The sequence below is a fragment of the Rhodococcus sp. IEGM 1305 genome (assembly GCF_030058635.1).
Taxonomy (GTDB): Bacteria; Actinomycetota; Actinomycetes; order Mycobacteriales; family Mycobacteriaceae; genus Rhodococcus_F; species Rhodococcus_F opacus_D.
Genome location: NZ_JASHKX010000006.1, coordinates 173,015 through 230,685 on the forward strand (window position 1 = coordinate 173,015; position 57,671 = coordinate 230,685).

Annotated in this window: 54 protein-coding genes and 1 riboswitch (1 of these 55 cut by a window edge); of the genes, 27 read left to right on the top strand and 27 right to left on the bottom strand. The window is 68.6% G+C overall.

The window, feature by feature from the left end:
• Positions 1 to 175 precede the first annotated feature (175 nt).
• The 4 genes from QM693_RS13350 (at position 176) to QM693_RS13365 (ending at position 5,557) form a co-directional block, all read left to right on the top strand.
• On the top strand, positions 176 to 1,273 hold the full coding sequence (locus tag QM693_RS13350) for a polyprenyl synthetase family protein (protein WP_283352603.1): 1,098 nt from the start codon (positions 176 to 178) through the stop codon (positions 1,271 to 1,273).
• 10 nt (positions 1,274 to 1,283) lie between these two features.
• Positions 1,284 to 2,882, top strand: coding sequence for a phytoene desaturase family protein (gene crtI, locus QM693_RS13355; protein ID WP_283352570.1), 1,599 nt, complete (start codon positions 1,284 to 1,286; stop codon positions 2,880 to 2,882).
• Between the two features lie 121 nt (positions 2,883 to 3,003).
• A complete protein-coding gene (locus QM693_RS13360) occupies positions 3,004 to 4,608 on the top strand; it encodes an alpha-(1->6)-mannopyranosyltransferase A (RefSeq protein ID WP_280782574.1) in 1,605 nt (534 codons plus the stop codon).
• Positions 4,609 to 4,615: 7 nt separating this feature from the next.
• Positions 4,616 to 5,557: a phytoene/squalene synthase family protein gene (locus QM693_RS13365; protein WP_283334253.1), complete on the top strand. Its 942-nt coding sequence runs from the start codon at positions 4,616 to 4,618 to the stop codon at positions 5,555 to 5,557.
• Between the two features lie 7 nt (positions 5,558 to 5,564).
• Here QM693_RS13365 and QM693_RS13370 read toward each other — a convergent pair whose 3' ends face one another.
• Complete coding sequence (locus QM693_RS13370) at positions 5,565 to 5,933, bottom strand: Rv2175c family DNA-binding protein (protein ID WP_283352571.1); 369 nt, start codon at positions 5,931 to 5,933, stop codon at positions 5,565 to 5,567.
• A 110-nt stretch (positions 5,934 to 6,043) separates the two neighbouring features.
• Here QM693_RS13370 and pknB point away from each other — a divergent pair, with 110 nt between their 5' ends.
• Entirely contained in the window at positions 6,044 to 8,062 is a 2,019-nt protein-coding gene (gene pknB / locus QM693_RS13375; RefSeq protein WP_283334252.1) for a Stk1 family PASTA domain-containing Ser/Thr kinase, read from the top strand.
• Between the two features lie 53 nt (positions 8,063 to 8,115).
• Here the strand turns inward: pknB and QM693_RS13380 are convergent, their stop codons facing one another.
• Positions 8,116 to 9,501 (bottom strand): class II 3-deoxy-7-phosphoheptulonate synthase, encoded by a 1,386-nt coding sequence (locus tag QM693_RS13380; protein ID WP_280782577.1) that lies wholly within the window; start codon positions 9,499 to 9,501, stop codon positions 8,116 to 8,118.
• 42 nt (positions 9,502 to 9,543) lie between these two features.
• Positions 9,544 to 10,035 carry a polyadenylate-specific 3'-exoribonuclease AS gene (locus QM693_RS13385; protein ID WP_011594241.1) on the bottom strand — a complete coding sequence of 164 codons (492 nt, stop codon included), beginning with the start codon at positions 10,033 to 10,035 and terminating at the stop codon, positions 9,544 to 9,546.
• Positions 10,036 to 10,102: 67 nt separating this feature from the next.
• Between QM693_RS13385 and QM693_RS13390 the strand changes: the two genes are divergently transcribed.
• Positions 10,103 to 11,425, top strand: coding sequence for a glycosyltransferase 87 family protein (locus QM693_RS13390; protein ID WP_283352572.1), 1,323 nt, complete (start codon positions 10,103 to 10,105; stop codon positions 11,423 to 11,425).
• 13 nt (positions 11,426 to 11,438) lie between these two features.
• On the opposite strand, the gene QM693_RS13395 is transcribed toward QM693_RS13390, so the two are convergent.
• The 6 genes from QM693_RS13395 to QM693_RS13420 all read right to left on the bottom strand — a co-directional run bounded on the left by QM693_RS13395 (position 11,439) and on the right by QM693_RS13420 (position 15,994).
• Entirely contained in the window at positions 11,439 to 12,197 is a 759-nt protein-coding gene (locus QM693_RS13395) for a lysophospholipid acyltransferase family protein (protein ID WP_283334249.1), read from the bottom strand.
• A 130-nt stretch (positions 12,198 to 12,327) separates the two neighbouring features.
• Positions 12,328 to 13,341, bottom strand: a complete 1,014-nt coding sequence (locus QM693_RS13400) for an ROK family protein (protein WP_280782580.1) — start codon at positions 13,339 to 13,341, stop codon at positions 12,328 to 12,330.
• Positions 13,342 to 13,393: 52 nt separating this feature from the next.
• Complete coding sequence (locus tag QM693_RS13405; protein ID WP_283352573.1) at positions 13,394 to 13,795, bottom strand: hypothetical protein; 402 nt, start codon at positions 13,793 to 13,795, stop codon at positions 13,394 to 13,396.
• The gene (locus QM693_RS13410; protein ID WP_283352604.1) at positions 13,792 to 15,033 is read right to left on the bottom strand and encodes an ArsA family ATPase; all 1,242 of its coding nucleotides are present in this window, start codon (positions 15,031 to 15,033) and stop codon (positions 13,792 to 13,794) included. The genes QM693_RS13405 and QM693_RS13410 overlap by 4 nt, the downstream gene beginning before the upstream one ends.
• Positions 15,030 to 15,467: an SRPBCC family protein gene (locus QM693_RS13415; protein WP_009473765.1), complete on the bottom strand. Its 438-nt coding sequence runs from the start codon at positions 15,465 to 15,467 to the stop codon at positions 15,030 to 15,032. The genes QM693_RS13410 and QM693_RS13415 overlap by 4 nt, the downstream gene beginning before the upstream one ends.
• 152 nt (positions 15,468 to 15,619) lie before the next feature.
• A complete protein-coding gene (locus QM693_RS13420) occupies positions 15,620 to 15,994 on the bottom strand; it encodes a hypothetical protein (protein WP_005260151.1) in 375 nt (124 codons plus the stop codon).
• Between the two features lie 168 nt (positions 15,995 to 16,162).
• Here QM693_RS13420 and QM693_RS13425 point away from each other — a divergent pair, with 168 nt between their 5' ends.
• Positions 16,163 to 17,974 (top strand): AMP-dependent synthetase/ligase, encoded by a 1,812-nt coding sequence (locus QM693_RS13425; protein WP_280782582.1) that lies wholly within the window; start codon positions 16,163 to 16,165, stop codon positions 17,972 to 17,974.
• A 60-nt stretch (positions 17,975 to 18,034) separates the two neighbouring features.
• Here QM693_RS13425 and QM693_RS13430 read toward each other — a convergent pair whose 3' ends face one another.
• The 4 genes from QM693_RS13430 to QM693_RS13445 all read right to left on the bottom strand — a co-directional run bounded on the left by QM693_RS13430 (position 18,035) and on the right by QM693_RS13445 (position 22,594).
• A complete protein-coding gene (locus tag QM693_RS13430) occupies positions 18,035 to 19,162 on the bottom strand; it encodes a glycosyltransferase family 4 protein (protein ID WP_280782583.1) in 1,128 nt (375 codons plus the stop codon).
• Between the two features lie 42 nt (positions 19,163 to 19,204).
• Entirely contained in the window at positions 19,205 to 20,566 is a 1,362-nt protein-coding gene (locus tag QM693_RS13435; RefSeq protein WP_283352574.1) for a peptidase MA family metallohydrolase, read from the bottom strand.
• Positions 20,567 to 20,615: 49 nt separating this feature from the next.
• Entirely contained in the window at positions 20,616 to 21,668 is a 1,053-nt protein-coding gene (locus QM693_RS13440) for a C40 family peptidase (RefSeq protein ID WP_280782585.1), read from the bottom strand.
• Positions 21,669 to 22,048: 380 nt separating this feature from the next.
• Entirely contained in the window at positions 22,049 to 22,594 is a 546-nt protein-coding gene (locus QM693_RS13445) for an NlpC/P60 family protein (RefSeq protein WP_198601990.1), read from the bottom strand.
• A 14-nt stretch (positions 22,595 to 22,608) separates the two neighbouring features.
• Positions 22,609 to 22,773: riboswitch (cyclic di-AMP (ydaO/yuaA leader) on the bottom strand.
• Between the two features lie 457 nt (positions 22,774 to 23,230).
• On the opposite strand from QM693_RS13445, the gene QM693_RS13450 reads away from it, so the two are divergent.
• Positions 23,231 to 24,997 (top strand): DEDD exonuclease domain-containing protein, encoded by a 1,767-nt coding sequence (locus QM693_RS13450; protein WP_283352575.1) that lies wholly within the window; start codon positions 23,231 to 23,233, stop codon positions 24,995 to 24,997.
• Entirely contained in the window at positions 24,994 to 25,269 is a 276-nt protein-coding gene (locus QM693_RS13455; protein ID WP_005247708.1) for an Lrp/AsnC family transcriptional regulator, read from the top strand. Before QM693_RS13450 ends, QM693_RS13455 begins: the two co-directional genes overlap by 4 nt.
• Positions 25,270 to 25,278: 9 nt before the next feature.
• Here QM693_RS13455 and trpD read toward each other — a convergent pair whose 3' ends face one another.
• Both trpD and QM693_RS13465 read right to left on the bottom strand, forming a co-directional pair.
• Positions 25,279 to 26,367 (bottom strand): anthranilate phosphoribosyltransferase, encoded by a 1,089-nt coding sequence (gene trpD / locus QM693_RS13460; protein WP_280782587.1) that lies wholly within the window; start codon positions 26,365 to 26,367, stop codon positions 25,279 to 25,281.
• Positions 26,368 to 26,410: 43 nt separating this feature from the next.
• The gene (locus QM693_RS13465) at positions 26,411 to 26,881 is read right to left on the bottom strand and encodes a hypothetical protein (protein WP_283334242.1); all 471 of its coding nucleotides are present in this window, start codon (positions 26,879 to 26,881) and stop codon (positions 26,411 to 26,413) included.
• A gap of 127 nt (positions 26,882 to 27,008) precedes the next feature.
• Here QM693_RS13465 and ctaE point away from each other — a divergent pair, with 127 nt between their 5' ends.
• From ctaE to qcrB, 4 genes are all read left to right on the top strand, one after another.
• Positions 27,009 to 27,620, top strand: coding sequence for an aa3-type cytochrome oxidase subunit III (gene ctaE, locus QM693_RS13470; RefSeq protein ID WP_005260123.1), 612 nt, complete (start codon positions 27,009 to 27,011; stop codon positions 27,618 to 27,620).
• 64 nt (positions 27,621 to 27,684) lie between these two features.
• Positions 27,685 to 28,536 (top strand): cytochrome bc1 complex diheme cytochrome c subunit, encoded by an 852-nt coding sequence (gene qcrC, locus QM693_RS13475; RefSeq protein WP_105413619.1) that lies wholly within the window; start codon positions 27,685 to 27,687, stop codon positions 28,534 to 28,536.
• Positions 28,533 to 29,675 carry a cytochrome bc1 complex Rieske iron-sulfur subunit gene (gene qcrA, locus QM693_RS13480; protein ID WP_283352576.1) on the top strand — a complete coding sequence of 381 codons (1,143 nt, stop codon included), beginning with the start codon at positions 28,533 to 28,535 and terminating at the stop codon, positions 29,673 to 29,675. Before qcrC ends, qcrA begins: the two co-directional genes overlap by 4 nt.
• Before the next feature lie 29 nt (positions 29,676 to 29,704).
• The gene (gene qcrB / locus QM693_RS13485) at positions 29,705 to 31,354 is read left to right on the top strand and encodes a cytochrome bc1 complex cytochrome b subunit (protein ID WP_105413747.1); all 1,650 of its coding nucleotides are present in this window, start codon (positions 29,705 to 29,707) and stop codon (positions 31,352 to 31,354) included.
• A gap of 2 nt (positions 31,355 to 31,356) precedes the next feature.
• On the opposite strand, the gene QM693_RS13490 is transcribed toward qcrB, so the two are convergent.
• Complete coding sequence (locus tag QM693_RS13490; RefSeq protein ID WP_283352577.1) at positions 31,357 to 32,304, bottom strand: DMT family transporter; 948 nt, start codon at positions 32,302 to 32,304, stop codon at positions 31,357 to 31,359.
• A gap of 69 nt (positions 32,305 to 32,373) precedes the next feature.
• Here QM693_RS13490 and QM693_RS13495 point away from each other — a divergent pair, with 69 nt between their 5' ends.
• Complete coding sequence (locus QM693_RS13495) at positions 32,374 to 32,976, top strand: TetR/AcrR family transcriptional regulator (RefSeq protein WP_283352578.1); 603 nt, start codon at positions 32,374 to 32,376, stop codon at positions 32,974 to 32,976.
• 68 nt (positions 32,977 to 33,044) lie between these two features.
• Here QM693_RS13495 and QM693_RS13500 read toward each other — a convergent pair whose 3' ends face one another.
• A complete protein-coding gene (locus QM693_RS13500) occupies positions 33,045 to 33,461 on the bottom strand; it encodes a cytochrome c oxidase subunit 4 (RefSeq protein ID WP_005573189.1) in 417 nt (138 codons plus the stop codon).
• 41 nt (positions 33,462 to 33,502) lie between these two features.
• Entirely contained in the window at positions 33,503 to 34,570 is a 1,068-nt protein-coding gene (gene ctaC / locus QM693_RS13505) for an aa3-type cytochrome oxidase subunit II (protein ID WP_043824202.1), read from the bottom strand.
• A gap of 272 nt (positions 34,571 to 34,842) precedes the next feature.
• On the opposite strand from ctaC, the gene asnB reads away from it, so the two are divergent.
• Positions 34,843 to 36,768 (top strand): asparagine synthase (glutamine-hydrolyzing), encoded by a 1,926-nt coding sequence (asnB, locus tag QM693_RS13510; RefSeq protein WP_283352579.1) that lies wholly within the window; start codon positions 34,843 to 34,845, stop codon positions 36,766 to 36,768.
• Between the two features lie 71 nt (positions 36,769 to 36,839).
• Here asnB and QM693_RS13515 read toward each other — a convergent pair whose 3' ends face one another.
• The 3 genes from QM693_RS13515 to QM693_RS13525 form a co-directional block, all read right to left on the bottom strand.
• A complete protein-coding gene (locus QM693_RS13515) occupies positions 36,840 to 37,814 on the bottom strand; it encodes a carbohydrate kinase family protein (RefSeq protein WP_283352580.1) in 975 nt (324 codons plus the stop codon).
• A gap of 178 nt (positions 37,815 to 37,992) precedes the next feature.
• A complete protein-coding gene (locus QM693_RS13520; RefSeq protein ID WP_005247725.1) occupies positions 37,993 to 38,343 on the bottom strand; it encodes an iron-sulfur cluster assembly accessory protein in 351 nt (116 codons plus the stop codon).
• Positions 38,344 to 38,484: 141 nt separating this feature from the next.
• Positions 38,485 to 39,558, bottom strand: a complete 1,074-nt coding sequence (locus QM693_RS13525; protein ID WP_283352581.1) for a glycerate kinase family protein — start codon at positions 39,556 to 39,558, stop codon at positions 38,485 to 38,487.
• Between the two features lie 88 nt (positions 39,559 to 39,646).
• Between QM693_RS13525 and QM693_RS13530 the strand changes: the two genes are divergently transcribed.
• Positions 39,647 to 40,303 carry a DUF3043 domain-containing protein gene (locus QM693_RS13530; protein WP_280782595.1) on the top strand — a complete coding sequence of 219 codons (657 nt, stop codon included), beginning with the start codon at positions 39,647 to 39,649 and terminating at the stop codon, positions 40,301 to 40,303.
• 3 nt (positions 40,304 to 40,306) lie between these two features.
• Here the strand turns inward: QM693_RS13530 and QM693_RS13535 are convergent, their stop codons facing one another.
• The gene (locus tag QM693_RS13535) at positions 40,307 to 40,522 is read right to left on the bottom strand and encodes a hypothetical protein (protein WP_280782596.1); all 216 of its coding nucleotides are present in this window, start codon (positions 40,520 to 40,522) and stop codon (positions 40,307 to 40,309) included.
• 100 nt (positions 40,523 to 40,622) lie between these two features.
• Here QM693_RS13535 and cobU point away from each other — a divergent pair, with 100 nt between their 5' ends.
• Genes cobU through QM693_RS13550 form a run of 3 tightly spaced genes read left to right on the top strand, consistent with a single transcriptional unit; the run spans position 40,623 to position 43,128 of the window.
• Positions 40,623 to 41,270 (top strand): bifunctional adenosylcobinamide kinase/adenosylcobinamide-phosphate guanylyltransferase, encoded by a 648-nt coding sequence (gene cobU / locus QM693_RS13540; RefSeq protein WP_283334237.1) that lies wholly within the window; start codon positions 40,623 to 40,625, stop codon positions 41,268 to 41,270.
• Positions 41,267 to 42,385 (top strand): nicotinate-nucleotide--dimethylbenzimidazole phosphoribosyltransferase, encoded by a 1,119-nt coding sequence (cobT, locus tag QM693_RS13545; protein WP_283352582.1) that lies wholly within the window; start codon positions 41,267 to 41,269, stop codon positions 42,383 to 42,385. The genes cobU and cobT overlap by 4 nt, the downstream gene beginning before the upstream one ends.
• 2 nt (positions 42,386 to 42,387) lie before the next feature.
• On the top strand, positions 42,388 to 43,128 hold the full coding sequence (locus tag QM693_RS13550) for an adenosylcobinamide-GDP ribazoletransferase (RefSeq protein ID WP_283334235.1): 741 nt from the start codon (positions 42,388 to 42,390) through the stop codon (positions 43,126 to 43,128).
• A gap of 19 nt (positions 43,129 to 43,147) precedes the next feature.
• Here the strand turns inward: QM693_RS13550 and QM693_RS13555 are convergent, their stop codons facing one another.
• Together QM693_RS13555 and gcvT are read right to left on the bottom strand one after the other, a co-directional pair.
• The gene (locus QM693_RS13555) at positions 43,148 to 44,251 is read right to left on the bottom strand and encodes a branched-chain amino acid aminotransferase (protein WP_029537317.1); all 1,104 of its coding nucleotides are present in this window, start codon (positions 44,249 to 44,251) and stop codon (positions 43,148 to 43,150) included.
• A gap of 63 nt (positions 44,252 to 44,314) precedes the next feature.
• Complete coding sequence (gcvT, locus tag QM693_RS13560; RefSeq protein ID WP_283352583.1) at positions 44,315 to 45,415, bottom strand: glycine cleavage system aminomethyltransferase GcvT; 1,101 nt, start codon at positions 45,413 to 45,415, stop codon at positions 44,315 to 44,317.
• A gap of 121 nt (positions 45,416 to 45,536) precedes the next feature.
• Between gcvT and QM693_RS13565 the strand changes: the two genes are divergently transcribed.
• Positions 45,537 to 47,054 carry a leucyl aminopeptidase gene (locus QM693_RS13565; RefSeq protein WP_280782601.1) on the top strand — a complete coding sequence of 506 codons (1,518 nt, stop codon included), beginning with the start codon at positions 45,537 to 45,539 and terminating at the stop codon, positions 47,052 to 47,054.
• Between the two features lie 66 nt (positions 47,055 to 47,120).
• Here QM693_RS13565 and QM693_RS13570 read toward each other — a convergent pair whose 3' ends face one another.
• Positions 47,121 to 47,459, bottom strand: coding sequence for an oxidoreductase (locus tag QM693_RS13570; protein ID WP_283352584.1), 339 nt, complete (start codon positions 47,457 to 47,459; stop codon positions 47,121 to 47,123).
• A 329-nt stretch (positions 47,460 to 47,788) separates the two neighbouring features.
• On the opposite strand from QM693_RS13570, the gene sucB reads away from it, so the two are divergent.
• The 5 genes from sucB (at position 47,789) to QM693_RS13595 (ending at position 53,212) form a co-directional block, all read left to right on the top strand.
• The gene (gene sucB / locus QM693_RS13575; protein WP_283334230.1) at positions 47,789 to 49,516 is read left to right on the top strand and encodes a 2-oxoglutarate dehydrogenase, E2 component, dihydrolipoamide succinyltransferase; all 1,728 of its coding nucleotides are present in this window, start codon (positions 47,789 to 47,791) and stop codon (positions 49,514 to 49,516) included.
• Positions 49,517 to 49,607: 91 nt separating this feature from the next.
• Positions 49,608 to 50,498: a TIGR01777 family oxidoreductase gene (locus QM693_RS13580; RefSeq protein WP_283352585.1), complete on the top strand. Its 891-nt coding sequence runs from the start codon at positions 49,608 to 49,610 to the stop codon at positions 50,496 to 50,498.
• Positions 50,499 to 50,546: 48 nt separating this feature from the next.
• A complete protein-coding gene (lipB, locus tag QM693_RS13585; RefSeq protein ID WP_283352586.1) occupies positions 50,547 to 51,317 on the top strand; it encodes a lipoyl(octanoyl) transferase LipB in 771 nt (256 codons plus the stop codon).
• 52 nt (positions 51,318 to 51,369) lie between these two features.
• Positions 51,370 to 52,380 (top strand): lipoyl synthase, encoded by a 1,011-nt coding sequence (lipA, locus tag QM693_RS13590; protein WP_005561159.1) that lies wholly within the window; start codon positions 51,370 to 51,372, stop codon positions 52,378 to 52,380.
• Between the two features lie 73 nt (positions 52,381 to 52,453).
• Entirely contained in the window at positions 52,454 to 53,212 is a 759-nt protein-coding gene (locus QM693_RS13595; protein WP_005247752.1) for a DUF4191 domain-containing protein, read from the top strand.
• A 65-nt stretch (positions 53,213 to 53,277) separates the two neighbouring features.
• Here the strand turns inward: QM693_RS13595 and QM693_RS13600 are convergent, their stop codons facing one another.
• Complete coding sequence (locus QM693_RS13600) at positions 53,278 to 53,754, bottom strand: RDD family protein (RefSeq protein WP_280784820.1); 477 nt, start codon at positions 53,752 to 53,754, stop codon at positions 53,278 to 53,280.
• A gap of 211 nt (positions 53,755 to 53,965) precedes the next feature.
• Between QM693_RS13600 and glnA the strand changes: the two genes are divergently transcribed.
• Positions 53,966 to 55,402 carry a type I glutamate--ammonia ligase gene (glnA, locus tag QM693_RS13605; RefSeq protein WP_005247755.1) on the top strand — a complete coding sequence of 479 codons (1,437 nt, stop codon included), beginning with the start codon at positions 53,966 to 53,968 and terminating at the stop codon, positions 55,400 to 55,402.
• Positions 55,403 to 55,516: 114 nt separating this feature from the next.
• Here the strand turns inward: glnA and QM693_RS13610 are convergent, their stop codons facing one another.
• Positions 55,517 to 56,203 carry a DNA alkylation repair protein gene (locus QM693_RS13610; protein ID WP_283336606.1) on the bottom strand — a complete coding sequence of 229 codons (687 nt, stop codon included), beginning with the start codon at positions 56,201 to 56,203 and terminating at the stop codon, positions 55,517 to 55,519.
• Between the two features lie 231 nt (positions 56,204 to 56,434).
• Here QM693_RS13610 and QM693_RS13615 point away from each other — a divergent pair, with 231 nt between their 5' ends.
• Positions 56,435 to 57,671, top strand: the 5' portion of a protein-coding gene (locus QM693_RS13615) for a multidrug effflux MFS transporter (RefSeq protein ID WP_283352587.1). 17 nt of this gene lie beyond the right edge of the window; 1,237 of the gene's 1,254 nt are visible here — the first part of the coding sequence; its start codon is at positions 56,435 to 56,437; its stop codon lies beyond the right edge, outside the window.

Below are 57,671 nucleotides of genomic sequence, written 5' to 3' on the forward strand. Positions count from 1 at the left end.
CCCGCCCCCTGACGGAATCGAATGTCACCCGTCCAGCATAGGTAGTGCCCGGGGCAATGCACCCACTGCGTCTGCGCGGGCGGCGGGATCCGGGTATCCGGCCACCCGGGAGGGCGCCCACTATGGTGGTGTCGACGCCTGTCGCCGGTCTCGGCGCGCACGCGAGAATTCGATCCTGGAGGCAACACTGTCCGTTGGAACGCGCCCCGCCGCCCTCGCGGCCGAGGTCGAAAATGCGCTTCGCGACTTCTTCACCAGCCGGCAGGACCTCGTCGACTCCGTGGGTGGTGGTTACCGCGAGGCCGTGACCACGCTCGAAGACTTCGTCCTGCGCGGAGGCAAGCGGGTCCGCCCGGCCTTCGCGTGGACCGGCTGGCTCGGGGCGGGCGGCGACGCGCGCGGCCCCGACGCCGGACCTGTGCTCCGCGCCTGCTCTGCGCTGGAACTGGTTCAGGCCTGCGCGCTGGTCCACGACGACATCATCGACGCCTCCACGACGCGCCGCGGGTTCCCGACCGTCCACGTCGAGTTCGCGGAACAGCACCGCGCCGGGGCGTGGAGCGGTGATTCCGCTCACTTCGGCGAGAGCGTCGCGATCCTCCTCGGCGATCTCGCGCTGGCCTGGGCCGACGACATGATCCGCGACTCCGGCATCACCCCGGACGCGTCGGCCCGCATCTCCCCCATCTGGTCCGCGATGCGCACCGAGGTGCTCGGCGGGCAGTTCCTCGACATCAGCAACGAGGCCCGGGCGGACGAGTCGATCGACGCCGCCATGAAGGTGAATCGGTACAAGACGGCGGCGTACACCATCGAGCGGCCCCTGCACCTCGGCGCGGCGCTCGCAGGCGCCGACGACACCCTGGTTTCGGCGTACCGCCGATTCGGCACCGACATCGGTATCGCCTTCCAGCTCCGCGACGACCTGCTCGGCGTGTTCGGCGATCCGGCCGTGACGGGGAAACCCTCCGGCGACGACCTCCGGGCGGGCAAACGAACCGTCCTCTTCGCGATGTCGCTGCAGCGCGCCGACGCCGAAGACCCCGCGGCGGCCGAACTCCTCCGCGAAGGCATCGGCACCGATCTGTCCGATTCGGACGTGGACACCCTCCGGACCACGATCACGTCGCTCGGCGCGGTCGCGGACGTGGAGAAGCAGATCGAGGAACTCGTCGGGAACGCGCTGTCGACGCTGGCGGCGAGCACCGCCACCGCCGAGGCGAAACAGCAGCTCACCGAGATGGCCGTCGCCGCGACGCGCCGCGACTACTGAGGGTCTGGGGATGGCCCGCGCGCTCCGGACGGTTCCCGGCCGCACCGATCACGTCGTGGTCGTCGGTGCGGGTCTCGCCGGTCTCTCGGCCGCTCTGCACCTCGCCGGATCGGGCCGGCGGGTCACGGTCCTCGAACGGGAGTCGTCGCCGGGCGGCCGGGTCGGCACCTACCGTGGTCCCGGCTACGACATCGACAACGGTGCCACCGTCCTCACGATGCCCGAACTGGTCGGCGAGGCCCTCGCCGCCGTCGGCGCGGATTTCGCGTCCACCCGGCCGCCGCTCGTCCTGGAGCGGCTGGCGCCGGCGTATCACGCGCGGTTCGCCGATGGTTCCTCGCTGGACGTGCACTCCGATCCCGACGCGATGGTCGCCGAGGTCAGCCGGGTGTGCGGGCCGGAGGAGTCGGCCAGGTACCTGCGGCTGCGGCGCTGGCTCGGCCGGATCTTCGATGCCGAATACCACCGGTTCATGGATGCGAACTTCGACTCGCCGCTGGATCTCGTCTCGTCCCCCGCGGCCGCGCGGGATCTGCTGACGCTCACCGCCCTGGGCGGGTTCGGCAGGCTCGGCGCCCGCGTCGACCGCACGATCACCGATCCGAGACTCCGCCGGATCTTCACGTTCCAGGCCCTGTACGCCGGGGTGGCGCCCGCCGACGCCCTCGCGGTGTACGGCGCGATCGCCCACATGGACACCTCGCTCGGTGTCTACTTCCCCCGCGGCGGGATGCGCTCGATCGCGCTCGCCCTCGCCGATGCCCTCACCACAGCAGGTGGCGAGATCCGGTTCGACACCGAGGTCGCGGCGCTCGAGCGAAACGGGGACCGCGTCGGCGCCGTCGTCACTGCGGCGGGTGACCGCATCGACTGCGACGCGCTGGTGCTCACCCCGGACACCGCCGTCGTCGACGCACTGCTCCGCCCGGTGACACGCCGGACCCCCCGGCGGGTGCGGGTGTCGCCGTCCGCCGTGGTCCTGCACGGGACCGTCCCCACCGCGGTCGCGTCGCAGTGGGCCGCCCAACGACACCACACCATCGATTTCGGTCACGCGTGGAAGCGGACGTTCGCGGAGATCACCGGCCGCGCGGGGCGCGGACGGCTGATGACGGACCCGTCGCTGCTGATCACCCGGCCCGCCCTGTCGGATCCGGGCCTCGTCCTGGACCGCTCGGGGATTCCCTCGGAACCGCTGTCGGTGCTGGCGCCCTGCCCGAACCTGCACAGCGCACCGCTGGAGTGGTCGTCGCTGACCGGCCCGTACGTGAACGAACTGCTGCGCGAACTCGAGACGCGCGGGTACCGCGGGATCGCGGAGCATTTCACGATCGACCGTGTCGACACCCCCCTCACCTGGCTCGGCAAGGGCATGGCGGCGGGCAGCCCCTTCGCGGCGGCGCACGTGTTCCGGCAGACCGGACCGTTCCGGCGCCCCAACCTGGTCAGAGGCCTGGACAACGTCGTGCTCGCCGGTTCCGGCACCGTTCCGGGCGTCGGAGTTCCGACCGTCCTGCTGTCGGGGAAGCTCGCGGCCGCCCGCATCACCGGGCCCACCGCAGCACGAAGCGCGGAAAGACCCACGGAAGCATCAAGTGCGGGAGGATAGGGCGAGGCGTGGCGGGAACTGGTGCCGGCAGCAATTAAACTGGTTCCTCGACCATGCGATGCGCACGCCGATGAGCGCACCGACCGCAACCGAACTCACCTCGGGGGAGGAATCTGCACTCATGACGTCCTCTGCCCGGCAGGCGACCGTCGCCGCTGCGACGACCACGCCGCAGCGGTCGTGGCCCCAGACCACGGCCGACTTCCTCCGCAGCCCGGAGGGACACGCTGCCATCCTCGGTTTCGTGGGCGCCGTGATGATCACGTTCGGTGGTTTCGGTGCGGGCAGCGTCCGCCGCGAGGACCCACTCCTCGAGGCGATGCACCTGTCGTGGCTCCGGTTCGGTCACGGTCAGATTCTGTCGACGGTCATCGTCTGGGTGGGTGTGGTCGCGATGATCACGGCCTGGGTGCGGTTGGGTCGTGCCACGCTCGGCGGCGACGTCACCCTCCGGCAGTTGCGGATGATCGTCCCGGTGTGGACGGCGCCGCTGCTCCTCGCTGTGCCGATGTTCAGCCGCGACGCCTACTCCTACCTGGCGCAGGGTGCGCTCCTGCGTGACGGGTTCGACCCGTACGCCGTCGGGCCGGTGGTCAACCCGGGAGTCCTCCTCGACAACGTCAGCAACGTGTGGACCACCACCACCGCGCCGTACGGTCCGCTGTTCCTGCTCCTCAGTCAGGGGATCACGGGGCTGACCGGCGACAACGTGATCGCCGGGACGATGCTTCTGCGCGTGACGATGCTGCCCGGACTCGCGCTGATGGTGTGGGGGGTTCCGCACCTCGCGCGGCACCTCGGCGGCAATCCGGCGATCGCCCTGTGGCTCGCCGTGCTCAATCCGCTGGTCCTCGTCCACCTCATCGGCGGGGTGCACAACGAGCTGCTGATGGTCGGCCTGATGATCGCCGGCATCGCGCTCGTCCTCGAACGTCGCCATCTCGCCGGGATCGCCCTCGTCGCCGTCGCGGTCGCGATCAAGGCGACCGCAGGCGCCGCGCTGCCCTTCATGGTGTGGATCTGGATGCTCCACGAGAAGGAGAAGGCCGAGGCGGAGGGGCGCACACCCGCGTCGCCGCTCGCGTCGTTCGCGAAGACCGCGGGCGCGGGGTTCGCCGTGTTCGTGGCCATCTTCGCGGCCGCATCCGCCGTCGCCGGTGTCGGACTGGGCTGGATGACCGCGCTGTCCGGTTCGAACAAGATCATCAACTGGTTGTCGCTGCCGACGATCCTCGCCCACATCGTGACCGTCGGAACGTCGTGGTTTGCGGAACTGCGGCTGGGTGAGGTGCTGGCCATCACCCGCCCGATCTGCGCGGTGGCGCTGGTCGCTCTCGTGCTGGCGGCCTGGTGGCGCTACCGGAAGACCGAGCGTGACGCGATTCTCGGAATCCTCATCGTCCTGGTCGCGATCGTGATCCTGTCGCCCGCCGCGCTGCCCTGGTACTACTCGTGGCCGATCGCCATCGCAGCCGGCTTCGCGTTGTCGACCCGGACCCTGATGATCCTCGTCGGGTTGTCCACCTGGTTGATGCTGGTCTTCCAGCCCGACGGTTCGATCGGCCTCTACACGTTCCCGCACGTCGTGCTCGCAACGTTCGCCGCGGTCGTCGCGGCCGTGTCGCTCCGCACGGTCGACCCGCTGCGCCTGCGCACACCTCGGCCCGTCGAGGAACAGCGCACCGCCGACCTCGCGGGTGCCGCGTCGTCGCCGCGCGTCGAATGACCGGTTGATGACCGAGCTGGCCGACAGTTACCGGTACTGCGGCGCGGTGACGGCGGAGCACGGTCGCACCTACCATCTCGCGACCCGGCTCCTTCCCGAGCGCCGCCGCGCCGCCGTGCATTCCCTGTACGGGTTCGCCCGCACGGTCGACGACATCGTGGACGTCGATCCCGGCCGGACGGCCGGCGGCTGCGCCGCCGAACTCGATCGGATCGACGCGGCACTGCGACTCGGCTTCACCGACCGGACCGCGGTCGGGCCGGATGCGTGTTCACGGGAGATGCGGCGGGTCCTTCCCGCGTTCCTCGACACCGTCGCGTCCTTCGACATCCCCCACGACTACTTCTTCGCGTTCCTGCAGTCCATGCGGATGGATGTTCCGGGGACTGCCGAGCATCGGTCCGAGTACGGCACCATGACCGAACTCCGGACGTACATGTACGGATCGGCCGTCGTGATCGGTTTGCAGATGCTGCCCGTCCTCGGAACCACCGGGCCCGTCGCCGATGCCGAACCGCACGCTGCGGCTCTCGGTGAGGCGTTCCAGCTGACCAATTTCCTTCGCGACGTCGGCGAGGACCTGGATCGGGGCCGGGTCTATCTCCCGGCCGACGAATTGGCCGCGTTCGGTGTCGACACCGAACTTCTCGCGCACGGTCGCCGCAGCGGCACGACGGACCAGCGGATCGTGCGGGCCCTCGCCCACCTGATCTCGGTCACCCGGTCGGTGTACCGGGACGCGGAACCGGGCATCGCGATGCTGGACCGGCGGGTGCAACCGGGTATCCGGACCGCGTTCGTGCTGTATTCCCGCATTCTCGACGAGATCGAGCGAGGTGGTTACCGGGTGCTCGACCGGCGCGCCACCGTGTCCCGGAGAAACCGGTGGGCGACGGCGCTGCCTCAGTTCGCCCGGCTCGCGGTGCCTGCCCGTGGCCGAGTGTGGTGACCGGCCGTCAGAATCCCATCGCCTGAGCGCGGCGGATCACTTCACGGGCGAGGTCGCCGTGCAGCGCCTGGACGGGCGTGCCGGGAAGGCTGTCGTCCTCGCGGAACAGCCACTGCAGGATTTCCTCGTCCTTGAATCCGCCGTCGTGGAGCACGGCGACGAGACCGGGCAGCCATTTGACGATCTCGCCGGTCCCGTCGAAGAAGAGTTCGGGAACACCGAGTACGCCGTCGCGTCGGACGGCGATCAACTGCTGATCGCGCAGAAGCTGCTGCACGCGGGTGACGGCCACACCGAGGTTCTTCGCGACGTCCACCAACTGGAGGAGCGAGACGGAAGGGTCCAGGACATCGTCACAGTAAGGGATGGCACTCACTCCCCTAACGTTATCTGGTCGCCTCCGGCGTGGCGCTACCGGTCGGTGTCGCTGGCTACGATTGAGGGGCGCGTGGCCGGGCTGCGCGCACTGACGGGGGAACGGACACTGTGCACGATGGAGGTCAACGTTTGATCGGCGAGCTGCTCGACCGGCGCTATCGGGTGGATGCCACGATCGCGCGTGGCGGCATGTCCACCGTCTACAGGGGGCTCGACACGCGTCTCGACCGTCCGGTGGCCATCAAGGTGATGGATCCGCAGTTCGCGGCCGATCCTGCGTTCGTCACCCGGTTCGAGTTCGAGGCCCGCTCGGTCGCGCGACTCAAGCACCCCTCCCTGGTCGCGGTCTACGACCAGGGACACGACCGCGAGCACGCGTTCCTGGTGATGGAACTCGTCGACGGCGGAACGCTCCGCGAACTCCTGCGGGAGCGCGGGCCGATGCCGCCGCACGCGGTGGCCGCGGTCGCGGGCCCGGTTCTCGACGCGCTCGCCGTCGCCCACCGGGCCGGTCTCGTGCACCGCGACGTCAAACCCGAGAACATCCTGATCTCCGACGGCGGTGAGGTGAAGATCGCCGATTTCGGTCTGGTGCGGGCCGCCGCCGCGTCGACCACCACGTCGAACAGTGTGATTCTGGGCACGGCGGCGTACCTGTCGCCGGAGCAGGTGACGTCCGGTATCGCGGACACCCGCAGTGACGTCTACTCCACCGGTGTCCTGCTGTTCGAACTTCTCACCGGGCGGACACCGTTCACGGGGGACACGTCGTTGTCCGTCGCGTATCAGCGGATCAATCAGGACGTGCCGCGGCCGGGTTCGTTCATCGCGGGTGTCCCGCCCGAGTTCGACGAACTCGTCGCGGAGGCCACCCACCGGGAACCGTCGCACCGCTTCGCCAACGCCGAGCAGATGGGCTCGGCCCTGCGCAGCATCGCGGCGGCCCTCGATTTGCCCGCCTATCGGGTGCCCGCCCCGCGACGCTCGGCGCAGCACCTGAGCGCTGCGGCCGCCGCGAGCGCGCCGCCCCTGAGCGCGCCGCCGGGCCCCGCCGCGCCGCCCACGGTGCACCTTCCCCCCGCCCCGCCGCTGTCGCCGCCCAGCCCGCTGCCGGCGCAGCCCGGTGTCCAGCACACGCGGGTGGTCACCACGCAGACTCCGCGCCCGCCGATCGACGAACCGTCGTTCGCGGTGGAGGACGAACCCGACGACGGCTACCACTACCCCGACTTCGCCGCCGAACGGCAGCGGTCGCGCCGGACCACGATCGTGTGGCTGCTCGTGATCCTGATGCTCGCCCTCGCGGTGGGTTTCGGTGGCTGGTGGATGGGTTCGGGCCGTTTCACCGCGGTCCCGACCACCGACGGTCTCGATCGCGGTGCGGCGGTGACGGCGATCGAAGCGGCCGGACTGTCGACGGAGATCCGGGGGCAGTACTCCGACACGGCTGCGCTCGACACGGTGCTGGGTACCGATCCCACCGGCGGCTCGCGGATCTCCCGCGACGGCACGGTGGCACTGCTAGTCTCCCTCGGGAGGCCGACGGTCCCGCCGCTGCCCGCGGGCGGTGAGCGCGCCGGAATCGAACAGGAACTGCGGAACCGCACGTTCACCCCGGTCGACGGTGGTCAGGCGTTCAGCGCGAAGGTCCCGATCGGGGCGGTGGCCGCGCTCGACCCGGCACCGGGTACCGAGCTCGCGACCGGGTCCACGGTCAAGCTGATCGTCAGCAAAGGTGCACCGCCGGTAGACGTTCCCGATGTGAAGGGCATGTCGGAGGCCGAGGCGCGCGCCTCACTCGAGGCGGTGGGCATCGTCGTGCAGGACGTCACCACCGACTTCGACCGGAACGTCGCTGCCGGAGACGCGATCGCCACCAGCCCGAAGGCGGGCGCCCGCGTCAATGCGGGCACCAGCGTCACGTTGAGTGTGTCGAACGCGGTCCGAATGCCGTCGATGCTGGGCCGGACCGTCGGATCCGCGCGCGATGAACTGAGCCGTCTCGGACTCGAGGTGAAGGTGCGTCAGGTGACCGACACGGACAGGTCGTTCGTCATCAGCCAGAACCCTGGCGGCGGCGATCTCGTGAAGCCCGGGAGCACGGTCACCCTGGTCTCACTGCCCTGACCCCGCAGGTGCAGGGCAGTGAGTTCCCCTGAATGTGAATGTACGCCCTGCGGTCAGCCGCGGAGCATCTCCGCGACGAGGAACGCCAGTTCCAGCGACTGCTGGGTGTTGAGGCGGGGGTCGCACGCCGTCTCGTAGCGACCGGACAGGTCGAGGTCGGAGATGTCCTGCGCGCCGCCGAGGCATTCGGTGACGTTCTCACCGGTGAGCTCGACGTGGATGCCGCCCGGGTAGGTGCCGAGTCCGTTGTGGACCTCGAAGAATCCCTGGACCTCGTCGACGATGCGGTCGAAGTGGCGGGTCTTGTAGCCGGTGGACGCCTCGTGGGTGTTGCCGTGCATCGGGTCGCACTGCCAGATCACCTGATGACCGGTGGCCTGAACCTTCTCGACGATGGGCGGCAGCAGGTCGCGAACCTTGTTGTTACCCATCCGCGAGATCAGGGTGAGGCGACCCGGCTTGTTGGTGGGGTCGAGCCGCTCGACGTATTCGACCGCCATCTCCGGTGTGGTGCTGGGCCCGATCTTCAGGCCGATCGGGTTCGACACGAGTTCGGCGAATGCGATGTGGGCCCCGTCGAGCTGACGGGTGCGGTCGCCGATCCACAGGAAGTGGGCGGACAGGTCGTACAGCTTCGCGTGGTCGTCGTCGTTGTCGAGGCGCAGCATCGCGCGCTCGTAGTCGAGGACGAGCGCCTCGTGGCTGGCGAAGATCTGCGCGTGGTGCAGGCTGGGATCGGTGACGCCGCAGGCGTTCATGAACTGCAGCCCGCGGTCGATCTCCGCGGCAAGTGCCTCGTACCGGGCCCCGGCCGGCGACGACGCCACGAACTCGCGGTTCCAGTCGTGCACCTTGTGCAGGTCGGCCATGCCCGCGCCGGTGAGCGCGCGGACCAGGTTCATCGCGGCGCTGGCGTTCGCGTACGCCCGCACGAGCCGCGACGGGTCGTGGGCGCGCACGGCCTCGTCGGCGACGAGGGAGTTGATCATGTCGCCGCGGTACGACTGCAGGCCCAGGGCGTCGACGTTCGACGACCGCGGCTTGGCGTACTGACCGGCGATACGGGCGACCTTGACGACGGGCAGGCTCGCCCCGTACGTCAGGACGACGGCCATCTGCAGCAGGGTGCGGATGTTGCCCTTGATGTGCGGCTCGGTGTTGTCGGCGAACGTCTCGGCGCAGTCACCGCCCTGGAGAAGGAACGCCTCGCCGCGAGCGACCTGAGCCAGCTTCTCCTGCAGGGCCACGACCTCGCTGGCCACCGTGATCGGGGGCACGCTCTCGAGGACGGTCCGCATCGCGGCGGCCTGACCCTCGGGCCATTGCGGCTGCTGAGCAGCGGGCTTGGCCAACGCTGCATCGAGGCGCTCACGCATCTCGGTGGGCAGCGGCGGGAGTTCGGGCAAGCGGTCGATCGGCACGTCGACAGTCCAGTTCACCCATACAGGATATTCGCTCGACCGGAGCGATGGCGAGTCAGGTCACCGGAGTGAGCGCGCCGCCTGAACTGCCTCGAACTTCGCCAGGTTGTGCCTGGCGTCGGCGAGCGCGTCGTGCGCGTCACCCGGTGCAGGTGGGAGCGCCGGACTGCCGTGTTCCTCCCAGTACTGGCGGAGTTCCCGCGTGTACCGGGGCAGCGACTGCGGTAGCTCCGTCATGTCCCCCCACAGCTGGCAGAGGGCGACGTGGTCGTAGGCGGCCACCCACGCCCACAGTTCGGGGACGATGCCGGGGCGGGGAATCAGGAACGCGTAGAGGTCGTCGCGAATGCGGGCGCGGCTCTTCCAGAGGGGCGACGACGGCTGCGGCAGCTTCGGCAGCACGTTCCTGCGCACCCATTTGCCCGCCCGGTCGGGATCGAACTCGGTGGACACTGCGTAGAATTCACGTCCGTCCTCTGCGACCACCCCGATCGACACCAGGTCGATCGTGCGACCATCCTCGATGAACTCGCAGTCGTAGAAGTAACGCACGCCCGCAAACTATGCCTCACCCGTTGGCGTCATCCGGATCCACCCCTACCTCGTGAAGGAGGCCTCGGTGCGCGCAACCTCCGACGGTCGACAGTCCGCCGTCCCTGTCGCGGACACGCTCGACTCCCCGCGGGTGCCTCCGCATCTCCGCGTCGGTGGTCTCGTCGTCCGGGTCCTCGTCCTCGCCGGGCTCGCGGTCGGATTCGCCTACAACCTGCTCGGACTGCCCGGCCTGCGGGACTTCGGCAGCTACTACCGGCTGGATCTCGACGTCTACCGCCTGGGCGGTTCGGTGTTCCTGCACGGCCCGACCCTGTACGGGTCGATGCCTGCCACCCAGATGGGCAACTTCCTGCCGTTCACGTACCCACCGCTCGCCGCCGTCGTCTTCAGTCCGCTGTCGACGGTGTCGCTGGCGACGGCCGGGATCGTCGTGACGGTGTTGTCGCTGATCGCGCTGTTCGGCGTCCTCGTCGTCACGCTCGACTCGCTGGGCATCGCACCCCGCACCACGCTGGTGTGGACGGCCCTCGGTGCGCTCGCGGTGTCGATGGCCCTCGAACCCGTCTCGTCGACCCTCGACTACGGGCAGATCAACATCCTGCTGATGCTGCTGGTGGCGGCGGACTGCCTGCCGAAGAAGACGCCGTGGCCGCGCGGCGTGCTGATCGGCCTCGCAGCGGCGGTGAAGCTGACGCCTGCCGTGTTCATTGTGTACTTCCTGGTGCGCAAGGACTTTCGCTCGGCCATCGTGACCGGGGTCGGTTTCCTGGCGTTCAGCGCCGTGGGCGCGATCGCGACGTGGAACGACTCCGTCACCTACTGGACGCACACCCTCTTCGATTCCGATCGGATCGGCACCCCGGCGTATCCCGCGAACCAGAGCATCACCGGTGTGCTGGCCCGGCTCGGACTGAGCGACTCGGTGCGCACCCCGATCTGGCTGCTGCTGAGCGTCGTGGTTCTCGCACTCGTGATTCTCGCGATGGTGCGAGCGCTGCGATCCGGCGAGACCGCGCTCGCGCTGGGACTCAACGCCGTCCTCGGACTGCTCGTCTCCCCCGTGTCCTGGTCACACCACTGGGTGTGGTCCGTGCCGGTGATCCTCGTGTTCGGCGTCCTCGCCTACCGTCGCCGGAGCGTCGCCCTGGCGGTCGTGGCCGTGGTCGGCGTCGTCGTCGTGAGGCTCGCCGCGCACTGGAAACTCGGGGTGGGACGGTGGAGCGGAACCCACTGGAATCTGTGGGATCAGTTCCTGGCGTCGTCGTACGTGTGGTGGGGACTCGCCGTGGTGCTGGTCGCGATTTTCGCGTTCCGCACCCGCCGCTCCCAGTCCGACGAGGACGATCGGTCGGAGACCTCCGACGATCTCACCGTCCCCGTCGGCTGAGAGGTCGCGGCCGTCAGCTCGCCCGCGTGTCCGGCAGTCGCGTGACGGTGGTGGCGTCGCTCGCAGGCGCCGCATCGGCCACCGAGGCGTCGGCGGCGGGCGCCTTCTTCTTCAGCGTCGCCGCGTAGATGTCGACGTATTCCTGACCCGACAGCTTCATCAGCTTGTACATGACCTCGTCGGTGACGGCCCGCTCGACGAACCGGTTGCCGCCCATGCCCTCGAAACGCGAGAAGTCGATGGGCTCACCGACGCGGATGGTGACCTTCGCGGGACGCCACACCCGGGAGCCGATCGGGTTGACCTTCTCCGTACCGATCATCGCGACCGGGATGACCTTCACACCGGACTCCAGAGCCATGCGAGCCAGGCCCGTCTTGCCCTTGTAGAGGCGGCCGTCGGGCGACCGGGTGCCCTCCGGGTAGATACCGAGCAGCTTGCCCTGCGAGAGGACGCGCAACCCGGCGTTCAATGCGTCCTGCGCGGCATCGGCGCCCGTCCGGTCGATCGGCACCTGACCGACCACCGAGAAGAACCAGCGCTGGAAGGCGCCCTTGAGTCCCGTCCCGGTGAAATACTCGCTCTTGGCGAGAAAAGTGATCCTCCGCGGCACACGCAACGGCAGGAAGAACGAATCCAGCACGGCCTGATGGTTACTCGCCAAGATGGCGCCACCCTCCGCCGGGATGTTCTCCGTACCCTCCACGGTCGGCCTACCCAGCCCCCAGAGAACCGGCCCCAAAAACACGTACTTGAAGAGCCAGTACCACATGGCGTCCCTCCCGTTCACAACCCAAGCTTCGTTCGGGTCGACTCTACTTCGGGCGGGTGAGGGTCGCTACACACGGCCGGGAGGCCCGCACAGCATCACACTCTGCGGGTTTACAGCAGTGGGCCGGACGTCAACCCACCCGATCGGGCAGGACAGCCCGGGCGAGTTCCGCCGCTCCGATCATGCCCGCCGCCTCCCCCAGCTGGGTCGGCCGGATGCGGGCCAGCGGCCGGTGCCCGGCCCCCGTCGTCAGAGCCGCGTAGTGCTCGCGGGCCTCGTCGATGAACAGCGGCGAGGAACTCGCGACGCCGCCGGCGATCACGACGAGATCCGGGTCGTACACATCCCCGATGAGCGCCAGGCCGACGCCGAGCCAACGGGCGAACTCCCGCATGGTCTCCAGTGCCAGCGGATCGCCGTCCTGTGCCGCGCCCGCGATCCGCCTGCCCGTCAGCGCACCCGGATCGACCGCCACGTCCCGCGCGAGGACCGTCGACGTCGCCGGATCCGCGGCCAGAAGTTCGATCGCGGTGTCGACGAGGGCCGTCCCGCTGCAGTACCGCTCCCAGCAGCCGTGCTTGCCGCACGCGCACGGCCGTCCGTCCGGGACCACCTGGATGTGGCCGAGTTCGGGTGCGACGCCGTGGCTGCCGCGGTACAGCCGACCGTCCGCGAGGAGTGCCGCCCCGATGCCCGTGCCGATGGCGAGCATCACCACGTTCCGGCCGCCTGCCGCAGCACCGAACCGGTGCTCGGCCCACGCCGCCGCGTTCACGTCGTGCTCGAGGATCACCGGCAGACCGAGACGCTGCCCGAGGTCCCGGCCGACGGGTGCACCCACCCACGGCAGATGCGGCGCGAACCGCACCGTCGTGCGGTCGGGGGTGATGAATCCGGCGACCGCCAGACCCACGGCGGCGACGTCGTGCCGTGCGGACAGCTCCCGGACCGCCCGGTCCAGGCCGTTCTCGAGCGCCTTCGCCGACGCCGGGGTCGGCGACTGGAGCGAGTCGAGCACCTCACCGGCCGAGTCGACCACCGACGCACGGATGCTCGTTCCACCCACGTCGATGCCGATGGTCAGCGCCGCGCTGCCGCCACGTTCGCTGCCCGTGCCTGTGCTCATGGAGATGATTGTGCCCATGCCGGATCGCCGACGTGCACGAGTCCGGCGATCCGGCCCTCGCGGGGCACGCTCAATGCTTGATGGTGACCGTGATCGGCTCGAACGCCGAGCCGCCGTCCGCTTCGGACGTTCCGCCGCCGGGGCCGGGTTCCGGAGCGTCGGGACCGCCGGGGCCCGGGGTGTCGTGAACGGCGTGTTCGTCGAGGACCTGCCGCAGCACCGCGATCAGCACGGACGCCTGGCCGGCGAGCAGGGTCACGAGATCGTGCTGCTCGCCGCGGATCAGAGCCGCGAGTGCGCACACCGGGCACCACGTGCATCCCGACCACTGCCCGGTTCCGGGGGGCGCGTCCTCGACGCCCGCCTGGGCGTGCGGCGCCGCCGCACGCTGGAGAAGCGGCTCGAGACGGTCCAGGGCGGTCTCGGCGAGTGCCCGCAGCTCCGCCACCAGCTGCGCGTGGTCGTCGTTCATACCGGCCACACCTGCGGGTTGGGCGTGAAGCGCACGACCAGATCACTTCCGTCGAGTTCTGCGCCCGCGACGACGCACCGGCGCAGGACCGAGGCGAGGCGGACCCGGCGGCGCACCCCTTCAGCTCCCACGACCAAGTCGTCCTCCACTCGACCCAACGTGAGGGTCGACGGGTTCACGAGCGGCAGATACATCCGCATCGTGTACACAGAATCCACACCGGCCCCCGATTCCAGCCCCACCCGCACCGCAGGTGGGTTCTTCCCCAGCACCGCAACCGCGTCCGTGTCGTCGGCATACAACTCCCGGGCGATTCCGCCGAGATCGGCCCACCCTACCGGCTCCGTCACCGACCGGGTCACCGAGAGGATCACGGTGGTGCCCGCGGAGGCGGTCAGCTCGGCAAGGACCCGTTGCTGCAGGGCTCGCCGCCTGATCAACCATGCCACACCGGGATCGTCGTGTCCTGCCGGCGAATCGAAGTGCGGCAGAAGGTTGTTCACGAGGATGGCGTCGACGCGCAGGCCGGACAGCGCGGCGACCGCCACGGTGCGCCGGGTCTCCGTCAGCACCACCCGCTCCGGTGTCGTCACCAGTCGCACAGTGGTTTTCGCCCGGTTCGCGAGCATCTCCCGGACCTCGCCGACCGCGGCGACGACCTGTTCGATCAGCGTCACCAGCATCACGAGGCGGGGATCGGAACCCAGGAGCGCGGCGATGCGGCGGTGCTGCGGCCACACCCGCTCGATGTACTCGAGAGCCATCGCGGACGCGGCGAGCGTCCGCAGGCAGTCCGCGGTGGGCGGGCAGTCCACCACGACGGCGTCGTAGTCGCCCTCGGTGGCGAACCGGACGACCTCACGCAGCCCGAGCACGTCCTGCACGCCGGGAAGCCCGGTCAGCTCCTCCGGTTCGAGCGCGGACAGCTGGGCGCCGTGGTCGTGTGTTCCGGCGGCCGCGAGAACCGCTGTCAGACTCCGGAATCTGTTCTCGAGCAACGTGAGGGTGTCGAGTTCGAGGACGTCGAGGGTGTCGGTCACGGACACGAGGTCCCGGGCGGCGGCGATCCCGATGACGTCGGCGAGAGAGTGCGCCTGGTCGAGCGAGACGAGCAGAGTCCGGTGTCCGGCCTCTGCGGCCGCCTGTGCCGTCGCGGCCGCGAGCGTCGTCTTTCCGACGCCCCCCTTCCCGACGAAGAACTGGACCCGGGCAGGTCCGGCACGACCTTCGCTGCTCAGCCTTCCACCCGTTTCTTGAGTTCCTTGAGCGCGGTGTCGGTGATCGCCTTCTCCGCCTTGCGCTTGAACAGGCCGATCATCGGGATGGTGAGGTCGACGGTGAGCTCGTACGTGACGGTGGTGCCGCCGCCCGGCTCGTCCTCCAGAACGTACGAACCGAACTGCGACTTCTGGATCTCCCCGGACTCGAGTTCCCAGCTGACCGATTTGCCGTCGGGCGCCCAGTCGTAGCGGAGTACGTACGTGTCCTTGACCATGCCGGCGTCGAGCACGAACCGCACCCGGTCGGCCCGGCCGCCCTTGCCGGGTTCCATTACCTCGACGGACTTCGCGGCGGTCACCCACGCCGGGTACGCGTCGAAGTCGGCGATCACATCCATCACCCGGGCGGGCGGCGCCTCGATACTGATCGACCTCTTGGTCCTCTCGGGCATGGAGTGAACGCTTCCTTTCGCCTGGCCGACCCGCTCGTCGATCGCGGGGCCACGCCGTTACCGGTTTCGTATGTCTGTGTTGTGCCCGACTATCACACACGATCTCGGCGCTCTGACACAATGCCGACCCTGCCGCGGCGGGCGGATCCGCCTCAGGACGGCGGTTCTCCCGCAGCGCGACCTGCCTCGAGTTCCTTCTTCACTTCGAAGGACATCACTTTGCCCTCGACGCGCCTGCGACGGTTCAGTGCGGCCAGATCGGGGGTGCCCTCGCTGCGGGCCGGTTCGGCGTGGAGGAAGTAGTGGACGATCGCTCCGTCCAGCACCGGCTCGAGCCACACTTCCATGGTCCCGGTGAGCGGTCCGGCCACCGTCCACCGGATGCCCTTCTCGGCCCGGTCCTCGCGGACGGCGAGGGTGAGATCGGGCCACCATCGGCGCCAGCGGGCCGGCGGGGCGATCGCCGCCGCGACCTGCTGCGGTGGGGCCGCGATGAACGTCTGGTCTGCGACCTGAATGCTGCTCACGGCGACTAGCTTCACATACCGCCGTGAGCGGTGGCCGCGGGGTTCCGCGGCACCGCGCGGACAGGGCTCTGACCACCCTTCTTCGGCCAGGAAGCAGACCTGGCCGGGGAAGGTCTAAAGTTGGGAACGCAATCCTACTCGTCAGTATCTTCAGTGTCGGAGGTTTTCGTGCCCGAGTTCAGCGCGCCACAGTCGTTCACGATCGCGGAGGACGCGTCCGCGGTCGACTCGGTGTTCGCCCACGCCGCGGCCGACCCGACGCTGGTCGTGTACAAGCGCAAGATCGGCGGACGCTGGACCGACGTCACGGCCGCCGAATTCGCGGCACAGGTCACCGCAGTCGCCAAGGGTCTCATCGCCCTCGGCGTCCAGCAGGGCGACCGGGTGGCACTGATGTCGGCAACCCGCTACGAGTGGCCCCTCGTCGACTTCGCGATCTGGGCAGCGGGCGGCGTCACCGTCCCGATCTACGAGACATCCTCCGCCGAGCAGGTCCGGTGGATCCTCGAGGACTCCGCCGCGATCGATCTCGTCGTCGAGAACGCGACACACGCGGCCACCGTGAAGGCCGTCGCCGCCGAGGCGACCGCGCTGCGCGGCGTCTACCAGATCGAGGCGTCCGACGGCGGCCGCGGCGTCGTCGAGGAACTGACCGCACTGGGCGCCGACGTTCCCGACGCCGATGTCCGGGCCCGCGTCGCCGCGCTGAAGTCGAGCGATCCGGCCACCCTCATCTACACCTCCGGCACCACCGGCAGGCCCAAGGGCTGCCAGCTCACCCATTCCAACCTCATCGCCGAGTCCAAGGGCATCCTCGATTCCAGCCTCGGCACCCTGCTGAAGACGCCCGGCGTCAGCACCCTCATGTTCCTGCCGATGGCGCATGTGCTGGCGCGCGCCGTCAGCATCGCGTCGTTCGACGCCGGCGCCGCACTCGGACACACCAGCGACATCCCGAACCTCGTCCCCACGTTCGGCGAGTTCCGCCCCGACTTCATCCTGTCGGTGCCGCGGGTGTTCGAGAAGGTGTACAACAGCGCCCGCGCCAAGGCCCACGGCGAGGGCAAGGGCAAGATCTTCGACGCCGCCGCCGAGACGGCCATCGCCTGGAGCGAGGCTCAGGACAAGGGCGGGCCGGGACTGGTCCTCAAGGCCAAGCACGCACTGTTCGACAAGCTGGTGTTCTCGAAGCTGCGGGCCGCGCTCGGCGGCAAATGCCAGCTGGCGATCTCGGGCGGCGCCCCGCTCGGCGCCCGCCTCGGCCACTTCTTCCGCGGCATCGGCATCACGATCTACGAGGGCTACGGCCTCACCGAGACGTCCGCGGCTTTCGCGGTCAACACGATCGGCGAGCAGAAGGTCGGCTCGGTCGGCAAGCCGTTGGCGGGCAATTCCGTTCGCATCGCCGACGACGGTGAGATCCTGCTGTCGGGGCCGGTCGTCTTCAGCGGGTACTGGCGCAACGAGAACGCGACCGCCGACGCGATCGAGAACGGCTGGTTCCACACCGGCGACCTCGGGTCGGTCGACACGGACGGGTACATCACCATCACCGGCCGCAAGAAGGAGATCATCGTCACAGCGGGTGGCAAGAACGTCTCCCCCGCCCAGCTCGAGGATCACCTGCGTGCGCACCCGCTGATCAGCCAGGCCATCGTCGTCGGAGACCAGCAGCCGTTCATCGGCGCGCTGATCACCATCGACGCCGACGCACTGCCCGCATGGAACGAGCGCAACGGCAAGCCCGCAGGGACCACGGTCGCGGATCTGCTCACCGACGCCGACCTCACGGCCGAGATCGACGAAGCCGTCGCGGAGGCCAACAAGCTCGTGTCACACGCGGAGGCCATCAAGAAGTTCCGGGTCCTGCCCGTCGACTTCACCGAGGAAACCGGCGAGCTCACGCCGACGATGAAGCTCAAGCGCAACGTCGTGCACGACAGCTTCGCCGACGACATCGCGGCCATCTACGCGAAATAGTGCCCTCCGGGCTCGTGAGTACTTGTTAACCGCCCGCGGTTGACAAGTACTCACGGGCGGTCACGCAAGCAGTGCCTGCAGCTTGGCGGCGAGCACGTCCCATCGCCACTCCGCCTTGACCCATTCGCGGCCGGCCGCACCCATCGCGGCCGCGCGGTCGCGATCCGACAGCACCGAGATCACCGATCGCGCCACCTCGGCCACCGACGTGCCGTCCACGACCATCCCGGTTTCGTTCTGCCGCACCGTTTCCGGGGCGCCACCGGACTGTCCGGCGATGACCGGCACACCGGTGGCCGACGCCTCGAGGAAGACGATGCCGAGGCCTTCGACGTCGAGTCCCGCGCCCCTCGTGCGGCACGGCATCGCGAACACGTCGGCGATCGTGTGGTGCGCCGCCAGCTCCGCGGACGGCACCGTGCCCGTGAACACGACGTGGTCCTCCACCCCGACCGAGCGCGCGAGCGAGCGCAGACGGTCCTCGTAGGGGCCGCCGCCGACGATCACGAGCACGGCGCCGTCGATGTGCTCGCGGATGCCTGGGAGCGCCTTGATCAGGATGTCCTGGCCCTTGCGCGGCACGAGACGGGACAGGCACAGGACCGTCGGCCGCTCCCCCAGCCCGTACCGGGACCGCAGTTCGGCCCGCGCGCCGCTGTCCGGGGTGAACAGGTCGGTGTCGACGCCGGACGGCAGGTGTTCGAGCGCGGCACTCGCGCCGAACGCGGACGCGAATCGGCCCCTCGTGTACCGGCTGACGTACGTGACGACGTCGGTCCGGTCGCCGATCCGTCCGAGGGCCTGGCGGGCGGCGGGGAGCATCGACCAGCCGACCTCGTGCCCGTGGGTACTGGCGACCACCCGTTCCGCCCCGGCGCGGCGCAGCGTCGAACTCAGCAGCGCGAGCGGGGCCGCTGCGCCGAACCAGACGCCCGTGCAGTCGTGTTCGGCGAGCAGCTTGGCGGCCCGGCGGGCGACGAACGGCGTGGGCACCATCAACGTGGTGGGGTGCCGGACGACCTGAAACGGTTGCCGCGCATCGAACTTGATATGCGAGTCGCCGCGCCAGCGCGGGGCGTAGACGACCAGGTCGTCGGCGGGCAGGTGCTTGGCGAAGGTGTGCAGGTACGACTGGATTCCACCGGGTCGCGGCGGAAAATCGTTCGTCACCAACAGGGTTCGGCGCATGTGATCACCGTAGGCGGTGGACCGTGCGCAGGCGACGCAGGGTCACCCCAGGTGAGCGCCCACCCAGTCGGTCCAGCGGTCGCGGAACTGATCGGCGTCGACGCCGAGGACGTCGGACAGCCGTCCGTCGACCGTCGCCGGGTCCGCCTCGCCCACGGCCAGCGTCCGGTACAGTTCCGTCAGCCTCGATTCGCCGTACTGCTCCGCGACGAAGGCGTTGATCGACCATGCCGTCTCGTAGGCGACCGAGCCGCGTTCGCCGTATCCGGAGAAGTCGGTGTCCTCGGGGAACTCGGTCGGCGGACCCTCGGCGCCCACCTGCGCGGTCAGTGCCGGCGCGATCTGCCGTTCGGCCTCGCCGGTACCCCGGTATGCCGCGTATTCCGCGTAGCCCTCCAGCACCCACATCGGTGAGCGGTCCACCGTCTCGGCGCGCGCCGCCACGTGGATCAGCTCGTGCCGCAGGATCGCCCGCCGGGTGACCTCGGTCAGCCGGTCCTCGGACGCGGGGCTGAACACGATCCGCTGTCCGGTGACCGTGGCGGCGTCGGGGTCGACGGCGTCCGAGATGGCGACGGCGGCGATGTCGCGTCCGTCGTGATTCGGGCCGACGAGCGCCGTGAACTCGTCCTGCGATCCCGCGACCCACACGAGCGCGCGGCCCGCCCAGTTCGAACCCCACAGCTGGGTGGCGTTGACGACGGCGGCGGGGAGTTCGTCCGCCAGCCGGTCGACCATGGTGGCGTTCTCGGGATGTCCGAGCACCACCGACGTTTGCCCGTCACCGGTGTCGACGCGACGCGACACGACGGGTCCGAAATCCCACGGTCCGCGCCAGGTCCGCCGGTCGCCGTCCACGGTGGCGCTGTCGCTGACCAGTGCCCAGCGCTCGCCGCGCCGGGCGACGACGAGAGCCACCGGTTTGCGGGTGGGGCTCTCGTCCGCGATCGCGTAGCGGAGCTGCACGGCGGGGGCCCACACCTCGTCGGCCCCGAGCGCGTCGCCGAGGCTCGACGGCACCGCTGTCTGGGCGCCCTCGGCGATCTCGTAGCCCCAGTCCGAGAACTCGACCCCGGCAACGTTGCCCGCCCGCCGCGTCTCGGCGGCCAGGAATCCCGGTGCCGCCGCCTGATCCATCAGACCGGACAACCGGGCCGCGTCGTTCGTCCGCACAGCCGACGCCCAGGTGTCGAGGAGCGTCTGGACGGCTGTCGCACGCGCGTCGGCGTCGGCCTGCGCGGTACCGACGGCTCCGTCCGTGCCCCGCTCGGTCCGGGAGAACCCGGTCAGCGCGAGGACGACGACGACGGCGAGGACGAGTCCGGCCAGTGCGGCCAGCTCCCACGGGCGCGCCTGACGGCGCGAGGTCGGATCCGTTGCGGGAGACGGGTCTGAAGCGGGCACGCCGGTGAGTGTATGAGCACGCCCGGCCGCCGCTGTCGGACGGTCGCCGTCAGTAGCGGCGCGCCCCGTAGAAGGGGAACTTCGCCATCGACTCGATCTTCACCGGCACACCGAACGTCGAGGCGTGGAGAATGTTGCCGTTTCCTGCATAGAGGCCGACGTGGGACGCGTCGTTGTAGAAGAGGACGACGTCGCCGGGCTGCAGGGCGTCGCGGGACACCGGGGTGCCGCCGCTGGCCTGCGCCTGACTGGACCTCGGCAGCGTCTTGCCGATCTGCTTGTACGCCCACACGACCAGTCCCGAGCAGTCGAATTCGTCCGGACCGGTGGCGCCCCACACGTAGGGGTCGCCGATACGGGTCATGCCTGCCTGCAGCGCGCTCGTGCCCGAGCCGGGGGTGAGATGCGCGAGGATCGTGTTCGGGTCGAAGCCGGGCGGGAAGGGCGTGCCCGCCAGCTGGTCGCGTTCGGCGCCGGTGAGATCTCCGAATGCCTTGATCACGTCGGCGATCTGCGCCTGCAGGTCGCTCTGCTTGCGTTGCAGATCGTCGCTCACCGCTTTGGCCTGCTCGGTCGCGGACCGTGCGGCATCGGCGGACTTCTTCGACGCCTCGGCGGCCTTCGTGGCTTCCGACGTGGCCGACTGGAACTGCGCGACCTGATTGCGGGTGTCGTTGGAGATGGCGTCCAGGGCGGACATCTGGTCCAGGAGCTGCTGCGGCGAATCGCTCACCATTACGGCGAAGAGGCGATTGGTCCGTGCGCCCTGGTAGTTGGCGGTGGCGAGCTTGTTCACCACGGGCTGGAAGACGGCGACGCGCGCGTTGGCGGCGTCGAGCACACCCTGGTCCGTTGCGAGCTGCGCGTCGGCGTCGCGTTGCGCCGACTGCTTGGCCGCGAGATCGATCTGCGCGTTGTGGAGTGCCTCCGACGTCTGCTCGGACTGCCGGGACAGGTCACCGAGCTTCGTCAGCGCGTCGGTCGGGTTGGTGGTCACCGGGTCTGCGCCGGCCTGGATCGCCGGCAGCGACACGAGGGCCACCGACAGCACGCCGGCGGTCAGCACGCTGCCCAGGGAGCGCTTCATCTTGTGTGAGGCCACGGAAATGCAGTTCTCCGATCGTCGCTCTCCACCAGCCGGGCCGGGTGTCCGAGGCGCGGCTCAGGGATTTCCTCGGCCGATGCGACCGTGGAGTGCCGAAGAGGTGGTGACCCGCGTTGCCGCCCGGTTGGCGCGACAAGACTTCGCAAGGTCTCGGATAGGTTACGGAACGGCATACGTTTGTGTCCACCTATGTCACGAATGGGGTGGCGGGGACCACCCGACGGGTGAACGACACGCTGTCTGCCTGGGGCGCAACGACATCGAGGGTGGGTTCGAATCGTGATTCGAACCCACCCTCGGTGGTCGTGCGAGATCCTACGAAGCTACCCCGTGCATCCCCGCCCTCGACTCGGTGGATGCCTCGCCTCGCGTGTGGATCAGTAGCGGCGTGCGCCGTCGAAAGGCATGGACGCGATGGGCGCCAACTTGACGGGCTGACCCTCGGTGGAGGCGTGGATCACGTTGCCGTTGCCGGCGTAGATGCCCGAGTGCGATCCGCCGTAGAAGGAGACGACGTCGCCGGGGCGGAGATCGGACTGCGAGACGGGAGCGCCTGCCGCCGCCTGCGCGTAGCTGGTGCGCGGCAGGTTCAGTCCGGCCTGCTTGAACGCCCACTGCACCAGACCGGAGCAGTCGAACGAGTTGGGGCCGGCGGCGCCGTAGACGTACGGCGAGCCGAGCTTGGTCTGTGCGGCCTGAACGGCCTTGTCACCTGCGGTGCCGGCCGGCGCCGGGGGCGCGGGCAGGTTCGGGACACCGGGGATCTGCGGGATGACGACACCCGGGATCTCGAAGGTTCCGACTCCGGGGATGGTGACGGGATCTGCGGCCGCGGGGGCCGCGGTCGCGGTGAGCGCTCCGACTGCGAGCGCGCCGGCGACGACTGCCCGTCGCACATTCCGCTTGGAAACTTGTGACGCCACGAAAGGGGTACTCCGTTTCTTCCATTCATCCGCCGACCGAGTTAGCTGACGGGTTCGGGCTGGGAAGATCAGCCCTACCCACCGGTGCGTGAGGACGTCCCGGCGGGATTCACCCCAGTAGAAACTTGGGTTCCCGGTACGACCGCTCTCGCGAGTGGCCGATTAGGCGGTGACTAGCGATGCTGCCCCGGTGTTGGGGCTGCGAGACTCCGCTAGGTCTCAGGAAGGTTACGAAATGGAATACCCCGATGTCGACCGGAACACGCGGAAAGTGTCCGTTTGGGCCGATTCCGGCTTTGCGGGCGCGCGATACCCACATTCGGTAACGACCGGATAACAGGCGGTTTGTTTCCGATCTCGTTTCGACAGCGGGAGTGGGCATTTCGCGAAGCCTGACGACTCCCCGATTTTCTCCCGGTCAGCGTTTCTGCTGTTCAACCGGGGTGCCGCGGACCGCACCCGCGACACGCGCCCGACCCGCCGGTACCGGTCCCCGCCCCGTCCGAACACCTCGTTTTCGGCCGCGCGCCCGACCCTCGCACCGCCCGTGACCGCCGCCCGAGACGGTCAGTGTGATCCTCGTCTCTCCGGGCTCTCCGGGCGGTTCTGTCGGTGCCCGTCCATACGCTCTGAGCCGTGAGCGTCCCCGGTGTACCCGAACAGCTGAGATTCGACGGGCTCGACACCCCACTGCGGGACACCACGTTCGTGGTGGTCGACCTCGAGACCACCGGAGCGCGGCCGGGCGAGGACGCCATCACCGAGATCGGCGCCGTGAAGATCCGCGGTGGCGAGGTGATCGCCGAAATGGCCACTCTCGTCGACCCGGGACGGTCCATCCCCCCGCACATCGTGGAGATCACCGGCATCACCACCGCCATGGTGATCGACGCCCCGCGGATCGAGCGAGTGCTGCCGGCGTTCCTGGAGTTCGCACGCGGCGCGGTGCTCGTCGCGCACAACGCCCCGTTCGACACGGGCTTCCTCAAGGCCGCCGCGTCCGCCACCGACACCCCTTGGCCCAAGTTCACCGTGCTCTGCACCGTCAAACTGGCCCGGCGCGTCCTCAGCCGCGACGAAGCGCCGTCCGTCAAGCTGTCGTCGCTGGCCCGGCTGTTCGACGTCGGGACCACTCCGACCCACCGGGCACTCGACGACGCCCGGGCCACCGTCGACGTCCTGCACGCCCTCATCGCGAGGGTCGGCAATCAAGGGGTGCACAGTCTCACCGAGCTCGTCGACTACCTTCCCGACGTCTCCTCGCACCAGCGGGCGAAACGGACGCTCGCCAGCCATCTCCCCCACGCTCCGGGCGTGTACCTGTTCCGCGGACCGTCCGACGAGGTCCTGTACGTCGGCACGGCGACCGATCTGCGCCGGCGGGTGCGCAACTACTTCACCGGCTCGGAGACGCGTGGCCGGATGAAGGAGATGGTGGCCTTGACCACCCGGATCGACCACGTCGAGTGCGCGCATGCACTCGAGGCGGGTGTGCGCGAGCTCCGGCTGCTCGCCGCGCACACGCCGCCGTACAACCGGAGGTCCAAATACCCGAAACGCGGGTGGTGGATCACGCTCACCGTCGAGGCCTTCCCCCGACTGTCGGTGGTGCGTACCCCGACCGCCGACTCGCTCGGTCCGTTCCGGTCCCGCTCGACCGCCGTCGACGTCGCCGACGTCCTCGCCGAGTACTGCATTCTCCGCACCTGCACGAGCCGCATCCCGAAGGGAAGGGAGCACGGTCCGCAGTGCCCACCCCGCGAGCTCGGAGGCTGCCCGGCGTCCGTCCACGACCGCGCCACGGAGGACGACTACCGTCCCGGGCCGGCACTCTTCCGGCAGTTCCTGCGCGGCCTGGACGACGCCCCGCTGCAGCGCATGCGCGCACGGGTGGAGGAGCTGGCCGCCGGCGAGTTGTTCGAGAACGCCGCACGGCTGCGTGATCGCACCGCGGAGGTCGTGCTCGCGTTGCGGAGGATGCAGCGCCTTGCCGCCCTCACCGCGCTCGATCAGCTCGTGGCCGCTCGCCCGGCCGCGACCGGCGGCTGGGAGTTCGCGGTGATCCGTTCCGGGCGTCTCGCGTCCGCGGGCTGCGCCCGGCGCGGAATTCACCCGATGCCGGTGGTCGATGCACTCGTCCTCACCGCCGAAACCGTCGTTCCCGACGCAACTCCGCTCCGCGGCGCGTCCCCCGAGGAGGCCGGCCTGCTCGCGCGCTGGCTCGACCAGGAGGACACCCGCGTCGTCAGCGCATCCGCGGGCTGGTGCGAGCCCGCACGGGGCGCCGGATCCTGGTCCGAGTGGTGCGCACTGGCGCGAGCGGGCAGCGCGTCGACACGGGACGCCGAGACCCGACCACCCGCGCCGGGTTCCGCCGACCACCGCTTAGGCTGGCGATCATGATCAACGCCATCGTCCTGATCCACGCCGAAGCCCACCGCATCCCGGAGACCGCTCAGGCCGTCGCCGACATCGAGGGCGTCGACAAGGTCTATTCCTGCGCAGGCGACGTCGACCTGATCGCGATCGTGCGGGTCCGGGACCACGCGAAGATCGCGGAGGTCGTCACCGAGGGAATCAACAAGGTGGACGGCGTCTCCCGGACGGCGACGCACATCGCGTTCCAGTCCTACTCCAGCGCCGACGTGGAAGCGGGCTTCTCGATCGGCGAGTAGCTCCGCCGACTATTTGCTGGTGGCCAGTCCCGACGTGAGTTCGGCCCACCGTGCGAGCAGCGTCGCGGCCGCTCCACTGTCGATCGACTGCGCCGCCGCCGAGAGTCCGTCCGACAGCGCGTCTTCGAGCGTGCGGCCGCCGAGTCCCCGGAACGCGGCGATCGCCGCCGCGGCGTTGAGGAGGACCGCGTCGCGGACGGGTCCGGTCTCACCGGCGAGGAGTCGCCGGGCCACCGCCGCGTTCACCTCGGCATCGCCGCCGCGCAGTTCGTCGAGCGACACCCGCGCGATCCCGATGTCCCTGGGGTCGAGCTGACGGGTGGTCACCGCCCCGTCCGCCACGATGTGCACGGTCGACGTGGTCGACGTCGTCAACTCGTCCAGGCCGTCGTCACCGCGCACCACGAGCGCCGAGTTGCCGCGCTGCGCGAGCACACCGGCGACCACCGAGATCAGGCCCGGGAACGCGCAGCCGATGAGGCCGGCCCGCGGACGGGCCGGATTGGTGAGCGGTCCGAGCACGTTGAAGACGGTCGGGATGCCGATCTCCTTGCGCGGCGCGCCCGCGAACCGCAGGGCGGGATGGAACACCGGCGCGAAGCAGAAACCGATGCCGACCTCCCGGACGCAGCGGGCCACCTCGTCGGGGCCGAGATTGATCTTCACCCCGAGTGCCTCGAGAACGTCCGCGCCGCCGCTCTTGGACGACGCGGCCCGGTTTCCGTGTTTGACGACGCGAATGCCGGACGCCGCGACCACGAGTGACGCCATCGTGGAGATGTTCACGGTGTTGGATCGGTCACCACCGGTGCCGACGATGTCGACGACGTCGTCGTCGACGGGGACCTTGCGCGCGTGCCCGAGCATCGAGTCCGCGAGTCCGCGCAACTCCTCCGGTGTCTCGCCCTTCATCTTGAGGGCGACCCCGAACGCCGCGATCTGCGCGGACGTGGCGTTGTCGGACATGATCTCGTCCATCGCCCATCTCGCCTCGTCCACCGACAGGTCACGTCCGTCGGTGAGCGTGCCGAGGACCGACGGCCACGTGCGTGCCGGCCGCACACCGTCGTTCGTCCCCTGAGCAGTCGGGCTCTGCATCGTCGTGTCCCCTTGTACTAGTGGCGGATCCGGTCCTGGCAGCCTAGTCACCGGGCGGATCGGACTCGCGCGCCGGTTGCGTCGCGTCCCAGCCGTCGACCGAGCCACCGAGCCGCTGCGCCAGCCCGGCCATTCTCGACCGTTCCTGAGAACAGTGCAGCGCATCGAGGATCTGGACCCGCTGCAGCACGAGTCCGACCGTCGCACCGTCCTCGGCCGGGGATGCCGGACCGTCCGGATCCTGCGGTCGGTAACCGTCCTGCGCGGCGATCGACACGGCGTCGGCCACGGACGAGGCGGGCAGCCGCAGATGGTGCCGCAGCACCGCTTCCGCGCCGGCGTCCCACCGCGGATTCTCGGCGGCGGCGCGGTCGAGCGCGGTCGAGCACGCCTCCACGTCGTCGAAGCTCGAGGCGACGACCACGAGGTCGGGACGATCCTGATCGAGAGGGGCCGGTTGCCGACTGCCGAACAGCCTCCGCAGCCACCCCGTACTGTTGTCACGAGAGCGCATGACTCCACCCTTTCACGGTCCGCCACCAGGGCTGTCAGCAGGGAGAATCGGACAAGCGGGGCGCGTCGACGCGCCGAGGGTGGACCCGGGTAGTCGTCTCTTACGACGAAGCGTCATACTTCTGTCTGTGACGAGCGCAGTAGGGACTTCAGGATCAGCAATCACCCAACGCGTGCACTCGCTGAACCGACCTAACATGGTCAGCGTTGGCACCATCGTGTGGTTGTCAAGTGAGCTCATGTTCTTCGCAGGGCTCTTCGCCATGTACTTCGTGGCGCGAGCACAGGCGAATGGGAACTGGCCGCCGGAGCCGACCGAGCTGAATCTGTTCCTCGCCGTACCGGTGACGCTGGTGCTGATCGCCTCGTCGTTCACCTGCCAGATGGGTGTGTTCGCGGCCGAGCGCGGCGACGTCTTCGGCCTCCGCCGGTGGTACCTCCTGACGCTGGCGATGGGCACCTTCTTCGTCCTCGGCCAGGCCTACGAGTACATCCACCTCGTCGAGCACGGCACCTCGATCTCCAGCAGCGTGTACGGCTCGGTGTTCTACATGACCACCGGCTTCCACGGCATGCACGTGATCGGCGGCCTCATCGCGTTCGTCTTCCTGATCGCACGCACCAAGGTCAGCAAGTTCACGCCCGCCCAGGCCACCGCCGCCATCGTCGTCTCGTACTACTGGCACTTCGTCGACATCGTGTGGATCGGCCTGTTCGCCACGATCTATTTCATCCGTTGATCAGCTGAACGCCCCAGGCAGCCCCCTGACGTCCAGTCCGTCCCGACATACCAAAGGGATACAGATGAGTTCATCCCCCCCTCCCGCATCCGATACCACAGCGTCTGCCGCGAAGGCACGCCGCCAGCGGAAGCTCCGCAGGCGCGTCACGGGCGCCCTGGTCCTGATGATGGGACTGGTCAGCGCCGGTTTCCTCGCGTCCGCGTTGACGCCGACCCCGCAGGTGGCCACCGCCACCGACGATCAGGCAGCACTGATCCGCGAGGGCAAGCAGTTGTACGACACGTCGTGCATCACGTGCCACGGCGCGAACCTGCAGGGTGTGCAGGATCGCGGACCGAGCCTGATCGGTGTCGGCGAGGCAGCCGTGTACTTCCAGGTGTCGTCGGGACGCATGCCGGCCTCGCGCAACGAGGCCCAGGTCGAGCGCAAGCCCGTCAAGTTCGACGCCGAGCAGACGGACGCCATCGGCGCGTACGTCCAGGCCAACGGTGGCGGCCCCACCGTCATCCGCGACGAGAACGGCGAGATCGCCCAGTCGTCGCTGCGCGGCGGCGACATCGGACGCGGCAGCGAGCTCTTCCGCCTCAACTGCGCGTCCTGCCACAACTTCACCGGGCGTGGCGGTGCGCTCTCGTCCGGTAAGTACGCGCCGGTCCTCGACCCGGCCAGCGAGCAGCAGATCTACGCCGCGATGGTCACCGGCCCGCAGAACATGCCCAAGTTCTCGGACCGTCAGCTGACCCTCGAGGAGAAGAAGGACATCATCGCCTACATCAAGTCGTCAGGCGAGACGAAGCAGCCCGGCGGCTACGGACTCGGCGGCATCGGTCCCGCCTCCGAGGGCTTGGCCATGTGGGTCATCGGAATCATCGCTGTCGTCGGTGCAGCACTGTGGATCGGAGCAAGGTCATGAGCGACGCTGGCCAGCCGGGCGGCGCCACGCCAAAGAAGTACACGGATGCAGAACTCGAGAACCTGAGCCGCGACGAACTGGTCGAGCTCGGCACCAACCTCGACCACGTCGATGTCGCGTTCCGCCGCAACCGCTGGGTGGTTCCGGGGACGAAGGCCGAGAAGCGCGCCGAGCGGTCGGTCGCCTTCTGGTTCGCTCTCTCCGGCATCTCGGCGATCGCGTTCATCGCGATCTACCTCTTCTGGCCCTGGGAGTACGCAGGCGCCGGCGAGGAGCACTACTCGGCCTACAGCCTGTACACGCCGCTGATCGGCCTCACCATGGGTCTGGCCATCCTCGGCCTCGGTGTCGGAGCGGTGCAGTTCACCAAGAAGTTCATCCCCGAAGAGGTGTCCATCCAGGACCGCCACGACGGTGGATCGTCCGAGGTCGATCGCAAGACGATCGTCGCGGAACTCGGCGACTCGTTCGACACGTCGACGCTGGGACGCCGCAAGCTCCTCAAGCGCACCCTCATCTTCGGCGGCGGTGCCCTCGGCATCATGTCCGTCATGCCCCTCGGTGGTCTGGTCAAGAACCCGTGGGCCAAGCGCGACGACTCCCCGCTGTGGGTGTCGGGATGGACGCCCCGCTACGCGGGCGAGACCATCTACCTGCGCCGCGACACCGGTCGCCCCGAGGACGTCGTCCTCGTCCGCCCGGAAGACCTGGACGCCGGCGCCATGGAAACGGTGTTCCCGTTCCGTGAGTCCGACCGCGGCGACCACGACGCGCTGCTCGAGGCGCTGCGCGGCATCCGCAACGCGACCATGCTCATCCGCCTCCGCACGGAGGACACGGCGCGGGTCACCAAGCGCAAGGGCCAGGAGAGCTTCAACTACGGCGACTACTTCGCCTTCTCGAAGATCTGCACCCACCTCGGCTGCCCCACCTCCCTGTACGAACAGCAGACCAACCGAATCCTCTGCCCGTGCCACCAGTCGCAGTTCGACGCGCTGACCTACGGAAAGCCGATTTTCGGTCCGGCCGCTCGTGCACTTCCGCAGTTGCCTATTACAGTGAACGAAGAGGGTTTCCTAGTCACAACGGGTGACTACATCGAAGCTCTCGGCCCGGCATTTTGGGAGCGTCGACCGTGACCGACAACAAACCGTCCAAACTGAGCGCGATGGCCACCGGCCAGGCCGAAGCGATGGACTCGCGCTACCACCTCGCAGCGGGAATGCGGCGGCAGATCAACAAGGTCTTCCCCACCCACTGGTCGTTCCTGCTCGGCGAGATCGCGCTGTACAGCTTCGTCATCCTGCTGATCTCCGGTGTCTACCTGACCCTGTTCTTCGACCCGTCGATGGCGCACGTCGTCTACAACGGTGCGTACGAGCCGCTGCGCGGCGTCACGATGTCCCGCGCGTACGAGACCACGCTGAACATCTCGTTCGAGGTTCGCGGCGGTCTGTTCGTCCGTCAGATCCACCACTGGGCGGCGCTGATGTTCGCGGCGTCGATCGTCGTGCACCTGATGCGCATCTTCTTCACCGGCGCCTTCCGGCGTCCGCGTGAGGCCAACTGGGTCATCGGCTGCCTGCTGCTGATCCTGGCGATGTTCGAGGGATTCTTCGGCTACACGATCCCCGACGACCTGCTGTCCGGCACGGGCCTGCGCGCCGCGTTCTCCGGCATCACGCTGAGCATCCCGATCGCGGGCACCTGGATGCACTGGCTGATCTTCGGCGGCGACTTCCCCGGCGACCTGATCATCCCCCGCCTGTACGTCGCGCACGTCCTGCTGTTCCCGGGCATCATCCTCGCCCTGATCGCCGGTCACCTCGCGCTCGTCTGGTACCAGAAGCACACGCAGTTCCCCGGCCCCGGCCGCACGGAGAACAACGTCGTGGGTGTGCGCATCCTCCCGGTGTTCGCCGTCAAGTCGGGTGCGTTCTTCGCGATCACGTTCGGTGTGCTCGCCGTGATGGGTGGCGTGCTGCAGATCAACCCGGTCTGGACCATCGGCCCCTACAACCCGTCGCAGGTGTCGGCAGGTTCGCAGCCCGACATCTACATGATGTGGACGGACGGCCTGGCCCGCCTGTGGCCGGCGTGGGACATCTACCTGTTCGACCGCTACACCATTCCGTCGGTGTTCGCCGTGGCGTTGATCATGGGTCTGGTGTTCACGGTGCTGATCGCCTACCCGTGGATCGAGAAGCGTCTGACCAAGGACGACGCTCACCACAACCTGCTGCAGCGTCCGCGTGACGTTCCGGTGCGTACCGCGATCGGTGCGATGGCGATTGCGTTCTACGCCGTCCTGACGATCTCCTGCATCAACGACATCATCGCGTACCACCTGAGCATCTCGTTGAACGCGATGACGTGGATCGGCCGCATCGGCATGGTGTTGCTGCCTCCGATCGCCTTCTTCGTGGCCTACCGGTTCTGCCTGGGTCTCCAGCGCAGCGACCGTGAGGTTCTCGAGCACGGCATCGAGACCGGCATCATCAAGCGGATGCCGAACGGTCAGTACATCGAGATCCACCAGCCGCTCGGCCCGGTCGACGGCCACGGTCATCCGATCCCGCTCGAGTACCAGGGTGCGACCGTCCCGAAGAAGATGAACAAGCTCGGTTCCGCCGGCAAGCCCGGTTCCGGCAGCCTCGTCACGGCCGACCCGGTCGAGGAGAGCCTGGCTCTCGAGCACGCCCTGCACCACGGCGAGCACGAGCAGCTCACGATGCTGCGGGAGTACCAGGACCGCGCCCACGGCAACGGTTCGTCGGCTTCCGGCAACGGATCGTCCGGCAACGGCGAGGCCCACTAGCCTCACCTCCGCAACCGAGCAGAGCCCCGAACCACGTCCGGTTCGGGGCTCTGCTCGTCTGTGGGCGTGCCCGCTCCCCTCCCCCGCGGCTGTGCGCGGAACACGAGCGCGACCGCCCCGAGTCCCAGAAGTAGACCGAGCGCGGTGAGGATCCCGAACGGCTCGCCGAACATCACGGTCCCCCAGATCGCCGTCACCGGTGCCATCAGGAACATCAGGGCATTGACCCGGGTGACTCCACTCCGACGCAGCACGAGCCAGTACAGGCCGTAGCCGCCGAACGTGGACAGGGCGATCAGCCAGGCCACCGACCACCAGAACGATGCCGTCGGCGGTGGCGACACCTGTCCGGCGCACGCGGCGAGGGCGATGAAGAGCACGGCGCTGGTCGCGCAGTGCACGGTCATGGACACGACGGGGTCGGTGTCGGTCGGTGAGCGACTCTCCAGGAATGTCGCGGCCACCAGCGACAGCATCCCGGCGAACGGCACGAGATACGCCCACCAGGACACCCCGGACGCAGCGGTGGCGTCGCCTGCGGTGACGATCACGACCCCCGCCAGTCCGAGCAGCAGCCCCCACCACTGCCGGGGCGCGACGTACTGACCCAGCAGCGGGCCGGCCAGCACGGCGACGACCAGGGGCTGGGTGCCGTCGATCAGTGCCGTGGTGCCGGTCGAGACGCCGAGTCCGATCGCCTGGTAGACGGTCAGCAGATATCCGGTCTGCGACAGCGCGCCGACCGTCACCTGACGGCCGAGCGCACGGGACCCGAGTCCCCGCCACCGTGCGCGTCCGAACAGGGCGGCCGCCAGGGCAAGTGCGACGGCGAGCGGCAGGAACCGCCAGGTCAGTACGGTCAGAGGGGCCGCGTCCCCGGCGCCGAGTTTGGCCCCGATGAAGCCGGAGCTCCAGCACAGGACGAACATCACGGCGAGAAGCGCATTCACGTTTGACCACCACCTAAGTAAACAGATCGGTATACCTCTTCAACCTATACCGATCTGTATACTTTTGTCATGGAATCTGTGCCGTCACCGCGACGCGTCGTGCTGACACCGGGAGCGAGGCGGGCGCTGGACGCGGCCGGCCGCCTCTTCTACGAGCGGGGAATCCACGCGGTCGGCGTGGATCTCATCGCCACCGAGGCCGGTGTCACGAAGAAGACGCTCTACGACCGTTTCGGTTCGAAGGAACAGATCGTCGTCGAGTACCTCGCCGACCGGGACGAACGGTGGCGGGCGTTTCTCGCCGGCCATCTCGACACCGCCGGCGACTCCCCCGGACGGCGCCTGACGGCGATCTTCGACGCATCCCGGGAGTGGACCGCGGAGAACAGCGCGAAGGGGTGCAGCATGGTCAACGCGCACGCGGAGATCAGCGACCCGGCACATCCGGCGTACGCCGTCATCGTCGGCCAGAAGCGGTGGATGCTCGACCTGTTCACCGGCGTGTGCCGGGACGCGTCGGTGCGCGACCCGGAGACACTCGCACGCACCGTCATGCTGCTCCACGAAGGGGCACTGGTCTCACACGGGCTGCAGGTGTTCCCCGAGGCGGTGCGACTCGCATCCGATCAGGCGTCGGCGCTCCTCGCCGCGGCGGCAGGCCCGGCCCGTTAGTGACGGCAAAGCGGAGGCGCCGAATCCCGGTGGGATTCGGCGCCTCCGCGGTCCGACTGTGGGTGGAACTAGTGCTTCTCGGGCCCGACGTAGTACTCGAAGACGAGACCCGCAGCGGCCGCGAGAACCGCAATCACGGCGACCACGATCATCCACGGCTGGAAGAACGCCATCGCGACTGCGACGAAGGCGGCAGAAGCGGCGAGCAGGATCGGCCAGTAGCTACCGGGGCTGAAGAATCCCAGGTCGCCTGCGCCGTCGGCGATCTCCGCGTCCTCGTAGTCCTCGGGACGGGTGTCGAGTCGACGGGCAACGAACCGGAAGTACGTTCCGATGATCAGCGTCAGTCCCGCCGACAGGCAGATGCCCGTCAGACCCGCCCACTCGATACCGGTTCGTGAAACGGCGGTGAAGACGCCGTAGACGATCGCGACGAGAATGAAGAATACCGTCAGGATCTCGAAGAGCTTGGCTTCGATCTTCATATCAGCACTTGTCCTTGGTCAGTGAGGTATCAGCAGCAGGTTCAGTTACCTTCGACACCGCTCGCCTGCTTGTAGCCGCGATCGGTGGTGAAGGGAGACGTCGACGTCGCAACCGGGGACTCGCCGATGGCCTGCAGAGCCTCCGCCGTGGTCAGATCCCGGCCGCCTTCGCTCGCCGGCTTGCGCAGCTCGATGTACTGCGCGAACTTGTCGGGGCTCACGGCGCGAACCTCGAAGTTCATCATCGCGTGGAACGTGCCGCACATCTCGGCGCAGCGCCCGACGAAGGCACCTTCCTTCTCGATCTCACTGATCTGGAAGACGTTGTCGGAGTGGTTCTCCTTCGGGTTCGGGTTCACGTCGCGCTTGAACAGGAACTCCGGCACCCAGAAGGCGTGGATGACATCGGCCGAGGCCAGTTCGAACTGGATCCGCTTGCCGGTCGGCAGAACGAGGATCGGGATCTCGTTGCTCGAGCCGATCGTCTCGATCTTGTCGTAGTGCAGGTAGGACAGGTCCTGGGGGGTCTTGCCGTGGATCGGCCCGGGCTGGGCGTGCTCACCCTCGGCCTCCGCCTCGGACGCCGGCGCGGACTCGACCGCAGCCTGCGCTTCCTGATCGACGCCGTCGTACTTGCCGCCACCCTCACCGAGGTCGATGGAGCGGTAGCCGAACTTCCAGTTCCACTGGTACGCAGTGACATCCACCACCACGTTGGGGTTGTCCTCCTTCTCGAGGACATGGTTCTGCACGACCACCGTGAAGTAGAACAGCACGGCAATGATGACGAACGGAACCGCGGTGTACGCCAGCTCGAGCGGCACGTTGTATGCCGTCTGCCGCGGGAACTCGGGTGAGTCCTTCTTCTTACGGTGGAAGATCACCGCCCAGAAGGTGAGTCCCCACACCAGCACACCCATGACGAGGGCGGCGATGACCGACCAGGTCCACAGTTCACGCATGCGGTGCGCCTGTGGGGTTACGCCCGAAGGCCACCCGAAACGAAGCACCTCGTTGTCGATTGAACAACCCGACAGCAGCAAGGCAGCAATGCCCAAAGATACTGCCAACCCTGCCCGCCGAAGGATCCGACCTTGCGCCACGTTCACGCCTTCCTGATCGCCGCAAATTCCACTAGGGCACACCCGATGGGAAGGCCCAATTACTACGCAGCGTAGACCAAAGGCGGCGGCTCTCCATCCTCGGGTCGGGCGACGTGTCGCTGCCGGTGCCGCGGCGGTGTCGCTGTTCGAGCCGGGGCACCGTCACCGGCGGCCCGAACCGGACGCTCCGGGAATCTGCGGCATACTTTCCGGCAGAGATCCCTGACCACTCCACCTCGTGGAGCCTTCCAAGATTCTGAATTGAGGTACCGGACGCTGTGTGCGGACTGCTCGGGCTACTGACCTCTGGAGAAACCAGCGACAACGCCGTCTCACAGGTCGACCAGGCAATGCACTGCCTGCGGCACCGTGGGCCGGACGAGCACGGGACCTGGCACGACGACCACCTCGTCTTCGGGTTCAATCGGCTGTCGATCATCGACATCGAACACTCCCACCAGCCTTTGCGGTGGGGTCCGGCGGAGAATCCGGAACGCTACGCGCTGACGTTCAACGGCGAGATCTACAACTACCTCGAGGTTCGGGCCGAACTCGCCGAGCAGTTCGGTGCGCAGTTCGTCACAGAGGGTGACAGCGAGTCCATCGTCGCCGCGTTCCACTACTGGGGCGAGGACGCCGTCCGTCGTCTGCGCGGCATGTTCGCGTTCGCGATCTGGGACACGGAGACGCGGGAGCTGTTCATCGCGCGCGATCCGTTCGGGATCAAGCCGCTCTTCCTGGCGACAGGCACCGGCGGCACCGCATTCGGTAGCGAGAAGAAGAGTCTGCTGGAGCTGGCGAGCCTGATCGGCATCGGCACCGAACTCGATCCGCGGGCCGTCGAGCATTACACCGTCCTTCAGTACGTGCCGGAGCCGGAAACCCTCCACAAGCAGATCCGCCGCCTCGAGTCCGGTTGCTTCGCACGTGTGCGCCCGGGCGAAGAACCCGTGATCACCCGCTATTTCGCGCCCACGTTCCCGGTGCGTCCGTTCGCCGCGGGCACCGAGCAGGCCCGCTACCGCGAGATCGCCGAGGCGCTCGAGGATTCGGTCGCCAAGCACATGCGCGCCGACGTCACGGTCGGGTCCTTCCTGTCGGGCGGCATCGACTCGACGGCAATCGCGGCGCTCGCGATGCGCCACAACCCGAACCTGATCACGTTCACCACCGGTTTCGAGCGCGAGGGCTACTCCGAGGTCGACGTCGCAGCCGAATCCGCCGAAGCGATCGGCGCGCGCCACGTGGTGAAGGTGGTGAGCCCGTCCGAGTTCGCCGCCGCCATCCCCGAGATCGTGTGGTACCTCGACGATCCGGTTGCCGATCCCGCACTGGTTCCGCTGTGGTTCGTGGCCAAGGAGGCGCGCAAGCACGTCAAGGTCGTGCTGTCCGGTGAGGGCGCCGACGAGCTGTTCGGCGGGTACACCATCTACCGCGAGCCGATTTCGCTCAAGCCGTTCGAGTACCTGCCCAAGGGCCTGCGGCGGGCCGCCGGGAAGCTGTCCGAGCGCATCCCCGAGGGCACCCGGGGAAAGAGCCTGCTCAACCGCGGTTCACTGACCCTGGAAGAGCGGTACTACGGCAACGCGCGCAGCTTCAACGACGCACAGTTGCGCGCCGTCCTGCGCGACTTCCGGCCGGAGTGGACGCACCGCGACGTCACCGACCCGATCTACGCGCAGTCGCAGGGGTGGGATCCGGTGGCCCGGATGCAGCACCTGGACCTGTTCACGTGGTTGCGCGGCGACATCCTCGTCAAGGCCGACAAGATGACCATGGCCAACTCGCTCGAACTGCGGGTGCCGTTCCTCGATCCCGAGGTCTTCAAGGTGGCGTCGCAGGTGCCGTTGGATCAGAAGATCACCAAGAGCACCACCAAGTACGCGCTGCGTCAGGCACTGGAGGGCATCGTGCCCGGGCACGTGCTCCATCGGGCGAAGCTGGGCTTCCCGGTGCCGCTGCGGCACTGGCTGCGCGGCACGGAACTGTTCGATTGGGCACATGAGCAGATCGCGGCGTCGGGCACCGATCACCTGCTCGACAAGGCCGCGATCACGAAGATGCTGAACGACCACCGGGACGGCGTGTCCGACCACAGCCGTCGCCTGTGGACCGTGCTGATCTTCATGGTCTGGCACGGCATCTTCGTCGAGAACCGCATCGTTCCGGAGATCGCCGAGCCGGCGTACCCGGTCTCGCTGTAGGCGCTTCGCGCCCGTGCGCCTTTTTGGTAGTTGGCGCTACCAAAAAGGCGCACGGGCGGCGGAGCCGCCTGTTACGGCAGGACGGCAGCGATCTCGTCGGCCGCGGTGGATCCGTAGGCGTCTGCGAGGCGCTTGACGGCCTCGTCGCGGTCGAACGTCCATTCCTGGGTTCCGACGGTCTCCAGTACGAGCACGGCCACCAGCGACCCCAGCTGTGCGGAGCGCTCGAAACTCAGGCCCGCGCTGTGCGCGAGGAGGAATCCGGCCCGGAATCCGTCACCGACACCGGTCGGGTCGACCTTCGCCTTCTCGGGGACGACGGCGACGCGGGTCCAGTTGCCCTCGGAATCGACGATCTCGACGCCCTTGGAACCGAGCGTCGTGACGCGGACACCGACCTGAGCGCGGATCTCTTCTTCGGACAGTCCGGTCTTCTGCTGCAGCAGTCCCCATTCGTACTCGTTCGTGAACAGGTATTTTGCGCCGTGGATCAGCGCCGCCGCCTCCTCGCCGTTCAGTCGGGCGAGTTGCTGCGACGGGTCGGCGGCGAAGGGGATGCCCTGCCGGCGGCATTCCTCGGTGTGGCGGATCATCGCCTCGGGGTCGTTGGCGCCGATGAGGACCAGCTCGAGCGGTTCGGCGTCCTGCGCGATCCCCGAAAGCTGGATCTCGCGGGCCTCACTCATCGCACCGGGGTAGAACGAGGCGATCTGCGCCATGTCCTCGTCGGTGGTGCACACGAAACGCGCGGTGTGCGCGGTGGTCGAGATCCGGACGGCGGTGCAGTCGACGCCGTTGCTCTCGAGCCACCGGCGGTAGTCCGCGAAGTCGGCTCCGACAGCCCCGACCAGCAGCGGAGATCCACCGAGGACGCCCATGGCGTAGGCGATGTTGCCGCCCACTCCCCCGCGCCGGACTACGAGGTCGTCGACCAGGAAGCTCAACGAGATGTGGCTGAGCTGATCGGCGAGCAGTTGCTCGGCGAACCGGCCCGGAAACCGCATCAGGTGGTCGGTGGCGATGGAACCGGTTACCGCAATTGTCACGGGCGGATGCCTTTCGATGAGTTCGGTCGGGATTTCTCACCGTACCCCGGAGTACCACCATGATCGGTCGGCAGCACGGGACCCGGGTACGTGGAGATCGGGCACGAAAAAAGTCTGACGCGGCAGCCGGTCGGCGCCGCGTCAGACTTGTCGATTCAGTTGTACTTCGGCCTGGGACTCAGTTGAAGGAGTCGCCGCAGGCGCACGAACCGGTCGCGTTGGGGTTGTCGATGGTGAAACCCTGCTTCTCGATGGTGTCGACGAAGTCGATCGAGGCACCCTCGACGTACGGCGCGCTCATCCGGTCCACCGCGAGGGCGACGCCACCGAAGTCCACGATCAGGTCGCCGTCCAGGTTCCGGTCGTCGAAGAACAGCTGGTAACGCAGTCCTGCGCAGCCGCCGGGTTGCACGGCGATACGCAGTGCGAGGTCGTCGCGACCTTCCTGATCGAGCAGCGCCTTCGCCTTGGCGGACGCGGCTTCGGTCATCTTGACGCCGTGGACGGCGGTCTCGTTCTGCACAGTCATGGGCTCTCCCTGTAGTTCGTAACAAACCCGTGAACGCTTCAACGGTACTCCGCGCCCGACTTATTCCCGGGTTCCATTCCCTGCGGCAGCGTCCGCAGATCGATCCACGTCCATGGTATCCGACGTCACGGATTCGGGTTACTACCCTGCGGCCGCACCTTCCCACCCCCGGGCTGCGGCCGCCGCGAGGTCTCTCAGCTGCGCGTATGCGTCCGACATCGCGAGTTCGGTCGATCCCGCGTGATCGACCAGGGACAATGCGTCGTCGATGCCCGCGCTGTCGAGGTCCGCGGCGTCGAGGAGGACCTGCCCGGCAAGGACGAGCGTCGCGATCGACCGCCGGCGGGCGTCAGCGGCGAGCGCGATCACGAGTTTCCCGCGCAGCGACTGCTGGTCGAGGCGGCCTTCGCCGGTGATCACGAGCTGGGCGGAGGCGAGTTGGCGGTCCTGCCGGGTGCGCTGAGCGACCACCTGAGCACCGGATTCGCGGGTCGCGCCGAGGGCGAGCAGCGCGGCGCCGATGCCACCGGCGGCGCCGGCTCCGGCCTCGGCGGCGACCTCCCGGGCCGTCACCCGCTGCAGTTGCCCCGCCCACGCGGCGTTCCGGTCCTCGAGGAAGGCGACGGTGTCGGGGTCGGCACCCTTCTGCGGTCCGAACACGCGGGCGGCGCCGTGCTCGCCGAGCAACGGGTGCTCGACGTCGGACGCGGCGACCAGTTCCACCGAACGCAGGCGGGCGACGGCGGCGTCCGCGCTCCCGAACCCCTGCGCGAGGGCTTCGACGAGGCCGCGGCCGCCGTCGGTGCAGCTGCTGCCGCCGAGACCGACGACGATTCTGCGCGCACCGGCGTCGAGGGCCGCCACGACGAGTTGACCGACGCCTCGACTGTGTGCGTCGCGGGCGGTGCGGGGCGTCGGCGGTCCGCCCAGCAGTCCGAGTCCGCAGGCCTGGGCGGATTCGAGGTAGGCGTCGGTGCCGTCGAGGAGCCAGCGGGCGGTGACGTCGGCGCCGAGCGGCCCTTCCACGACCGCGGTGCGGACGGTGCCGCCCGCCGCGGCGATCACGTCCACGAATCCGGGGCCGCCGTCGGACTGCGGCGCTTCGATCAGCTGGTCGTCCGGGCGCACGGCCGACCATCCCGCCGCGATCGCGGCGGTCGCCTCGACGGCGGTCAGCGTTTCACCGAAGGAGTCCGGTGCGATCATCACTCGCATCGGCGAAGTGTATGGCGACGGGCGCGACCCGGCATTTCGATGTGAGGGCGGTTTTCCTCCCGGTGCCGTCTTCCCATACTCTGGAAGGGTGAAATTGCTACGCCGCGGTGATTCGGACAATTCAGACAAGCGGGACGTCGAGGTCGCCGAGTCGTCCACGGCCTCGGAGGCGGAGTCCGCCGAACAGGCGGGCAAGGGCCGCCCGACCCCCAAGCGACGCGACGCCGAGGCGAGGCGCCGCGGACCGGTCGCGCCCGCGCCCCTGACGGCGAAAGAGGCACGCGCCCGTAAGAAGGCCACCCGCGGCAGCAAGGAAGAGCGCAAGGTCGCCGCGGCGGAGCGACGCGCCACCGCCGCCGAGCGACGCGCCCGCATGCTCGCCGGCGAGGACAAGTACCTCCTCCCCCGCGACAAGGGCCCGGTCCGCGCGTACGTCCGGGACATCGTGGACGCCCGGCGCAACCTGGTCGGCCTGTTCATGCCGCTGGCCCTGGTTCTCATCATGGCGATGTTCGTCAGCCCGGCGCTGCAGGCGATCGTGACGCTTGCAATGCTCATCATGATGATGTTCATGGCCATCGAGGGCGTCTGGCTGGGCCGCAAGATCAACAATCAGGTGCGGGAGCGCTTCCCGGACACCCCCGACGGCGGTTTCAAGCTCGGGTGGTATGCGTTCGTGCGTGCGTCGCAGATCCGCAAGCTGCGCGCCCCCAAGCCGCGGGTGCGCCCCGGCGACGCCATCTGACGGTCAGTTGTGGGGCGCGCGGTGCGTCTCGGCGAGCAGCCGCCCCAGTTCGGCGTCGCGGTCGTACGACAGGTCGGTCATGGGATCAGCCGGTCGGAAGAAGTTGTCGCGGTAGCTTTTCCGCAGTCGCGGCGGGAGTGGACCCAGGTGCCGACCGGCGTACATCACGGCCGCATGCAGCACGAGGAGAAGTGCAACGAGGACGAGGAATTCGGTCATGGCTGAAATTTTCCGCCCATTCACTTCCCGCCAACAGTGGCGGAATTGACGTTCTTCGTCAAAATACTGCCACTCCCGTGGGTTGGTAGCGTTTCCCTCCGTGCCCACCGCCGATTCCCCGGACCGCCCGAGCCGTCCGAACCAGACGTCGCGAACATTGGTGCTCGGCGGTGCACGCTCCGGAAAATCCGCTCACGCCGAGGAACTGACGCAGGCCCTGGCCGGGGCGGGCCGGGTGCGCTACGTCGCCACCAGTCACCGCGACCCCGACGACCACGACTGGGAACACCGCATCGCTCAGCACCGCGATCGACGTCCCGGCAGCTGGCTCACCGTGGAAACCGCGCACCGGCTCGACCTCGCCGACCAGCTGCGTTCTCCCACCGAGGCCGCGGCCACCCTCGTCGACGATCTCGGCACCTGGCTCACCGTCGAACTCGACGGCGCCGCAGCCTGGGAATCGCCGCGGGGCACCATCACCTCACGCACGGACGAACTCGTCGCGAGCGTCCGCGACTACCGCGGCGCACTCGTGCTGGTGACTCCCGAGGTGGGTCTCGGTGTCATTCCCGAGACCCGGTCCGGTCGCCTGTTCCGCGACGAAATCGGCGCCCTCAACGCGCGACTCGCCCAGGTCTGCGATCGCGTCGTCCTCGTCGTCGCCGGGCTGACCATGATCTTGAAAGATGATCCCGCACGTGAGTCGCGCGGGCCAGAAGTGTCCACTCGAGCGAGAGGCCAAGCGTGACCAGCGAGTCCGTGAGCACCGACCCCGGTCGGTTCGAACCCGTCACCCCACCCGACGAAGGGGTGCGCGCACAGGCCGAAGCCCGTCAGCTGCAGCTCACCAAACCGGCCGGCTCGCTCGGACGCCTCGAGACGCTCGCGTGCTGGGCCGCGGCCTGCCAGGGCGTCTGCCCGCCCGTCCCCTTCGCGCGGGCGCGGGTGGTGGTGTTCGCCGGTGACCACGGGGTGGCCCGGACCGGCGTCTCGGCGTATCCGCCCGAGGTGACGGCCCAGATGGTCGCCAACTTCGTCGGCGGCGGGGCAGCCGTCAACGCTCTCGCGAACCGGGCAGGCGCCAGCGTGCGCGTCGTCGACCTGTCCGTGGACGGCGACACGGATCCGTCGGTGTCCGCGTTCAAAATCCGCCGCTCGTCGGGGGCGATCGACCGCGAGGACGCGCTCACCCACGAGGAGACACTGCAGGCCATCGAGGCCGGACGGTCCATCGCCGACTCCGAGATCGATTCCGGCGCAGACCTGTTGATCGCCGGCGACATGGGAATCGGCAACACCACACCGGCCACCGTTCTCATCGCCGCGCTGACGGACACCGAACCGGTGGCGGCGGTCGGCCGGGGCACCGGTGTCGACGACGCCGGCTGGATCCGGAAGACGGCAGCGATCCGCGACGCGATGCGCCGGGCCCGGCCGGTGGTCCGGGACACGGTGGCGCTCCTGCGGACGGTGTCGGGCGCCGACCTCGCCGCGATGGCCGGCTTCCTCGCCCAGGCCTCCGCCCGCAAGACCCCGGTGATTCTCGACGGCGTCGTCGTGACCGCGGCCGCCATGGTCGCGGAGGAACTCGCGCACGGCGCCCGCGCGTGGTGGCTGGCCGGTCACCGTTCGACGGAACCGGCACACACGATCGCGCTGAAGCATCTGCAACTCGACCCTCTCCTCGAACTCGACATGCGGCTCGGCGAGGGGTCCGGGGCCGTCACCGCACTGCCGATCCTGCAGGGCGCCGTCGCCACGCTCGCGGAGATGGCGACGTTCGCTGAGGCCGGCGTCAGCACCCGCGACGCCGAGGACGGCGACGGCACCGAGACCGGCTCCGCCGCCGATACCGCGGGCTGACCGTGTCGGGCGTGCTGCTCGCGTTCTCCTGGCTGACAGTTCTTCCCCTGCACGGACCGGATTCCGTGGACCGCGTGTCGGGTCGCCGCGCGATCCGGGCGGCGCCGGTGACCGGGATCGCGCTGGGAGTCCTGGCCGCGGGGCTGCTGTGGGCGCTCGTGTCCGCCGGTCTCGACCCCGCCCTCGCCGGCCTGATGACGGTGGGTGCACACGCTCTCGCCACCCGGGGCATGCACATCGACGGTCTGTCCGACACGGTCGACGGGCTCGGCTGTTACGGGCCGCCGGAGCGGGCGCGGGCCGTGATGCACAGCGGCGGTGCGGGCCCGTTCGGGGTGTGCGCCCTGGTGATCTGCCTGGGCGCGCAGGGACTGGCGTTCGGATCTCTCGCCGCCGCAGGACAATTCGCGTGCGTCGCCGTCGCCGTGGCGGCTGGGCGGGTGGCGGTCGTCTTCGCCTGCCGGCGCGGAATTCCCGCGTCGTCGACGGAAGGTTTCGGCGCACTGGTCGCCGAAACCCAGTCACCGTGGACCGGCATCGCCTGGACCGTTCCGCTCCTTGCGGCGGCCGCGTGGTGCACCTCGCCGTGGTGGCAGGGACCCGTCGTCGTGGCGGTTGCGCTGACGCTCACCGCGTTGCTGGTGGCCCACTGCGTCCGGCGATTCGCCGGCCTGAACGGCGACGTTCTCGGCGCCGCGCTCGAGATCACCGTCACCGTCGCGGCGATCGGTCTCACTTTCTGAGCACCCGCCGGAACCGAGCTCAGCGCAGTTTGGTCATCCACCCGTGGGTGTCGGCGAACGTTCCCCGCTGAATGCCGGTCAAAGTGTCGCGCAGGGCCATGGTGACCTCGCCGGGCTCGCCGTCGGCGATCGTGAATTCACCCTCGGCCGACTTGACCCGGCCGACGGGTGTGATGACCGCCGCCGTACCGCACGCGAACACCTCGGTGATCTCGCCCGACTTGGTCTTGGTGCGCCATTCGTCGGTGCTGATCCGACGCTCCTCCACCGCGAACCCGGCGTCGGTCGCGAGGGTCAGCAGCGAGTTGCGGGTGATACCCGGCAGCAGCGAACCGGACAGGGACGGCGTCACGAGGCGGGCGTCGGAACCGGAGCCGAACACGAAGAAGAGGTTCATGCCGCCCATCTCCTCCACGTACGACCGCTCGATCGCGTCGAGCCACACCACCTGGTCGCATCCCTCGTCGGCGGCCTGCGCCTGCGCGAGAAGCGAAGCCGCGTAGTTGCCCGCGAACTTGGCGGCGCCGGTGCCACCGGGTGCGGCGCGCACGTACTCCGTCGACAGCCACACGCTGACCGGCTTCACACCACGCGGGAAGTAGGCGCCTGCGGGCGAGGCGATCAGCAGGTAGCGGTACTCGTCGGCCGGACGCACCCCGAGTCCGGCCTCGGTGGAGAACATGAACGGGCGGAGGTACAGCGCGTCCTCACCACCGGCGGCGGGCACCCATTCGTGGTCCAGCTCGAGCAGTTCGGTGATCGACTTGACGAACAACTCCTCCGGCAGTTCCGGCATCGCGAGACGGCGAGCCGACGTCGCGAGTCGTTCGGCGTTCGCCTCGAGGCGGAACGTCGAGATGCCGCCGTCGGGCTGCCGGTACGCCTTCAGCCCCTCGAAGATGGCCTGTCCGTAGTGCAGCACCATCGCGGCGGGGTCGAGCTGAAGCGGCCCGTACGGTTCCACCTTGGCGTCGTGCCAGCCGAGCTCCGTGGAGTAGGTGATCGACACCATGTGGTCCGTGAAGTACCGGCCGAATCCGGGCGCCGCCAGTATCTCTCGCCGTACCTCGTCGGAGGTGAGGGCGGGATGCGGGACGCGAACGAACTCGGTGACACCTGTCATGCCCGTGATCTTATCGAACGCCTTCCGCCGCCCCACGGCCGACAGGTCGTCCGCGACAGGCGCTTACTTGGTGTTGATCTCCACGAACGGCGGAGACACCACCTCGGCGCGCAGCGAGCGCCCCCGGACGTCCACGGCGATCTCGTCACCCGCCGATACGCCGGCTCCGGAGTCGAGCAATGCCAATGCGATCCCGGCCTTGAGCGTGGGCGAGAACGTGCCCGACGTGGTCTCGCCGATCGACTCGCCGTCGCGCAGCACGGTCTGACCGGCTCGGAGTACCCCGCGGTCCAGTGCCTTGATGCCCCACAGCTTGCGCGCCGGGCCGGACTCCTTCTCGTCGGTGAGCGTCTCCTTGCCCCAGAACTTCGGCTTCTTCCACCCGATCGCCCAGCCGCATCGCGCCTCGAGCGGGGAGATCTCCAGGGACAGTTCGTGACCGTGCAATGGGTATCCCATCTCGGTGCGCAGCGTGTCCCGGGCACCGAGACCGGCGACCTGGCCGCCGTGCGCGCGGACCTGCTCGACCGCGGCCCGGAACAGCGTCTCGCTGTCCTCCCAGCGCGGCAGCAGTTCGAATCCGATCTCACCGGTGTACCCGCTGCGGCAGACGCGGACGGGAACCCCGTCCCAGGTGGCGTCCGCGAAGGCCATGTACTCGATGTCCGTCGGCAGGCCGAGCGCGGTGAGCACCTCGGCCGACTTCGGGCCCTGGACGGCGATCACACCGAAGTCCCGGTGCTGGTTCTCCACCGTGACACCCTCGGGCGCCGTGGCGGCCAGTGCCGCGACCACGTCCGCGGTGTTGGCCGCGTTGGGGACGAGGAACACCTCGTCGGGCCTCACGAAGTAGGCGATCAGGTCGTCGATCACGCCGCCCGACGGCGTGCAGCACAGCGTGTACTGCGCCTTGCCGGGCCCGATCTTGTCGAGATCGTTGGTCAGCGCCGAGTTGACGAAGGCGGCGGCGCCGCTGCCCCGCACGAGGGCCTTGCCGAGGTGGCTGACGTAGAACACCCCTACCGACTCGCGCACCGCGGTGTGCTCGGCGACGACACCGGCGTACGAGACGGGCATCTCCCAGCCGCCGAAGGGAGCGAACGTGGCCCCGAGTTCGACGTGAACGGCGTGGACGGGACCCTGCGGCAACTGCTCCTCGGTCATGGGCCTCAACTTATCCGACCCCAGGGCGCACCGGGTAGGCGACGGCGGACGAGCACTACCATCGGGACGGACGTCGACCATCCGACACCACCCGATCCCGAACCGCTGCAGGAGAGACACCGTGAGCACTCACACAGCCCGACCCCTCGGACCACAACTCGCCCTCGCCGGCACCGTCGGCAAGCGGGTGGACGTGCTGGTGATCGGGCTGACGTCGACCTCGGACGGCCCCGAAATCGCGCTCGGCGACGGCCTCGTCGACGAATCGGTGCTGGCCGGTCTGCTCGACACACTCGTCGCGGTGGGGGCCTCCGGCAAGGCGGAGGAGACGACCCGCATCCCCGCACCCGACACGCTTCCGGTCGACAGCGTGCTCGCCGTCGGACTCGGTTCCGCCGAGAAGCTCGACTCCGAGCAGATCCGCAAGTCCGCGGGCGCCGCGGCGCGATCGCTCAGTGGCGTCGGCACCGTCGCGACCACCCTGTCGGTACTCGATCTCGGTGCGGCAGCCGAAGGTTTCGCCCTCGGCGCGTACCGCTTCAACGAATTCAAGTCCGCGAAATCCGCCCCCGGCCCCGACGCACAGCCCGTCTCGCGGGTGGAGCTGCTGGTCTCGTCTCCGCGCGCGAAGGAGGCGAAGGAGACCCTCACACGGTCCGCGGCGATCGCCGACGCCGTCGCCACCGCCCGCGAATTCGTCAACACTCCCCCGAGCCACCTGTTCCCCGCCGAATTCGCCGACCGCGCAAAGACTCTCGGCACCGACGCCGGACTGAAGGTCGAGGTCCTCGACGAGAAGGCGCTCGAAAAGAACGGGTACGGCGGCATCCTCGGGGTGGGCAAGGGCTCCTCCCGGCTGCCGCGACTCGTCCGATTGACCTATTCGGCCAAGAAGCGGAACGCCCCCAAGGTCGCGCTCGTCGGCAAGGGCATCACGTTCGACACCGGCGGCATCTCCATCAAGCCCGCCGCAGGCATGGAGAACATGACGTCCGATATGGGCGGCGCCGCAGCCGTTGTCGCCACCGTGGTCCTCGCCGCCAAGCTCGGACTGCCCGTCGACGTCACCGCCACCGTGCCGATGGCCGAGAACATGCCGTCGTCCACCGCGCAGCGTCCCGGCGACGTCCTCACCCAGTACGGCGGAACCACGGTGGAGGTCATCAACACCGACGCGGAGGGACGCCTCGTCCTCGCCGACGCCATCGTCCGCGCATGCGAGGACGACCCCGACTACCTCATCGACACCGCGACCCTCACCGGCGCGCAGATGGTGGCGCTGGGCAACCGGACGCCCGGTGTCATGGGCACCGACGAGTTCCGCGACCGCGTCGCCGCCATCTCCCAGGAGATCGGCGAGAACGCGTGGGCCATGCCGATGCCCGCCGAACTTCGCTCGGACCTCGATTCGAAGGTCGCCGACCTCGCCAACGTCACCAACCATCGCTGGGGCGGCATGCTCGCGGCGGCCCTGTACCTGAAGGAGTTCGTCGCCGACGGCGTCCAGTGGGCGCACATCGACGTCGCCGGTCCGGCCTACAACTCGTCGGGACCGTGGGGATACACCGGCCGCGGCGGCACCGGCGTGCCCGTGCGCACCATGATCTCGGTGATCGAGGACATCGCCGCCAACGGATAGGCGCTCCGCGCCCGTGCGCCTTTCTGGTTGCTCCGGCTACCAGAAAGGCGCACGGGCCCGAAGGGCCTACAGGTCGCGCTCGCGTTCCCGCTTCCGCTCGATGCGGCGCCGCGCGTCGTGGTCACGCATCCGCTGCGGGTAGCCGGTCTTGCGGACGTCGTACACGGGGATGCGGAGATCCTCGCCGAGTTTGCGGGCGCCACGTTCACCGCCCACCCGGCGCCGGGTCCACTCGCCGTCCGCCGCGACGAGCACGACAGTGACTTCCGTCACTGTCGTCCGAGGTTCCACGTAGCCCTCCACACCGAGGTGCGTGCGAGTCCAGTTCGCGAGATATGCGGCGTCCTCCGGGGACGCCTGAGATCGGCCGGACCGAGGCCGCGAGAATCGGTCGAACAAGCCCACGTCGAGCCTCCTCGAGTGCGTGCGCCGGACGATGCCTGCGACTGTCCTCCAAGTTTGCCAGCGAACGCCCGGTTTCCGCCGCACACGAAAACTACTGGCCGGTAGCGATTACGTCGCGACACACCGGAGTCCCCGACGGGTGCCCCTCGGCGGACACGCCCGCCGGATCAATGGAAAGATGTGGAGCGCCGACACAGCGAGTGGGTGACGACGAATCGGAATTACCTGCAAGTAGACGCAAGACACGTGCATCTCGAAGCACAATGGTTCACGACCACAAGTCGACAAAATTCAACAACCCGAACACAACTGTCGAGGAGTCAAAAGACATGGCCTTCTCCGTCCAGATGCCAGCGCTTGGTGAGAGTGTCACCGAGGGAACTGTCACGCGGTGGCTCAAGCAGGAAGGAGACACGGTCGAAGTTGACGAACCCTTGCTCGAAGTCTCCACGGACAAGGTGGACACGGAAATCCCGTCTCCCGTGGCCGGCGTTCTCAGCAAGATCGTTGCTCAGGAAGACGACACCGTGGAAATCGGTGGCGAGCTTGCCGTGATCGGCGACGCCGGTGAGGCTCCTGCCTCCGACTCCGCTCCCGCACCCGCCGCCGAAGAGCCCGCCGCCGAGCCGGCTCCCGCCGCGGAGGCGCCTGCCGCCGAGCCTGCGCCCGCAGCATCCGGCAACGGTTCCGCCGAGGGCACCGCCGTGAAGATGCCCGAACTGGGCGAGTCCGTCACCGAGGGCACCGTCACCCGCTGGCTCAAGGCCGTCGGCGACGAGGTCGCCGTGGACGAGCCGCTCGTCGAGGTATCCACCGACAAGGTCGACACGGAGATCCCGTCCCCCGTCGCCGGTACGCTCCTCGAGATCAGCGCCGAGGAAGACGACACCGTCTCCGTCGGCGGTCAGCTCGCCGTCATCGGTTCGGGTGCGCCCGCCGCCAAGCCGGCCGCGGAACCGAAGCCCGAGCCGACCCCCGAGCCCGCGAAGCCCGCTCCGGCCCCCGAACCCGCGAAGCCCGAACCCGCGAAGAGTGCCCCGGCACCGGCAGCATCCGCGCCGGCTCCCGCAGCCGCCGCACCCGCTCCCGCGGCCACGTCCGGAGACAGCACCCCGTACGTCACCCCGCTGGTGCGCAAGCTCGCTGCGGACAACAGCGTCGACCTGTCCTCGGTGACGGGCACCGGAGTCGGTGGCCGCATCCGCAAGCAGGACGTCCTCGCCGCCGCCGAGGCCAAGAAGGCACCGGCCGCCGCTGCCGCGCCTGCTGCCGCACCGGCCGCCGCCGCTGCTCCCGCAGCCGCCTCCGCCGGGGTCCGCCCCGAACTGGCGCACCTGCGCGGAACCACGCAGAAGGCCAACCGGATTCGCCAGATCACCGCCACGAAGACGCGGGAGTCGCTGCAGTCCACGGCGCAGCTCACCCAGACCTTCGAGGTCGACGTCACCAAGATCGCGGCCCTGCGCGCGCAGGCCAAGAACACCTTCCTCGAGCGCGAGGGCGTCAAGCTCACGTTCCTCCCGTTCTTCGCGAAGGCCGTCGTCGAGGCGCTGAAGTCGCACCCGAACATCAACGCCAGCTACGACGAGGCGAACAAGCAGATCACCTACTACGACGCCGAGCACCTGGGCATCGCGGTCGACACCGACCAGGGCCTGCTGTCCCCCGTGATCCACAACGCCGGCGACCTGTCGCTGGCCGGACTGGCCCGCGCCATCGCGGACATCGCCAAGCGCGCCCGCTCCGGTGGGCTCAAGCCGGACGAGCTGTCGGGTGGAACGTTCACGATCACGAACATCGGCAGCCAGGGCGCCCTGTTCGACACCCCGATCCTCGTGCCCCCGCAGGCCGCGATGCTCGGAACCGGTGCGATCGTCAAGCGTCCCGTGGTCGTGACCGACGAGTCCGGCAGTGAAAGCATCGGCGTCCGCTCGATGTGCTACCTGCCACTCACCTACGATCACCGCCTCGTCGACGGTGCCGACGCCGGCCGCTTCTTGACCACCATCAAGCAGCGTCTGGAGCAGGGAGCGTTCGAGGCCGACCTCGGCCTCTGATCGTCACCGGACTTCGAGCCGAACGTAGTTTCGCAGGGGCACCATTTCCAGCAGGGATGGTGCCCCTGCGCTGTGAAGGAGGCTGTTGCACATGCGAGTGGTCATCGCCGGTTCCTCCGGGCTGATTGGCACCGCTCTCGTCTCGTCTCTCCGCGGCGACGGTCACGACGTCGTCCGCCTCGTCCGCCGGTCGTCCGCGGGTCCCGACGAGTCGCGCTGGGATCCGCAGAAGGACCGGATCGACACGGGGATCCTCGCGGACGCCGACGCGGTCGTGAATCTGTGCGGCGTCGGGGTCGGCGACAAACGCTGGACCGGGGCGTACAAGCAACTGATCCGGGACAGCCGCATCGCCGCCACCGACGTCCTGGCCGAGGGTGTCGCCGAGGCCGGGGTGCCCGTGTTCGTGAATGCGAGCGCGGTCGGCTACTACGGCGACACCGGCGACCGGGTCGTCGACGAGACCTCGCCCTCCGGGACAGGTTTCCTCGCGGACACCTGCCGCGACTGGGAGGCCGCGACCGCCCCCGCCCGCACCTCGAAGATCCGGACGGTTCTGCTGCGGAGCGGCATCGTCCTCTCCCCCCACGGCGGCCTGCTCGGCAGGCTGAAGACCCTGTACTCGTTCGGGCTCGGCGGCCGGCTCGGCAACGGCCGCCAGTACCTGTCGTGGATCTCGTTGGAGGACGAGGTCGATGCGATCAAGTTCGTCCTCGCCCGCGACGACGTCGCCGGACCCGTGAACGTCACCGGCCCGGCGCCCGTCACCAACGCCCAGTTCAACGGCGCCGTCGCGCGGACGCTGCGTCGCCCCGCGCCGTGGATCGTTCCCGGGTTCGCGCTCAGCGCGCTGGTCGGAGAGTTCGCGCAGGAAGGCATTCTGGCCGGACAGCGCGCGATACCCACGGTGCTCGAGAATGCGGGATTCCGGTTCCGGCACAACACCATCGGGGAAGGGCTCGACGCCGCCCTCATGCGGTGAACCCAGGTCGTGGTGGTGCCTCGGCGGCCCCGGCGTAACCTCTAGCGCATGAGCAGCGCGACACAATCCGCCCGTTTCAGCCCCTCCCCGATTTCCGTCGAACATCTCGGCACGATCGGGTACGTCGACGCCTGGGATCGACAGCGCGAGCTGGCGGCCGAACGCGCCGAGAACGCGGGCACCGACACGCTGCTCCTGCTCGAACACCCGGCCGTCTACACCGCGGGGCGCCGGACCGAACCCGAGGACCGTCCGACCGACGGCACTCCCGTCATCGACGTCGACCGCGGCGGGAAGATCACCTGGCACGGTCCGGGACAGCTGGTGGGCTACCCGATCGTCAAGCTGGCCGAACCGGTCGACGTCGTGCGGTACGTACGACGGCTCGAGCAGGCGCTGATCACCGTGTGCACCGACCTCGGCATCGACTGCGGCCGGGTGGACGGTCGCTCCGGTGTGTGGCTGCCTGCGTCCCTCGACAACGGGCAGTGGCTGCCCGAGCGCAAGGTGGCGGCCATCGGGGTGCGGGTACAGCGTGGTGTCGCACTGCACGGCTTCTCGCTCAACTGCAATTCCGTTCTCACGGGGTTCGACGCGATCATCCCGTGCGGTATCCGCGACGCCGGGGTCACGTCGCTGTCGCGGGAACTGGGCCGCGACGTCACGGTCGAGGAGGTCACGCCCGCAGTCACGGCGGCTGTCGTCGCCGCGCTCGACGGCGAACTTCCGGTGACCGAACACGACATCGAGCGGGTGACGTTCGACTCCGCCGGGACGACGTCCTCCGCGCCCACCTTCACTACTGTTCAGTACGGTTGACGACCGCTCCCCGGCCCGCCGGGTGCGACGGGCCGGGCGTACCATCGACCGCGTGACTGTGGCCCCAGAAGGACGCAAATTGCTCCGCCTCGAGATCCGAAATGCGGAGACTCCGATCGAACGCAAACCGAACTGGATCAAGACGAGAGCGAAGATGGGCCCGGAATACTCCGAGCTCAAGAGCCTCGTCAAGCGCGAGGGTTTGCACACCGTCTGCGAAGAAGCCGGCTGCCCCAACATCTACGAATGCTGGGAAGACCGCGAGGCGACCTTCCTCATCGGCGGTGAACAATGCACCCGCCGCTGCGACTTCTGCCAGATCGACACCGGCAAACCCGACGACCTCGACCGCGACGAACCCCGCCGCGTCGCCGAGTCCGTCCAGGCGATGGGCCTGCGCTACTCGACCATCACCGGTGTCGCCCGCGACGACCTCCCCGACGGCGGCGCCTGGCTCTACGCCGAAACCGTCCGCCTGATCCACCAGCTCAATCCCGGCACCGGCGTCGAACTGCTCATCCCCGACTTCAACGCCAAGCCCGATCAGCTCGCCGAGGTGTTCTCCACCCGCCCCGAGGTGCTCGCCCACAACGTCGAAACCGTCCCCCGCATCTTCAAGCGGATCCGGCCCGCGTTCCGCTACCAGCGCAGCCTCGACGTGATCACCGCCGCCCGCGAAGACAACCTCGTCACCAAGTCCAACCTCATCCTCGGGATGGGCGAAACCCCCGACGAGGTCACCCAGGCGTTGCACGACCTGCACGACGCCGGCTGCGACATCATCACCATCACCCAGTACCTGCGCCCGTCGCCCCGCCACCACCCCGTCGAGCGGTGGGTCAAGCCCGAAGAGTTCGTCGAGCACTCCAAGACCGCCGAGGAAATCGGGTTCGCCGGCGTCATGGCCGGACCCCTCGTCCGCTCCTCCTACCGCGCCGGCCGGCTCTACGCGCAGGCGATGGCCCACCACGGCCGCGAATTGCCTGCAGGACAGGCACATCTCACCGAAAGCGGCGATGCGTCGCAGGAGGCGAGTTCCCTCATGGCGCGGCTCGCCCGCTGACCTCCCCGCGTGCGCGGTGGTCGACACCGGACGGGTCATCACCGCGCACGGCCAGGGACGTATCCTGAAGAGCATGGCGAACGGCAGTAAATCCGGTAAAGCGGGCAAACCCAGTAAAGAAGCAAAGGCAGCCGCCAAGGCAGCCCGCAGGCAGGCGTCGAAGGAACGCAGAACTCAGCTCTGGCAGGCGTTCCAGATGCAGCGCAAGGAAGACAAGCTGCTGTTGCCGCTCATGCTCGGCACGCTCATCGGACTCGCGGTGGTGTTCTTCCTCGTCGGTCTGATCTGGGGCCTCCAGTGGTTCCTTCTCCCGATCGGTCTCCTCCTCGGCGTGCTCGGAGCGTTCATCATCTTCGGCCGGCGCGTCCAGAAGACGGTGTACGGCAAGGCCGAGGGCCAGGCAGGCGCGGCCGCCTGGGCGCTCGACAACATGCAGGGCTCCTGGCGCGTGACCAGTGCGGTCGCGGGCACCACGCAGCTCGACGCCGTTCACCGCGTGATCGGGCGCCCCGGCGTCATCCTCGTCGCCGAGGGATCGCCGCAACGCGTGAAGTCGCTCCTGGCCCAGGAGAAGAAGAAGACGGCGCGCCTCGTCGGCGACACCCCGATCTACGACATCGTCATCGGCAACGACGAGGGACAGGTCCCGCTGTCGCAGCTGCAGAAGCATCTGAACAAGCTCCCGAAGAACATCGACACCAAGCGGATGGACGCCATCGAGTCGCGGCTCGCCGCGCTCAGCAGCCGCGGTGGCGGCGCCGCACTGCCCAAGGGTCCGATGCCCGGCGGCGCGAAGATGCGTGGCGTGCAGCGCACCATCCGTCGTCGCTAGAAGCCTGTCGCCCCACTACTCCGCCCGATGTCGATCCGACATCGGGCGGAAGACGTTCCAAGGGGTCAGCGCGTGCGAATCAGGGCGGTGCCGGTGGCCCGGTCCTGCATGCCACGACCGTCGATGTCCGTGATGGTCCCGGGCACGACGAACACGAGCAGCGCCTGACGCACCAGGGCCCGGACGAAGCCGACACGGGCGGGTCCGTCCACCCGCGCCACCTGCATGCCGAGGAACAGCTGCCCCGGCGTGAAGGAGAACAGCGACACCGTGGCGACACCGACGACGAACCAGACGAGCAGAGTGAAGGTCGAGAACGGACCCTCGAAGAAGTTGTCGCCGATGATCAGTGCCGCGACGCCCGCCGACGACACCCAGTCGATCATCAGCGCGGCGAGACGGCGTCCCGTGCTCGCGAGCGAACCGGGACCTTCCGCCTGCAACCCGAGGCGCTCGCCCCGGAAGGACTGCGTCGTCTCGTCCGCGCCGTCCGGCAGTGCGGCCGAAGGTCCGGAAAGCCAGGAACCGGTGATACGTGCCATGCTGTCCAGGATAGGCGTCGCCTCTCCGAGGACCTCACACCGGAGGTTTGGGCTGTGTGCGCAGTCACAGCCGGTGTAAAAGCCCAGGAAGATTCGACGCGTAACACGGGCGAAACAAAAGGTTGACCAGCGGGCAACACCAAGTCCTTACCGTCTGGCTCGACGAATTCGCCAATATCCACTTGGCTGAAGCGACTTAAGGAGCACAAGCGTGGCGTTCACCACGGCCGAAGAGGTCATCAAGTTCATCAAGGACGAGAACGTCGAATATGTCGACATCCGGTTCAGCGACCTGCCGGGCGTGCAGCAGCACTTCTCGATCCCGGCGTCCGCGTTCAACCAGGACGTCTTCGAGGACGGCCTCGCGTTCGACGGTTCGTCCGTCCGCGGCTTCCAGTCGATCCACGAGTCGGACATGATGCTCCTCCCCGACGTCGCCACCGCCCAGATCGACCCGTTCCGCGCGGCCAAGACGCTGAACATCAACTTCTTCGTGCACGACCCGTTCACGCGTGAGTCCTACAGCCGCGACCCGCGTAACGTCGCGCGCAAGGCCGAGGAATACCTGAAGTCGACCGGCATCGCCGACACCGCCTTCTTCGGCGCCGAGGCCGAGTTCTACATCTTCGACTCGGTCCGCTACGACTCCGGCATCAACGGCGCGTTCTACGAGCTCGACTCCATCTCGGGTTCCTGGAACACCGGCAACGACGTGAACGCCGACGGCAGCCCCAACCTGGGCTACAAGGTCCGCCCCAAGGGTGGATACTTCCCCGTCGCTCCGTACGACCACTACGTCGACCTGCGCGACGAGATCTCCACCAACCTGCAGAACGCGGGCTTCGAGCTCGAGCGCGGCCACCACGAGGTGGGCACCGGCGGACAGCAGGAGATCAACTACAAGTTCAACACGCTGCTCGCGGCCGCAGACGACCTGCAGCTGTTCAAGTACATCGTGAAGAACACCGCCTGGCAGCACGGCAAGTCGGCCACCTTCATGCCGAAGCCGCTGTTCGGCGACAACGGCTCGGGCATGCACGTCCACCAGTCGCTGTGGAAGGACGGCAAGCCGCTGTTCCACGACGAGGCCGGCTACGCGGGTCTGTCCGACATGGCGCGTCACTACATCGGCGGCATCCTGCACCACGCACCGTCGCTGCTGGCGTTCACCAACCCGACGATCAACTCGTACCACCGTCTGGTGCCGGGCTACGAAGCCCCCATCAACCTCGTGTACAGCCAGCGCAACCGCTCGGCGGCCGTGCGTATCCCGATCACCGGCAACAACCCGAAGGCCAAGCGCCTCGAGTTCCGCGCCCCCGACTCCTCGGGTAACCCCTACCTGAACTTCGCGGCGCAGATGATGGCCGGCCTGGACGGCATCAAGAACAAGATCGAGCCGCAGGCTCCCGTCGACAAGGACCTCTACGAGCTCCCGCCGGAGGAGGCCCGCAACATCCCGCAGGCTCCCACCAGCCTGTCGGCCGTCATCGATCGCCTCGAGGCCGATCACGACTACCTCACCGAGGGTGGCGTGTTCACGTCCGACCTGATCGAGACGTGGATCTCGCTGAAGCGTGAGCAGGAGATCGCTCCGGTCAACCTGCGTCCGCACCCCTACGAGTTCCAGCTGTACTACGACGTGTGAGTCGATAGCTTCAGTCGAGCCCACCCGCGCCGCGATCACGACACCGATCGCGGCGCGGGTGGGCTCTTCTGCGTCCGGTCACAGGTGGCCGCCGCGGTCGTCGGGTCGAACCTTCTATTCGCCGCCCTGTCGGCGCACCATCTCGGTGATCCAGATGGGCGCGAACGGGGACGTGCAGCCCGGGGAGGTCGGGTAGTCCTTCAGCACCTCGAGGCGCTCACCGATGTCGAGTGCGCGGGCGCGGTACCCGGCGTGCTCGATCCCGATCTGGGCCAGGCAGTGGTTCATCGCCCACTGCAGGCGATCCGGGGCGTCTGTCATCTCCGCCTCGATGACGTCGAGCAGTCCCGCGAGGTCGAGGCCCTCGGGCTTCTTCGCCACGCGTTCGGTGGTCAGCGCCCAGCCGGCACTGGCGACCGCGGGATCCGGATCGGCGGACCACGCCAGGCGCAGGTCCTCGGCGTGCGGGTTCTTCTTCACCACGTAGTTCACGAGCCAGTCGTGCACCTTGGGTGCGCGCGCCTCGCGCAGCATGACGTCCAACTCGTCACGCTCGAACGCCTTCGGGCGGCAGATCAGGATCGCCAGCAATCGTGCCGCGGTATCACCCGTCTCCCACAGCCGGTACGCGAGTTCCTGCTGAGTCTTCAGCCTCTTCGCGAGCGCGCGCAGCTTCCCGAGGTTCACCCCGTGATCGTCACCGTGCTTCTCGTTCACCTCGCGTGCCTTCGGGTCCTCGAGCTCGGCCAGCTCGGCCATCACCTCGGCCACCGTGGTCTCCGTCAGCGCCGTCTCGGCCACCTGAGTCTCCTGTCCGTCACATGGGAGATTCAGCCTACGACGGACGCCGGCCCCCGTCGTGTGGTGCGTCGGTCCCCTGCCGACCGGTCCGGAACCTGCCCGAGCGCCGCAGGCCGCGTCGTATGATCCAGGGAACCGACCACACGGACCGTTGCGGACTTGCGGTCGAAACCTTTCGGGATACTTGCTCCGTTCTCCAGCCCCCTCGGGTCGAGAAGCAGGTGATGCGGGATGTCAGTGCCCACGACGCCGTCCGGTGTGCCGGTTCCGCGCCGTGTCGTGGTCATTCTGCTGCTGGTGATTCCGCTCAGCCAGATCCCGCTCGACATCTACACCCCGGCGTTGCCGCAGATGGTGCTCGATCTGGACTCGTCCGCCGCAGTGGTGCAGAACACGGTGACCGCCTACATGCTGGGCATGAGTCTGGCGTTCATTCCGGTCGGCCTGATCGCGGATGCGGTGGGCCGCAAACGAACTCTGGTGACCTGCCTGGCGATCCTCGTCGTCACCAGCGTGGGATGCGCAATCGTGCAGAACATCACACTCCTGCTCGGTCTGAGATCCGTGCAGGGTATCGGTGGGTGCGCGTGCCTCGTCCTCGCCTACGCGATCGCCGCCGACTGCTATCGCGGCGCCCGGCTCACGTCCGTGTCCGGTCTCCTCGGGGCTGCGTGGGGGCTGGCACCCGTTCTCGCACCCGCCGTGGGCGGGGTACTGGTGCAGTTCATCTCGTGGCGTCTGGTGTTCGGGCTGATCGCGCTTCTCGCGGCGCTCGCCGTTCCCCTCGTCGTCGCGGGACTGCCGGAGACCCTTCCGCCGGAACTGCGGGCACCGGTCGACGTCGGCGCCGCGGCGCGGGTGCTGGGTGCTGCCCTGCGCCACCGCATCTTCGTGGGGTTCGTGCTCGTGTTCGGATTGATGGCGTCCGCTCAGATGGTCTTCGGTGTCGTCGCGCCCTTCCTGTACCAGCAGATCCTGGGCTTCTCCCCTGCCGCCTACGGTGCGGTGGCGCTGGTCGTGGGCGGCGCGAACCTCCTCGGCGAACTCGCCTGCAGTGCGCTGGCTGTTCGGGTCGGCACCCGCCGGCTCGCGTTCGGCGCGTGGTGGGTGTTCGTGTCGGGCGCACTCGTACTCACCGTCACGGCCGGGCTGTCCGTCGTCACCGCACCGGCCATCACGATCGGCGCCTGCCTCGCGCTCGCCGGATGCGGGGTGCTCTGCCCGCAGATGTACGGGCTGGCCCTCGGACTGTTCACGCGCAACCTCGGACTGATCGGCGGTGTCGTCACGGCGGCCTGCTATCTCGTCGTCAGTGCGGCGATGGCCGTCGCCGGAGTGCTGCCGGAGAACAGCCAGGCACCGCTGGGCTGGCTGTACCTGACCCTGGGCGCGGGAGCAGGGATCCTGCTGCTCCTCACCACGTCCACCCGGCGGTCTCAGGGTTCACCCTCCGCCGCACCCGCACCAC

Coding starts and splice junctions, on each gene's coding strand:
- crtI (WP_283352570.1), top strand. CDS start 1,284: ATGGCCCGCGCGCTCCGGACGGTTCCCGGCCGCACCGATCACGTCGTG.
- QM693_RS13360 (WP_280782574.1), top strand. CDS start 3,004: ATGACGTCCTCTGCCCGGCAGGCGACCGTCGCCGCTGCGACGACCACG.
- QM693_RS13365 (WP_283334253.1), top strand. CDS start 4,616: ATGACCGAGCTGGCCGACAGTTACCGGTACTGCGGCGCGGTGACGGCG.
- QM693_RS13395 (WP_283334249.1), bottom strand. CDS start 12,197: ATGTGGTACTGGCTCTTCAAGTACGTGTTTTTGGGGCCGGTTCTCTGG.
- QM693_RS13400 (WP_280782580.1), bottom strand. CDS start 13,341: ATGGGCACAATCATCTCCATGAGCACAGGCACGGGCAGCGAACGTGGC.
- QM693_RS13405 (WP_283352573.1), bottom strand. CDS start 13,795: ATGAACGACGACCACGCGCAGCTGGTGGCGGAGCTGCGGGCACTCGCC.
- QM693_RS13415 (WP_009473765.1), bottom strand. CDS start 15,467: ATGCCCGAGAGGACCAAGAGGTCGATCAGTATCGAGGCGCCGCCCGCC.
- QM693_RS13430 (WP_280782583.1), bottom strand. CDS start 19,162: ATGCGCCGAACCCTGTTGGTGACGAACGATTTTCCGCCGCGACCCGGT.
- QM693_RS13455 (WP_005247708.1), top strand. CDS start 24,994: ATGATCAACGCCATCGTCCTGATCCACGCCGAAGCCCACCGCATCCCG.
- trpD (WP_280782587.1), bottom strand. CDS start 26,367: ATGCAGAGCCCGACTGCTCAGGGGACGAACGACGGTGTGCGGCCGGCA.
- QM693_RS13465 (WP_283334242.1), bottom strand. CDS start 26,881: ATGCGCTCTCGTGACAACAGTACGGGGTGGCTGCGGAGGCTGTTCGGC.
- qcrC (WP_105413619.1), top strand. CDS start 27,685: ATGAGTTCATCCCCCCCTCCCGCATCCGATACCACAGCGTCTGCCGCG.
- qcrA (WP_283352576.1), top strand. CDS start 28,533: ATGAGCGACGCTGGCCAGCCGGGCGGCGCCACGCCAAAGAAGTACACG.
- qcrB (WP_105413747.1), top strand. CDS start 29,705: ATGGCCACCGGCCAGGCCGAAGCGATGGACTCGCGCTACCACCTCGCA.
- QM693_RS13495 (WP_283352578.1), top strand. CDS start 32,374: ATGGAATCTGTGCCGTCACCGCGACGCGTCGTGCTGACACCGGGAGCG.
- QM693_RS13500 (WP_005573189.1), bottom strand. CDS start 33,461: ATGAAGATCGAAGCCAAGCTCTTCGAGATCCTGACGGTATTCTTCATT.
- QM693_RS13520 (WP_005247725.1), bottom strand. CDS start 38,343: ATGACTGTGCAGAACGAGACCGCCGTCCACGGCGTCAAGATGACCGAA.
- QM693_RS13525 (WP_283352581.1), bottom strand. CDS start 39,558: ATGCGAGTGATGATCGCACCGGACTCCTTCGGTGAAACGCTGACCGCC.
- QM693_RS13535 (WP_280782596.1), bottom strand. CDS start 40,522: ATGACCGAATTCCTCGTCCTCGTTGCACTTCTCCTCGTGCTGCATGCG.
- QM693_RS13555 (WP_029537317.1), bottom strand. CDS start 44,251: ATGACAGGTGTCACCGAGTTCGTTCGCGTCCCGCATCCCGCCCTCACC.
- gcvT (WP_283352583.1), bottom strand. CDS start 45,415: ATGACCGAGGAGCAGTTGCCGCAGGGTCCCGTCCACGCCGTTCACGTC.
- sucB (WP_283334230.1), top strand. CDS start 47,789: ATGGCCTTCTCCGTCCAGATGCCAGCGCTTGGTGAGAGTGTCACCGAG.
- QM693_RS13580 (WP_283352585.1), top strand. CDS start 49,608: ATGCGAGTGGTCATCGCCGGTTCCTCCGGGCTGATTGGCACCGCTCTC.
- lipB (WP_283352586.1), top strand. CDS start 50,547: ATGAGCAGCGCGACACAATCCGCCCGTTTCAGCCCCTCCCCGATTTCC.
- QM693_RS13595 (WP_005247752.1), top strand. CDS start 52,454: ATGGCGAACGGCAGTAAATCCGGTAAAGCGGGCAAACCCAGTAAAGAA.
- QM693_RS13600 (WP_280784820.1), bottom strand. CDS start 53,754: ATGGCACGTATCACCGGTTCCTGGCTTTCCGGACCTTCGGCCGCACTG.